The 42,567-nt window shown below is 57.5% G+C and carries 39 protein-coding genes; 19 read left to right on the top strand and 20 right to left on the bottom strand.

Going from position 1 to position 42,567, the window contains the following annotated elements; all coding sequences use genetic code 11:
- Positions 1-132: 132 nt before the first annotated feature.
- From O3306_RS20250 to O3306_RS20220, 7 genes are all read right to left on the bottom strand, one after another.
- Positions 133-1,110: an IS5 family transposase gene (locus O3306_RS20250; RefSeq protein ID WP_272010711.1), complete on the bottom strand. Its 978-nt coding sequence runs from the start codon at positions 1,108-1,110 to the stop codon at positions 133-135.
- 245 nt (positions 1,111-1,355) lie between these two features.
- The gene (locus O3306_RS20245) at positions 1,356-2,570 is read right to left on the bottom strand and encodes an NAD(P)H-dependent oxidoreductase (protein ID WP_272010714.1); all 1,215 of its coding nucleotides are present in this window, start codon (positions 2,568-2,570) and stop codon (positions 1,356-1,358) included.
- A gap of 166 nt (positions 2,571-2,736) precedes the next feature.
- Positions 2,737-3,222 carry a YHS domain-containing (seleno)protein gene (locus tag O3306_RS20240; protein ID WP_272010709.1) on the bottom strand — a complete coding sequence of 162 codons (486 nt, stop codon included), beginning with the start codon at positions 3,220-3,222 and terminating at the stop codon, positions 2,737-2,739.
- Positions 3,223-3,358: 136 nt separating this feature from the next.
- Complete coding sequence (locus tag O3306_RS20235) at positions 3,359-4,225, bottom strand: cysteine hydrolase (RefSeq protein ID WP_272010707.1); 867 nt, start codon at positions 4,223-4,225, stop codon at positions 3,359-3,361.
- A gap of 506 nt (positions 4,226-4,731) precedes the next feature.
- Complete coding sequence (locus O3306_RS20230) at positions 4,732-5,742, bottom strand: AraC family transcriptional regulator (protein ID WP_272010705.1); 1,011 nt, start codon at positions 5,740-5,742, stop codon at positions 4,732-4,734.
- A 67-nt stretch (positions 5,743-5,809) separates the two neighbouring features.
- The gene (locus O3306_RS20225; RefSeq protein WP_272010703.1) at positions 5,810-6,436 is read right to left on the bottom strand and encodes a pyridoxamine 5'-phosphate oxidase family protein; all 627 of its coding nucleotides are present in this window, start codon (positions 6,434-6,436) and stop codon (positions 5,810-5,812) included.
- Positions 6,437-6,448: 12 nt separating this feature from the next.
- Complete coding sequence (locus O3306_RS20220) at positions 6,449-6,913, bottom strand: nuclear transport factor 2 family protein (protein ID WP_272010701.1); 465 nt, start codon at positions 6,911-6,913, stop codon at positions 6,449-6,451.
- Positions 6,914-7,179: 266 nt separating this feature from the next.
- Here O3306_RS20220 and O3306_RS20215 point away from each other — a divergent pair, with 266 nt between their 5' ends.
- The 4 genes from O3306_RS20215 to O3306_RS20200 all read left to right on the top strand — a co-directional run bounded on the left by O3306_RS20215 (position 7,180) and on the right by O3306_RS20200 (position 10,776).
- A complete protein-coding gene (locus tag O3306_RS20215) occupies positions 7,180-8,244 on the top strand; it encodes a TRAP transporter substrate-binding protein (protein WP_272010699.1) in 1,065 nt (354 codons plus the stop codon).
- Positions 8,237-8,728 carry a TRAP transporter small permease gene (locus tag O3306_RS20210; RefSeq protein WP_272010697.1) on the top strand — a complete coding sequence of 164 codons (492 nt, stop codon included), beginning with the start codon at positions 8,237-8,239 and terminating at the stop codon, positions 8,726-8,728. Before O3306_RS20215 ends, O3306_RS20210 begins: the two co-directional genes overlap by 8 nt.
- A complete protein-coding gene (locus O3306_RS20205) occupies positions 8,725-9,984 on the top strand; it encodes a TRAP transporter large permease (protein WP_272010695.1) in 1,260 nt (419 codons plus the stop codon). Before O3306_RS20210 ends, O3306_RS20205 begins: the two co-directional genes overlap by 4 nt.
- An 81-nt stretch (positions 9,985-10,065) precedes the next feature.
- Positions 10,066-10,776: an IS6 family transposase gene (locus O3306_RS20200; RefSeq protein WP_272010693.1), complete on the top strand. Its 711-nt coding sequence runs from the start codon at positions 10,066-10,068 to the stop codon at positions 10,774-10,776.
- A gap of 426 nt (positions 10,777-11,202) precedes the next feature.
- On the opposite strand, the gene O3306_RS20195 is transcribed toward O3306_RS20200, so the two are convergent.
- Together O3306_RS20195 and O3306_RS20190 are read right to left on the bottom strand one after the other, a co-directional pair.
- Positions 11,203-12,228: a nucleotidyl transferase AbiEii/AbiGii toxin family protein gene (locus O3306_RS20195; protein WP_272010691.1), complete on the bottom strand. Its 1,026-nt coding sequence runs from the start codon at positions 12,226-12,228 to the stop codon at positions 11,203-11,205.
- Positions 12,225-12,821: a DUF6088 family protein gene (locus O3306_RS20190; RefSeq protein ID WP_272010689.1), complete on the bottom strand. Its 597-nt coding sequence runs from the start codon at positions 12,819-12,821 to the stop codon at positions 12,225-12,227. Before O3306_RS20190 ends, O3306_RS20195 begins: the two co-directional genes overlap by 4 nt.
- Before the next feature lie 131 nt (positions 12,822-12,952).
- Here O3306_RS20190 and O3306_RS20185 point away from each other — a divergent pair, with 131 nt between their 5' ends.
- The 7 genes from O3306_RS20185 to O3306_RS20155 all read left to right on the top strand — a co-directional run bounded on the left by O3306_RS20185 (position 12,953) and on the right by O3306_RS20155 (position 21,127).
- The gene (locus tag O3306_RS20185; protein WP_272010687.1) at positions 12,953-13,759 is read left to right on the top strand and encodes an RNA polymerase sigma factor; all 807 of its coding nucleotides are present in this window, start codon (positions 12,953-12,955) and stop codon (positions 13,757-13,759) included.
- Positions 13,749-14,297, top strand: coding sequence for a hypothetical protein (locus tag O3306_RS20180; RefSeq protein ID WP_272010685.1), 549 nt, complete (start codon positions 13,749-13,751; stop codon positions 14,295-14,297). Before O3306_RS20185 ends, O3306_RS20180 begins: the two co-directional genes overlap by 11 nt.
- The gene (locus O3306_RS20175) at positions 14,281-17,667 is read left to right on the top strand and encodes an ATP-dependent helicase (RefSeq protein WP_272010713.1); all 3,387 of its coding nucleotides are present in this window, start codon (positions 14,281-14,283) and stop codon (positions 17,665-17,667) included. Before O3306_RS20180 ends, O3306_RS20175 begins: the two co-directional genes overlap by 17 nt.
- 69 nt (positions 17,668-17,736) lie before the next feature.
- On the top strand, positions 17,737-18,588 hold the full coding sequence (locus O3306_RS20170; RefSeq protein ID WP_272010683.1) for a multiubiquitin domain-containing protein: 852 nt from the start codon (positions 17,737-17,739) through the stop codon (positions 18,586-18,588).
- Positions 18,585-19,979, top strand: coding sequence for a ThiF family adenylyltransferase (locus tag O3306_RS20165; RefSeq protein ID WP_272010681.1), 1,395 nt, complete (start codon positions 18,585-18,587; stop codon positions 19,977-19,979). The genes O3306_RS20170 and O3306_RS20165 overlap by 4 nt, the downstream gene beginning before the upstream one ends.
- A gap of 1 nt (position 19,980) precedes the next feature.
- Positions 19,981-20,352 (top strand): DUF6527 family protein, encoded by a 372-nt coding sequence (locus O3306_RS20160; RefSeq protein WP_272010678.1) that lies wholly within the window; start codon positions 19,981-19,983, stop codon positions 20,350-20,352.
- A 73-nt stretch (positions 20,353-20,425) separates the two neighbouring features.
- A complete protein-coding gene (locus O3306_RS20155) occupies positions 20,426-21,127 on the top strand; it encodes a competence protein CoiA (RefSeq protein ID WP_272010676.1) in 702 nt (233 codons plus the stop codon).
- 54 nt (positions 21,128-21,181) lie between these two features.
- Here the strand turns inward: O3306_RS20155 and scpB are convergent, their stop codons facing one another.
- Entirely contained in the window at positions 21,182-21,778 is a 597-nt protein-coding gene (gene scpB, locus O3306_RS20150; RefSeq protein ID WP_272010674.1) for an SMC-Scp complex subunit ScpB, read from the bottom strand.
- Between the two features lie 2 nt (positions 21,779-21,780).
- A complete protein-coding gene (locus tag O3306_RS20145) occupies positions 21,781-22,665 on the bottom strand; it encodes a DUF1403 family protein (RefSeq protein WP_272010672.1) in 885 nt (294 codons plus the stop codon).
- A gap of 125 nt (positions 22,666-22,790) precedes the next feature.
- Between O3306_RS20145 and O3306_RS20140 the strand changes: the two genes are divergently transcribed.
- The gene (locus tag O3306_RS20140; protein ID WP_272010670.1) at positions 22,791-23,918 is read left to right on the top strand and encodes a tyrosine-type recombinase/integrase; all 1,128 of its coding nucleotides are present in this window, start codon (positions 22,791-22,793) and stop codon (positions 23,916-23,918) included.
- Here O3306_RS20140 and O3306_RS20135 read toward each other — a convergent pair.
- The 4 genes from O3306_RS20135 to O3306_RS20120 form a co-directional block, all read right to left on the bottom strand.
- Complete coding sequence (locus tag O3306_RS20135; protein WP_272010668.1) at positions 23,913-24,248, bottom strand: type II toxin-antitoxin system RelE/ParE family toxin; 336 nt, start codon at positions 24,246-24,248, stop codon at positions 23,913-23,915. The genes O3306_RS20140 and O3306_RS20135 overlap by 6 nt on opposite strands.
- A complete protein-coding gene (locus O3306_RS20130; RefSeq protein ID WP_080458912.1) occupies positions 24,245-24,502 on the bottom strand; it encodes a type II toxin-antitoxin system ParD family antitoxin in 258 nt (85 codons plus the stop codon). Before O3306_RS20130 ends, O3306_RS20135 begins: the two co-directional genes overlap by 4 nt.
- 136 nt (positions 24,503-24,638) lie before the next feature.
- Positions 24,639-25,757, bottom strand: coding sequence for a ParB/RepB/Spo0J family partition protein (locus O3306_RS20125; protein ID WP_272010666.1), 1,119 nt, complete (start codon positions 25,755-25,757; stop codon positions 24,639-24,641).
- A complete protein-coding gene (locus O3306_RS20120; RefSeq protein ID WP_272010664.1) occupies positions 25,750-27,165 on the bottom strand; it encodes an AAA family ATPase in 1,416 nt (471 codons plus the stop codon). Before O3306_RS20120 ends, O3306_RS20125 begins: the two co-directional genes overlap by 8 nt.
- A gap of 525 nt (positions 27,166-27,690) precedes the next feature.
- On the opposite strand from O3306_RS20120, the gene O3306_RS20115 reads away from it, so the two are divergent.
- Positions 27,691-28,875, top strand: a complete 1,185-nt coding sequence (locus tag O3306_RS20115; RefSeq protein WP_272010662.1) for a replication initiation protein — start codon at positions 27,691-27,693, stop codon at positions 28,873-28,875.
- Between the two features lie 66 nt (positions 28,876-28,941).
- On the opposite strand, the gene O3306_RS20110 is transcribed toward O3306_RS20115, so the two are convergent.
- The 3 genes from O3306_RS20110 to O3306_RS20100 all read right to left on the bottom strand — a co-directional run bounded on the left by O3306_RS20110 (position 28,942) and on the right by O3306_RS20100 (position 32,562).
- Complete coding sequence (locus O3306_RS20110) at positions 28,942-29,625, bottom strand: IS6 family transposase (RefSeq protein ID WP_272010660.1); 684 nt, start codon at positions 29,623-29,625, stop codon at positions 28,942-28,944.
- 231 nt (positions 29,626-29,856) lie between these two features.
- Complete coding sequence (locus O3306_RS20105; protein WP_272010658.1) at positions 29,857-31,503, bottom strand: IS1634 family transposase; 1,647 nt, start codon at positions 31,501-31,503, stop codon at positions 29,857-29,859.
- Between the two features lie 282 nt (positions 31,504-31,785).
- On the bottom strand, positions 31,786-32,562 hold the full coding sequence (locus O3306_RS20100; protein WP_272010656.1) for an IclR family transcriptional regulator: 777 nt from the start codon (positions 32,560-32,562) through the stop codon (positions 31,786-31,788).
- Positions 32,563-32,716: 154 nt separating this feature from the next.
- Between O3306_RS20100 and O3306_RS20095 the strand changes: the two genes are divergently transcribed.
- From O3306_RS20095 to O3306_RS20085, 3 genes are read left to right on the top strand one after another with little or no spacing between them, the layout of a single operon-like run.
- A complete protein-coding gene (locus O3306_RS20095; protein ID WP_272010654.1) occupies positions 32,717-34,285 on the top strand; it encodes a trimethylamine methyltransferase family protein in 1,569 nt (522 codons plus the stop codon).
- Between the two features lie 3 nt (positions 34,286-34,288).
- Entirely contained in the window at positions 34,289-35,512 is a 1,224-nt protein-coding gene (locus tag O3306_RS20090) for an NAD(P)/FAD-dependent oxidoreductase (protein ID WP_272010652.1), read from the top strand.
- A gap of 47 nt (positions 35,513-35,559) precedes the next feature.
- The gene (locus tag O3306_RS20085; RefSeq protein ID WP_334312366.1) at positions 35,560-36,549 is read left to right on the top strand and encodes a GlxA family transcriptional regulator; all 990 of its coding nucleotides are present in this window, start codon (positions 35,560-35,562) and stop codon (positions 36,547-36,549) included.
- A 142-nt stretch (positions 36,550-36,691) separates the two neighbouring features.
- Here the strand turns inward: O3306_RS20085 and aldA are convergent, their stop codons facing one another.
- Positions 36,692-38,128 (bottom strand): aldehyde dehydrogenase, encoded by a 1,437-nt coding sequence (gene aldA, locus O3306_RS20080; protein ID WP_272010649.1) that lies wholly within the window; start codon positions 38,126-38,128, stop codon positions 36,692-36,694.
- A gap of 265 nt (positions 38,129-38,393) precedes the next feature.
- Positions 38,394-38,630: a hypothetical protein gene (locus O3306_RS20075; RefSeq protein WP_272010647.1), complete on the bottom strand. Its 237-nt coding sequence runs from the start codon at positions 38,628-38,630 to the stop codon at positions 38,394-38,396.
- Positions 38,631-38,866: 236 nt separating this feature from the next.
- Here O3306_RS20075 and O3306_RS20070 point away from each other — a divergent pair, with 236 nt between their 5' ends.
- The 3 genes from O3306_RS20070 (at position 38,867) to O3306_RS20060 (ending at position 42,464) form a co-directional block, all read left to right on the top strand.
- Complete coding sequence (locus tag O3306_RS20070) at positions 38,867-39,826, top strand: ABC transporter substrate-binding protein (RefSeq protein WP_272010646.1); 960 nt, start codon at positions 38,867-38,869, stop codon at positions 39,824-39,826.
- Positions 39,827-39,888: 62 nt separating this feature from the next.
- Positions 39,889-40,920: a quaternary amine ABC transporter ATP-binding protein gene (locus O3306_RS20065; protein WP_272010644.1), complete on the top strand. Its 1,032-nt coding sequence runs from the start codon at positions 39,889-39,891 to the stop codon at positions 40,918-40,920.
- The gene (locus O3306_RS20060) at positions 40,920-42,464 is read left to right on the top strand and encodes an ABC transporter permease (RefSeq protein WP_272010642.1); all 1,545 of its coding nucleotides are present in this window, start codon (positions 40,920-40,922) and stop codon (positions 42,462-42,464) included. The genes O3306_RS20065 and O3306_RS20060 overlap by 1 nt, the downstream gene beginning before the upstream one ends.
- Positions 42,465-42,567: the final 103 nt, after the last annotated feature.

Below are 42,567 nucleotides of genomic sequence, written 5' to 3'. Positions count from 1 at the left end.
AAATGACGATCCATCGCGTGTCGGTCTGGCGCACCCTCCGCAGTCTCGGTTTGACACATAAAAAAAGCCCTCCAGGCGGCCGTGTTGCACAGATCATAATCCGCTCGGAACGCGCCCTACCCGAAACGGATTTCAGGCGGTGCGTTCAAAACTTGGGCGGCCAAGTCCGGTCATTCGATTGAGAACTCGGACGCCAATCTTGGCTTCTGTTTTCTGATTTTTGAAGTTGCGCGCCTTTAGCTTGGGCCCAATGACTGCCTTCCAGCGGCCCATGAGAGTTTCACCTCGGCTGCGTTGATTGTAGCCAGTGGCCTTCTGCCAGGCCATTCGCCCACGGGCTGAGATCTCGGCGATGTGGCAGTCACGTGCCGTCGGATCTTCGGCCGCTTCAGGGTTCAGGATCGCGTTTTTGGGAGGTGGGATCGTCACCTCGATCAGCGATCCGAACGTAGCGGCAAGCAAATCAGATGTTGGGTCTCCGTCGTAAGCGCCGTCTGCCAGAAAGTGAGAGACTGGCCCGGCGACTTGATCCAGGAGATCTGGCAGCGCCGTTGGATCACCGACGTCATCCTTGGTGAGATCAGAGCAGACGATCTCGCCGCTGACAAGATCGAGACCGAGGTGGAGCTTCCGCCAAGAGCGCCGTTTGCGCTTTGTTTTATGTTTTTTCTTAAGCCATTCGCCCTCGCCAAAGATCTTCAGACCGGTGCTGTCCACAATCAGTTGCACTGGTTTGTCGCTCCTGGGTGCCGGCTTTGTGCGCAACGTCAGCCCATTGCCCCGGCGCGACAGGGTGGAAAAGTCAGGCACTGCGATCTCAACCTCCAGCAGCCTCGCAATGGAGCGCATCAAGCCTTGGGTTTGGCGCAGCGGCTGCTTGAAGACCAGGCCCAGCGTCAGGCACATCTCAATCGCCAAATCAGAGTAGTGCGGCTGACCGCCGCGCGTGGTTCGGCGCGGTGCCGACCACAGGGCAAGTGCCTCTTCGCTGATCCAAACCGTCAGGTCACCGCGCCACCGCAGAGCCTCGTTGTACTCAGTCCAGTTGGTCACCCGATGTATTTGCTTGGGGATCTTGTCACGACGAGCGGCATTGAATTTGTGCGGCATCTACAACATCCTGAAGGGTACTGACCGCATCGATATCAGCGGTGGGACGATCCCTGCAACAAGGCCTACCGGAGAGCCCAAACTGCCTAATGCTGCAACATGCACGAAGGTCCGAAATCGTGTGAAACCATCATTCAAAAGGCAGTCTTTTTCGCCGGTCCCGTCAAAAAGTCGGGGCAACAGCGACATTGTGTCGGTGCCGTTGCCCCGTTTCCTTTCTTTGATTTCAGGTTCGTCGCGGAAGGTTATTCCGCTGCCTGCGCAGAGGACGCGGGCCACGCATTGGCCACGAATGCCGGGTCCAGATCCGTTTCAGCAATATGGTTGGTGTAGTTCGACAGGGTTTTCAGCGCCGTGCCAAGAATAACCTCTAGCACGGTTTGTCGGGTGTACCCGGCCTGCAGAAAATGTTCGATCTGCGCGTCTGTGGGCCACCCACGGCTTTCGTTGATTACAACCGCAAACTGGCGCAGGGCTTCCAGCTTGCGGTCCGCGATGGGGGTATCATTGCGCAGCGCCGTGATGACATCGTCCGGCACCCCGCCCATTTGCGACAGCGTGGTATGTGCAGCCATGCAGTATTTGCAGCCGTTCAGTCGGTTGTTGGTCATCAGGATGATCTGACGCTCAGTCTCCGACAGATCCGTTTTGCTGAAAATGGCCGACAGAGTTGTGTAGCCCTCAAGGATGGTCGGTGCTTCCGCCATGGTGGCGTATAGGTTTGGCATAAAGCCGTACCCTTTCAGGGCGGCCTGCAGGATCGGTTTCGCGTCTGCGGGAGCGGAATCGAGCGTATGCGTCGGAAAATCTTTCATTGTTTTGTCCTTGTTTCTGGATTGGTCAGTCAGGTGAGAAATCGTTTGTTTGGCAGACCTGGCAAACTGCTGTGCCAGTGCGCGCGTCGCGTCTTTAGCGGCGGTGACCGAACGGTCATGCCGTGCGTCCTTGAATTCCTGATATTCAATGGCGATCGTCTGGATGTTCGCAGTGTCGACGCCGAAGTAATGGGCGCAGGCGGCAATTGCGGGGTCCAGTGCGTTCAAGTGCGCCCGTGGCCCGCCGGGTTGAAATCCGAACTCGCCACGTGACGATAGCACGACCAGGTGCTTGCCCTTCAGGATCGGTTCGATCGGGAAATCGCCGCGCGCCAGATCAAACGAGAAGGTCCTGCCAATCCTTGCAATGTGATCAATCCAACCTTTCAACGCGGCAGGCATCCCGTAATTGTACATCGGAGCGCCCATTACGATGATATCCGCAGCCACCACCTCGTCGATCAGCGCATCGGAAAGTGCCAGCCGGTCGGTCATCCAGTCTTCGCGTTCTTCGGGCGGGGTAAAGGCTGCGTGGATAAAGCGGTGATCAATCGCCGGAACCGGGTCCTGCCCGATATCGCGGACAATCACCTTTGCGTCCGGATTGGCGTGCAGAAATTCGGTTGTGAACAGCGTTGTCAGCATGCGCGTCAGGGAACGGTCTTGCTGTTGAGCGCTGGCGTCAATGCGAAGCAGGGTCGTCATGGTTTTCTCCTTTGGTTGGGGGCGATGTTTCTCGCGCCGGTTGCCATGTAAGAGGCGGGCGACCCGGGCAAATGCGCGAGCCGCCATAGTTTCTTGGTTGCCTGGATCAGAGATCGCTCACCGGGGTATTCAGGATACCGGGCCATTTTTCGTTGGCCCCGGCGATAACCGCTGTCGGGTCTTCGCGGTACTTCGCAAGGATCGCCGCGTTGACGAAGAGATAGAGCTTGCCGTCGACAATATCCGCATAGCGCACGTCACCATCCAGCTTCTTGCCGGCGAAGACACCAAAGGCGCAGAAGCCTCCGAATTGCGGCAGGTAGGCTGCGGGATCGGCGTCGAACATGGACTGCGCTTCGGCTGTGGTGAAGTAGTAGTCGATGCCGTCGTAGGATGAGGTAAAGGCCGCGTCTCCCTGCGCCGGGTTTGCGCCTTGGAACATGGAGACAGGGTCATTGCCATGCATACCGAGCGGATTGCCGTTCAGCGTCAGGCCGTTGGCAACGTTGTATTCGTCCGCGGCAAACGCGGCTGTGGCAAGCACAAGCGACAACGCGGTCGCCATGGTGGGGAGTATCTGTTTGTAGGTCATGGTTTTTCCTTTCGGGTTTCTTGGGGGTTGGTTTCCAGCCGTGGAACAGCCGGGGTGAGGAGCAGCGACCATGCGGTCGCTACACCGGGAAAAATGCGTCCGAAGGTCATTGCGGTTTCTTCCGGAGAATGCGGCGTCAGGCCGAGTTGCCGATCCGCTCGACGGCCTCATCCGTCCACCAGACGCCATTGGCGACCATGCGGAAGTTGATGATGGCAGCGAGGTATCCGTCGCCTTCGGGCACCTTTGCACCGGCAGTTGCGTCACGGACCACGGCGACTTCGTAGCCAAGCTCGAGCAGTTCATAGAGGTGCGCCTGGGTGCACAAGTTGGCGGACATGCCCGCAAGGATCACCTTGTCGATACCACGCTTGCGCATCTGCAGGTTTAGGTCGTTCTGCGCCGGGCTGTAGACCTTGTGCGGCGAGCAGACGACGGTTTTGCCGTCTTCGATGTACTTCTTGTACTGCGGCATCCAGTCGGCGCCGGAGCCTTCGAAGTTGTCGAGGTTGAGGGGCCCAAGGCGGTCGAACATGCCGATGGCGTGCATGGTCGCTTCCAGCGTGCCTTCGAACTGCCAGCCGTGGTCGTGCGGGTAGTAGTAGTGGGGCGAGATAAACACCGGCATGCCGGCGGCCTTGGCGGCGATAAACAGCTTTTCGATGTTGTCCACAGTGCCCTGTTCGGTCACGCTTTCGCCGACGACACCCCAGGTCACGCCGTCCTCGGACAGGAAGTCGATCTGGGGGTCTGTTACCACAAGGGCGGTGCGCCCGGGGACGATATCCATGTCGATCTGCGGCAGGCCGGGGGTTTCGGGATCTGCGTAATACGCGCGTGCCTCATCGGTGGCGGCTGTGGCGGTTGTGCCGGTGATGGCCGCAGCACCGGCTGCGGCCGCACCGGCAGCGCCGGCCATCAGGCGACGGCGCGCCATGTCGACCCGTTCGGGGGTCACATCGCAGCCGCAGGCGACCGTGTGGGGGTGATCGTGATTTTTCATGGCAAAGCTCCTTTGCTTGTGTGTTGGCGGAACGCCTGTCTTGGCGCGCCGATGGGATGGTTAATTGGATGTGTGAGTCCTCAAGCCCGGAATGACGCTGGGCCTTTGATCAAGGCCGTCGGGGCCTCCGGAGCGGGCAAACTTGCCCGCACTGAGTGAAGTGCAGTTCCGGGCATCGTGACCGGCAGCAACAGCAAGCCAGTCGCGAGGGCCGCGACGATGGTCGTTATGATCATTTGCGTCATATCGCCGAGTTTGAACGCCCAGGTTCTGCGGAGCCTGGGGGGACTGACAGCGTCTTGATGCGACGCCTGTCTGTGAGCTGCAGTTGTGTCAATGTTCATGCGAAACGCCTTTCCTGTTGGGGAAAATGCGGACTGTCCGGTGGACGTAACGCCAGCACTCTCCGTTGATGTCAGGAAAGAAGTTAGTCACCAAACCGCTGCAGGTATTGGCCGTGTCTGCCAAGGTCATGGCCGAACCTGCCACGGTTTGTCAGGTGTTGATCAGGCTTTGGAGGAGTGCTGTCTGAACTGTGCCGGGGCTTGTCCAACCCAACGCTTGAAAGCGCGGCTGAAGGTGCTTTGTTCGGAAAAGCCGGTCAGAAAGGCGATCTCGGCAATCGAGGCGTCGCTGTCGCGCAGCAGTTCCTGCGCAAGCGCGGATTGCGCCTGTCCCAGCACATCGCGAAAGGTCAGCCCCTCATCGGCAAGGCGGCGATAGAGTGTGCGTTCGCTCAGCCCGAAATCGCGCGCGATCTGTGCTGCCTGCGGCAGCCCGTTGCTGAGCGCGGGAGTCAGGCGGCGGACCAGCGTGTTTGCAAGCGAAGGCGTGTCCGCAAACGAAGTGATTTCGGTCTCCAGATGTGCTGTCAGGAAATCCGAGACCGCCGGGTCGCCCAGGTGGTTCGGCAGAGAGAGCGTGGCAGGATCGAAGGCGATTGCGTCACGATCAGCGTCGAACCTGACCGGACAGCCGAAATGCTCGGCATAGCGATCCGTATCGCTTCGGCAGGCATGGCGAAAAGAGACAAATTCGAAGGTGAGTTCACCCCCGACGATCCGCTTCATGTTCACGGCAAATCCAGCCAAAGCGGTTTCGTTGCGGAAGGTCAGAACGGGATGCTCCGCAGTTTGACCTTTGATAGTGAGAAAAGCGGGGTCGCCTGTCTCGTCCAGATGGAAAACCGCCGTGTCGGTGACCAGTCGGTAATAGCGCTCGACCCGTTGCAGCGACGAGCGCAGGGTCGGAGCCGTCTTGATGGCCAGACCGAGCACGCCAAGGTCGTCGGTCTGAATCAGCTCTGCATAGGCCCTGATGAGCGCAATTTCGTCTCGGTGATTGGTGCGGATCCATTCGATCAGATTGAAATAGTCGGTGTCCTGAAGCCTGCCGCTTTCGAGGGGCCGCATACGATGCACAACGGCACCGTCGGAGATCAACGCACCGTCGTCTGTCAGCGTCATCCCGGCCGCCTTGGCCATCGTGCGCGCAAATGCATTTGTCACGCTTGGCATGGGCCAGAACGATATACCAACTTGACCCGCTGAACCACCCAATCCAGGAGCGCGTTGGATTGAGCGTCTATTCCGGGAGCCCCGCTTCCTGTGTGTCCGCGGCGGTTTCATTCAATCGACTTTCCATCATCTTGATGCGTGAGCGCAATTGCGTGATTTCGTTGTCCCGTTCGGCATCGGTAAGGCGGATAGGAATATGCTGAGGACAGTTCCAGTCAAAGGCCGCAACACGGATCACGATGCCACGCTCCACCCTGAGACCTGTTCCATCATGCAGAAGACCGATGACATCAGGGTCTTCCACGATCTGCGCGTGGCCCCAGAGCTTCAGGCGTTTGCGGCACTGGTAATCCAGCGCGATGATTGACACCCGGTCATCATGGCGCAGGTTTCCCACGCTGATATATTGCTGGTTGCCTCGAAAGTCCGCATACCCGATCGTCCTGTGGTCGATGATCTTGATAAAGCCGGGGGCACCACCCCTGAACTGGACGTAAGGCCAGCCCGTTTCGGACACCGTCGCCTGATAGATGCCGTCTCGTTCGGTCAGGAATTCGGCCTCGCGGGCGGTCAGTTCGTCGCCATCGTGACGATCTGGCGACAAGACCCGTGCATACGCGTCAGCGGACCCGAAACGTTTTTGTTCTTTACGCACATTGGGCGTAAATCCAATGTTGGCATAAGCGTTCGGCATCGTTCTTGCCTTTCATAAATCGAGTTCAGTCAGGCCGGGGTGACCTTCGGGACGGGACGCAGAGGTCCATCTCAGTAAGCGTTGGCTTTCCGTGATCGGGAGTTCATTGATCGACGCGATGCGTCTTTGCATCAAACCGTCCGATGCGAACTCCCAGTTTTCGTTGCCATAGGCGCGAAACCAGGTGCCGCTGTCGTCGTGGTACTCATAGGCAAAGCGCACCGCGATCCGGTTGTCGTGAAAGGCCCAGAGGCCCTTGATCAACCGGTAATCCAGCTCGCGCGCCCACTTGCGGGTCAAGAACTCCACAATCTTGTCGCGGCCTTGAAATATCTCGGCTCGGTTGCGCCATTGGCAGTCGGGTGTGTAGGCGGCGGCAACCTTTTCGGGGTTGCGGCTGTTCCATCCATCTTCGGCCAACCGAATCTTTTTGGAGGCCGAGGGTTCGTCAAAGGGGGGCAGTGGCGGGCGTGTCATGCTCTCATCCTTCCTTGGTGTCGCGAAAAAGGCCCCGGTCGCAAGGGGGAGGCAGCGGTGCGACCGGGGCGTCCAGCGAGGCGGGGAGGTCACTTTCAGCCGGACTAACGCGGGTGCATTTCGAAATGCGGCGTTGACCTGAATGTAGGGACCAGCACCGAATTGGTATTGGCACGTCCTGCCAAATCTTTGACCAAACCTGCCATCCCCGGTGCGATTTTTCTATGTGTATGCTATCTTGCCACAAGGTGTGTCGGGGTCATCAGATGAAGTATTTCGTTTTTGGTTTTCTAAGACTGAACACTTGCGTCTTGTCCATTCTTGCGTGGGCAAGGGCGGTGCAACTGATCGCTCCAGTATCCATCGTGACTGCGATCTTCCTGAGCGTGGCGGCGCAGGCGCAAACCGAACTTCGGCTCGGGACTGCGGCCCCCGGCGCTTCGCCCTGGGGTGTGTGGGTGCAGGACGTCACCGACGAGGTCGAGAAAGCCTCGGATGGGGCTTTGCGCATCCGGGTCATCGGCGACGCTGCATTGGGCGGGGAAAAGACACTCCTTCGGCAAGGCATGAAGGGCCGGCTGGACATGATCATGATCAGCAATGTCTACCTTTCGCTCATTGAGCAGGAGATCGACCTTGTTTCGTCCCCCTTTCTATTTGACACGACCGCGCAAGGATCCTGCGTTACAGTCAATCACCTCGGTTCAATCCTCGAACACTCGATGGAATCCGCGCAATTGGTGCCTTTGGGCTGGCTCGAAGTTGGCAATGTCATTGTGTTTTCGAGAGATCCGATCGCTGCTCCGTCAGATCTTGAAGGCAAAAAAGTCCGAATATCCGAAACATCGGTCGATATGCTGTTTTCCCGCAGACTGGGAGCGGCCGGGGTACCGCTAGGGATTTCGGACACGATCCTGTCCTTACAGACCGGACGTGTGGATGCAGCTTTTCTACCTTCTGCATATGGTGTCGGCATCGGCATCCACAAGATTGCTCCGCATCTGACGATCAGCAACCACACCCGCTTGATCGGTACGATCGCTGTCTCCAAATCGACTTATGATCGCCTGAGCCCACAGGAGCGGAAATGGCTTGAAATCGTGACATCTTCCAGCCCTCGCCTTTCGGCAACCATCCTGGACACAGAAGAAAAGATGCTCGGCCAACTGTCAGGCGCAGACGTTTCCGTCAGACGTTTGTCAGAGAGTGAAAAAAACGCATGGCGAACCGCCGCGAAGGGAATTCAGGATGAATTTGCGGCATCGCTCGGTGAGAGTGCGGTGCAGTTTTTGGCCAGAATAGAGGCGGCGAAGGCAGCTTGTGATGGCTAGTTATCAGCGGTTCTTGAGGGTCTTGAGCCGGCTTGAGGCGAGCCTGGCAGTATTGGCCTGTTCGACGCTTGTCCTCGTTCTCATAGTGGATGTAATCGCTGTCGATGTTTTTTCGACCGCGGTACGAGGGTCGCCGCAACTGGGGGTCTTGTCGGGCATCGTGGCCTGCATGTTTGGGCTGACGCTTGCCACAGGCTCTGGCGTGCATTTCAGGCCGACATTCGCGGACAACATCATCCCGCACGTCTGGGCCGACAGAGTAGGAGATGCAATTTCAGCCGCCCTGTTCGGGGTATTCGCAGTCTTTGCGGTCGCATTCGTCATGCAGTCCTATGTCTACGCGGACCGCGTACCGGTGCTCAATGCACCCCTTTGGCCAGTTCAGATTGTCATGCCTTACGTTCTGGCGTCGTGCGCCTTGAAACATACGGTTTTCGCAATTTCCCCAAAGGCAAAAGAATCCCTGGCCGACAAAGCCTCATGAATTCCCTGCTGCTGTTTCTCATCGTGTTTACTCTTCTGGCGCTGCGCCAGAACATGGTTCTCATTCTGCTTGTATCAGCAGCCTATGTTCAGGTCGTTTATGACAACGGAACCGTTCTATATGTTGTCGAGGATCTTTGGACAGCGATGGACAACCATGCGCTGTTGGCGATCCCGATGTACCTGATCATCGGAAATCTCATCGCGCGGGGGTCCATTGCCGGCCATCTGGTCGAGGTCTTCAAGTCTGCGACGGACTGGATGCCCGGAGGATTGGGTGTTGCCACCATACTCGCCTGCGCTTGTTTCTCGGCGATCTCGGGATCTTCAGCCGCGACACTGATTGCGATTGGGTCGGTTATGTACCCAGCCCTGAAAGATGCGGGATACAGCAGCCGATTTGCGATCGGATCGGTGACGTCAGCCGGAACTCTTGGCATATTGATACCGCCGTCGATCCCCCTCATCGTCTATGGCCTTGTGACCGATACAAGTGTCGCCGATCTTTTTCTTGCCGGTGTATTGCCTGGAATACTACTAGCGCTCATTTTCGCCGTTTACAGCGTCGTCACAAACAGGGAAATGGCGCGGCGTACGTTCTCCTCCCGACGGCTGATTGCGTCTTTTCATAACGGATTTTTCGCTATTTTGGCCCCGGTACTTCTGTTGGGCGGAATATATTCAGGTGTGTTCTCTCCTATTGAAGCGGCCGCAGTTGCAGTGGTCTATACCGCAGCGGTAGAAGTGCTGATCTACCGATCTTTCGGGCTTGCTGGATTGTTTGAGATCATGAAATCCAGTGTGGTCATGTTGGGAACACTGATGCCGATTGTGGCCGTCGCCCTGATGCTGAAGTCGTTCCTCGCGAGTGAAGGACTGCCGGACGCATTTGCTGATTGGATCTTGAACATCTTTGACAGCAAGCTTGCGATCCTTTTGGTGCTTAATCTGGCGCTCTTGATCATCGGGTGCCTGATCGACGTGGTGTCAGCGATCTTGCTGTTGGCCCCGATGATGCTGGCTGTGGGTGCCGTAATAGGCGTGAACCCTGTCCACCTTGGTATCATCATGGTCGTCAATCTCGAGATTGGCTTGTTGACCCCGCCTGTCGGACTGAACCTGCTGATCGCGTCCCGGTCATTCGGAGAACGTATCTGGGATATCGTGATGTCTGTTTTACCATTTGTCCTGTTGATGCTGGTTGTCTTGATGGTTGTGACATTCGTGCCGTGGCTTTCGCTGGTTCTCATTGAATAGCAAACAAGCCGCTGAGGTGCTTTGTGTTTTGACGGCATTGCCAAGTTGTTCAGCCCAGCTGGGCCGGCTATAGGGTGGCGCATGAAAATACCTGGCACAATGCCACGCCTTAAGGGCTTTCGTCATCCCCGTGAAATCATCGCTTACGCGGTCTGGGCGTACCATCGGTTCGCGCTAAGCACGGCGGATGTCGAGGATCTGCTTGCCGAACGTGGCGTGATTGTAAGCCGCGAAACAATCCGTCTCTGGGTCAATCGTTTCGGAGCGCATTTTGCTGGTTGCATCCGCCGCGACTGGCTACGTCCAAGTGACAAGTGGCACCTCGATGAGGTCGTGATTCCGATCAATGGCGTGAAGCATTGGCTATGGCGCGCAGTAGATGTCAACGGCGACGTGCTCGATATTCTCGTTCAGGCGCGCCGAAATGCCAAAGCCGCCAAGCGCTTCATGGCAAGGCTGATCTCACAATTCGGCCACCCAAGGGTTGTCATTACCGACAAATTACGCAGCTACATCAAGCCGGTTGCTCATTATGCACCGGACGCCGATCATCGCGCTCACAAAGGCCTAAACAATAGAATTGAGGGCAGTCACAGGCCGACGCGACGACGAGAAAAGGTCATGGGCCGGTTCAAGTTGCCCAGACAGGCACAACGCTTCCTTGCCGCACATGACCAGATCAACAACATCTTCCGACCGCGCCGCTACCGCCTCTCAGCAACTTCATACCGTCATGCAAGGGCAGATGCTTTCCGCCTCTGGGCCGACTATACCGCAGAGATGGTGGCTTGAAATCAGCCAACATGACCTTTCAAAAATATGCCACAACAACTTGGCAATGAGCTCAAGGCTCTTATCCGAAGGGCGGCCGCCCGGAGCTACGACGATCTCTGGCGCGCCGTAGGACACGTCTGTGATCTTTTCACTGACGAGGAATGCTACAATTTCTTCAGGGCCGCAGGATATGAAACCAATTGAACGCAACGCGCTCTAGCGTTGTCAGGGAGTTGGCAAGAGGCGGTTGGCGTGATCGAGTTTAAGGGCGTGCATTATCCGAAGTCCGTGATCCTGCACGCCCTTAAACTCGATCACGCCACAAGCTCCTCAACAACCAATCGACAACGCTGACATATCCGCTGCCACCCGGAAACAGAAAAGTTTGCGACACTACCGTTAGACGTCATAAAGGATTCACGCCCATCACCAAATCCGCCTCCTTCATTCAGCTCGCTTATTGGCCTGATCTTGAAGATCCATCAGACGAGCCATTAGGTCATCGAAAGCGATGGAGTCTGACTGAAGCAGCCCCGCTTCCTGCATTTTCTGGTAATCTTGGGCCAGCGCCTCCAAGGCTTCACCCTCTGGGATCAGGCAAAGCGACCCTGAGACGGCATCGGCATAGCTAATCGTCGCGCCCGCACGATCGGTTTCGCGGAAAAAGTGCTGTTTGTGCTTCGCAACATCTTGAGCAAGCGTCCTATCCTCCAGCGCCCGTGCCGCGATACCCACAGCCTGCAGACGATCGAGATCGTACCAGTGACGCGCATAGCGGTCGCCGCCGCGAAACATGCCCCGCAAGCAATAGGCATGGATAGCCGTCGCCTTTTCCCAAAACGTCCGTTCGGCCATCATCACACGAGGCGTGGCGACGGGCGTAAACAACTCAGGTAGCGCCCCAGAGAGGTCGCAAACCACTTCGTGACGCTGCGCCGGTTCACCTGTGGACCTGGCGCCAAATTCCAACAAGACCGAGGATCGAACATATCCGCTGCCGCTGCGCACCGCGTCGTAGTTCAGATAGATATTGTCACCTTCTACACGGATTTCTGCCGGGAGCGCCGCTGCCTTAACCTTGTCCGACAACATGGGGGCAACTGTTGACCCAACCCACTCGTCCAATCGATTCCGAACAGCTTCGGTCCATTTCTGAGCTTGCGAGCGGCTTGGCGGATATGGATCGTCGGGATCCTTGATAAGATCGGGAATGATCTGCCTGATGTCATATGTCAGGTCGACATCTTCTGAGAACCGGTCAATCGCCTTGTAGGCCTTGGACAGCGAGGTTCCTCCCTTGAACACCAGGTGTTCGCCAAGATCACTGTCGAACAAGGCGTCAAGCACCCAGACGACCCAGATATCCTTTTCCAACAGGTCCGCGGGCCGCCCCAATTTCGAGGCGGCCACTTCCAGCGCGTCGATCTTGTCTTCACGCGACAGCGAAAAATAGGTTTGGCTTTCGGTCATTGCAATGACGCAAGCGCGCTAAGTTCCTTTGCCATCCAGGTCGGCGCAGAGGCGCGAAGGCTCAGAAGCTCCCGCTGCTCCTCTTCGTTCAACGTCGCTTTGATGCGCCTCAAAGCATGAGCAGCTTCGGACTTGCCGAAATAGGCGAGCGCCCGAAAGGCGTGCCCGGCACGGCTGTTGGGCGCTCGAAGCTGCCAGCTCGGCACATGTTTAAGCTCGACGCTTTGCGCTCCGAGCTTCAGATGACGGCTCGGCCCGGAAGTCCAAAAAACTTGACGGGATGGGTTCTGCGTCGAGATGCCGAGCAAGTTCGCTGCCGACGCTCCGCTTTGCGACACGCGCTCACCGGTTGATTTCGCAATGTGCTCAACCACGGCCTCAACCGAGGGCGCCCGGCTCCCGAAGCGGGTTTTCATGGGCAAGGCGAACAATCCCCTCCTCACACGCAGAAGCTCCCCACGCCGCACCAACCGAGACAGCGCCTGATCGACCGCCGCACGCTCTCCGAGGTGCAACAACTCCCGCGCCGACAGGGTCGCACCCTCCGGCAGCGCTTCAGCATAGGCCTTGATCGCTTGAGATGTGGTTTGCATGTTCGCCTCCAAGTGTCAGATATATAGCTTGGTTTCTGACAGCTTTCAAGGTAAAAGCACCTAAAACAACGAAGGGAGCGTGCTGGAGAAGCCAGCTTAACGAATTGATTTAAGACAGTTATGAACTTGATATGTGCATTGAACCCCTCAGAAAACGAACAGTAAGCGGAAAGCTCTATACCCGACGGGATGAGATTAGTGCGTTTATCCGCTTGAGCCTTGATTGGCCCTTTGATGAACTCCTGGACAAAGCTGCGATGCGAGACCGGCGGCACGCCGACTACGTGCCTTCCGAAGTGCTGCTCTATCACCTGAGACAAACCAAGACCGACAATGCAGATGGCCGGTTTGTGGCACTTTACAACATTTTGTTGGATCGGATTGAAGCCGCCTGTCCCCGACCCAACAGCCGACGCGGCGATAAGGATGTCGAGGATTTTCGCGTCGCCGAGATCCGCGATAAAACAATAGAACGTGTGACAGAGCTCATGTTTGAGGACCGGCGAGGCTACGTAGAACAGCTTGACGCATATGAGGTGTTTTTTGACCGGGCCGTTCGCTCCGTCCGCATAGACAAATTCCGGCAGGTAAGTGGTCGGGAAAATGCCACCGAATCCGTTGTGCACCACGATGGCAGTGAGGACATCCGCGAGGAAGTCGAAGAGGCGCTTGAGCGATACAAAAAGTCAGGCCTGACAAAAGAAGAAGATTTTGATTACCGGTTTCGCATACGTCGCGCGATTGACGCCTTACCCGAGGAAGAACGAAAGGTGATCGATTTGATGCTCGCAGAGATTCCCATTGAGACAAACAAAGACGGTGAGCCTTCAATGACCCAGCTGCTCGGCTGCGTCGAAAAAACCGTACGAAATAGGCGTGATCGTGCGTTAGAAAAGATCAGACGTGCACTCAAACTGGAGGACAATGATGACCAATAGAGAAGATGTCCTCAGCGACTTCACGATTGAGCCTGAAATGTCGCCTGCCGTGCTGAAAACCTATTTGAAAAAATACCCTGAATTTGCAGACGAACTTCTGGATCTGTTCCACGAGCTGACAATGAGCGACATGGAAGCGGTCGAGGCAAGTCTTCCGCTTGAGACCAAGGCTATGACGACCAGCGTCTTGCGGGTTCAGAAGGTCGAGCAAGCACTGTACGGTGCCGACGTTCGTGAACTCTCAAAGTCGTTGGGTTTGCCGCGGAGTTTCCTCATGGGGTTGCAAGCAAGTGTAGTCCATATCGGTTCGATGCCGATTTCTCTCCTAAATAAGCTTGCGAAACTGTTGGATGTGAGACTGCAGGATGTCATTAGCGGCATGCAAATTGGCGATCAGCAGGCCGTTGCGATGAAATCTGATGTGAAACCTGAGGGGCAACCGGCCATCGAATTCGAAGATTATGCAAACCAGGCTGGATTGACCGAGGAGGAGCAACGCGCATTGCAAGAGTTGCTTGCAGATGATGGATCGGATTGAAGCCGTTCGTCGATGCGCCGCGCGTCTTCATACTGAGCGTAGGAGCAAGGGAGGCGATCCAACCCAGCCCTATTCGTTTGCTCTTCAAGAGGCAGAAGCTCGGGATTACGAAGTCCGCAAGCTCGCTCCTGACCATCCTCAGCTCAAAGGTGGACGGGCGCTCTTGCAGCCGAGAGCCAAAGTCATCCTGCATGAGGATACGGGCATTGAGTTCTTAAATGCGTTTCTTGTTGCCCATGAGATAGGTCATGATGAATTTGGCGGGGGTATTGATGTCCGGCCAACCATGAACATCGATCCGGCACGATCGTCTGATCCGGCCTCAGTTGGGGCGGACCGCGTTGTCGATTACAGCAACCGTGCCCGCCAAGAAGTCCAGATGGATATGTTTGCGCGGGAGTTCCTCTTTCCGCGCAGTTTGGCCTGGTCATGGCATGTCGAAGACAACCTTGGCGCAGGGGAGATTTCGGAGCGCCTTGGCGCCCCCTACGACATGGTTGCGGTCCAGCTATTTGATGCGCTTTTGTTACCGGTGTTGGAGGAAGCGCCGGATATCGCAAGCCCGCCCAAACCATTGAACCGCGAGCAACAGATTGCTGCGGATCATGACGGAAAGGCGCTTCTTCTGAAGGCGGGACCCGGGACAGGCAAAACCCAGACTCTCGTTGGCCGCCTGTCTGTGCTTCGAGACCGTGATGTGCAGCCAGAATCCATTCTGCTTCTGACATTTTCCAACAAGGCCGCAGGAGAGATGACCGATCGGGCCCTGCGGGTTTGGCCGGAAGCAGCTGGTGCCGCTTGGATTGGGACCTTTCACTCATTTGGCCTTGATATCCTGCGCAGGTTTCATGACCGCGTGGATCCACGTATGATTGATACGACCGAAGCCATTGCCCTATTGGAGGATGAATTCCCACGGCTGCGTTTGAAGCATTTCAACGAACTTTGGGATCCGACAGATACCGTGCGCTCTCTCCTTTCAGCCATTTCACGGGCCAAGGATGAGGTAGTCGACAACATCCACTACCGTAAACTCGCCGAGCAAATGATGGAGGCCGCAGACACAGAGGAGGATATCGAGGCAGCAGAAAAGTGTCTGGAGATCTCAGCCGTCTATGATCTTTATGAAGGCCTGAAGGCGGAACGCGGCGTAGTAGATTTTGGTGATCTGGTCGCTCGACCGACAATGCTCGTCGAAAGTGACGCGGATGTTCGCGAGAAACTTCAACGACTCTATGACCATGTTCTGGTGGACGAATATCAGGACGTAAACCGGGCCAGTGTGCGATTGTTGAAAGCGCTGAAGCCCAACGGCACCAACCTGTGGGTGGTGGGAGATGCCAAACAATCAATTTACCGGTTTCGAGGCGCATCCTCGCACAACATTGATCGATTTGAGACCGAGGATTTCTTAGGAGGCGAAAGTCTCCCACTCAATATCAATTACAGGTCATCACAAGAAATATGCGACACATTCAAGGGTTTCGCTCAAACGCGCATGGCAGCTGCCGGGGTGGGCTTTGAGGCCACGGCGTTTAAAGGTGCTAATGGGGTTAGCCCTGTGTTTGTGGGTGTTGATGCCAAGGATCGTGAAATAGACGAAATCGCCTTCCGAATAAAACAGGCCTGCAACGAGACCACGTCTTTCAGTGATCAGGCCGTAATATGTAAGGGCAATGCGAGACTGGCAGAAATCGCCGCTGGTTTAGAGGCGCGGGGGATTCCGGTCTTGTTTCTTGGGCCCCTCTTTGACCGACCAGAAATCAAGCAAGCGCTTTCCGTCCTTTCCCTAGTGGTTGATCCGCGCGCCATGGGACTTGCCTGCGTCGCGTCTCTCCGCCCATTTCAACTGGCAATTGAGGATGTCTCAACCTGTGTTGATGCGATTCGTGCCGCTAGAAACACGCTGCCCTTGGACTGGAGGCAAACGCTTTCGGGCCTAGACGACATCAGCGAGGAGGGTGAGAAGTCCCTCTCAAGGCTGATTGAGGTGTTTGGGGAGTTTGAACCCACATCATCGGCCTGGCGCGTGATTACAACTCTCTATCTCGACAAGACGCGCTTGGCCGCCGAATTTGCGAAGGGAGCAAGATCAGGCAACGCAAATCCTGCGATTGCACTGTGGCAGTTTCAGAACTTTCTGAGATCAACATTACCGAAAAAATCCGGGTACCCCATTCGCGATCTTCTCGATCACATCCGACGCCTTGTCATAGTGTCAGATGAACGTGACTTACGCGACCTGCCTGAAGCTGCACAAAGCCTCGACGCTGTCCGGATCATGACCATTCACGGCAGCAAGGGCCTTGAGTTCAAAGTCCTTCATTTGCCGGCATTGACCAGCCGATCCATTCCGCTGTCAGCTAAGCAAAATCGCGGACTTGCACCTCCTGACGGCATGATCGAGGGTGCGCCCTTTAAGGGCTGTGACGCGCTCACGTCCGGGCATGACGAGGAGCAGCAATGTTTGTTTTTCGTCGCTTTATCCAGAGCGGAGGAGCGACTGATACTTTATGCCTACAGCAAGAGATCGAAGTTCGTGGATGACATATCTGGTCATGTTCTGAACGAATCTCCGCAATCGGCATCGGCTGAAGGTGCGGTATCAGCGAACGGAATAAAGTTGGAGGTTGATGGCATCGCGCGCATATCGCCTTCTCAGCTTGCGGCCTATGAAAAGTGCCCACGGCGGTTTTTCTTTGCGCATGTGTTGCAAGTTGGCGGTCGTCGCGCAGAGTCGCCCCTTATGCGTATGCACAACGCAGTCCAGGGCGTTGTCGATGAGCTGACGTCTCGTTTGAACGATGAACCAAGCGAAGCCGAACTCGCAGCCATCATGGATAAGGCGTGGATGGAAAATGGTCCGGTGGATCATGGATACGCTGCCGAATACCGTCAAATCTCAGACGAGCTGCTGAGTTTTTTCCGATTGCTCCGAACAGGCGAAAAGCGGCGCGCACCAACCCCAATTTCCTTGAAATTCGGTGAGGCAGAGATTGTCGTATCTGCACATGAGGAAGTCGATGCTGGGTCTGGCAGGGTACTGCGGCGCATCAAAACAGGACGCAAGACCACGAACGCTGTCGAGTCGTTAGATGCGGCTGCCTTTCAGCTCGCCGCTGAAGGCCACGGCGAGGCAGAGTTCGTGTTCCTGACCGGCGCGACACAGGACCGATTGACCATGAGCAGTACGAAGTTGGGGAACCGGAAAACAAAGATCGCTCAAGCTGCAATTGCGATCCTCGAAGGGCATTTCCCCCCAAAACGCAGCGATCGTTGCGCCCGCTGCGCCTATTTCTTCATCTGCAGCGAACCGCCCTCAGGCACGCTCCGAAAAAAAATCGGATCAGGCTTACCGGATTTCTCCTGACGCCGCGATTGTCCTTGTGAAGGCGCAGACATGAGGTTTGCGTCCGCCAACTTCTTAAGGACGAACACAATGAAATCGCAAGGAAATGATCCTCGCTTCCCGGTCTTCATCGCCGATGAGGGCCTCAACTTCAAGAAACACGTTTTCGATGACCCAAAGGTTCTCGGTCGCCAGTTGATCGAAGCTGCCGATGGGCATCCTGTTGATGAGCATGTGGCAATCGCCATTTTGCCAAATGGGGACTTCGAAGACATTCGCCTCGACGAAAGCTATGATCTGCGCGGTCGCGGTGCTGAGAAAGTGCTGGTCGCGCGGACGGACCGTGTCTTCAAGTTTAAGATTGACGACAAGGATCTTGAATGGCCGCGCGCGTGCATCAGCGGATTTGTACTGCGTAAGCTTGCTGACCTCCCGGAAAACTACAATCTCTGGCAGGAAATTCCGGGTCAGCAGGACCGCAAGATTGCTGACAGCGATGTCATCAATCTCGATGCCAAGGGTGTGGAGCGGTTCATCTCGCTCATCGATCAGACGACGGAGGGGGACACCCTTCCGTCTTTTGATCAGACTTTTCTGGTGGACCACGGCTATCAGTTCGACGTCGTTCAGGAAGGCCGTGAGACCGGCATCATCCTGAAGTCACTCGACCTGCCGGAAGGCAAATTCAATGTCGAAGCCGCGGATATCCTTGTACTCCTGCCAGCCGGATACCCCGATTGCGCGCCTGATATGTTTTATGCCTCTCCGCATTTGACGCTGGCGAGCGGTCAGGTCCCGAAAGCCTGCACGGTGCAGTACACCTATGCAGGTCGTGTTTGGCAGCGCTGGTCGCGCCACAACAACGCCTGGCGGCCCGGGATTGATGGTTTGCGCACGATGGTGGCACGGATCAAAACCGCTCTCGCCGAGGCGCGGCCATGAAGGGCCCGTTGGATATTATTCTGGCCGGTCCGCACGAAGCCGGTATCCGGTCCCTGCTCGCGCAGGGTTCCGGTGCCGAGCGTTCCGCCTACATGCTTTTTGGGACGGCGGCGATTGAGAAAGACCCCTGGACGGACACTGCTCGCACACGGCTCATTTCGCATGCTTTCATCGACCTAAATGATGACGACGTGGTCTCAGCCTCCGAGCGCCACGTGACGTGGCAAACCGATAGCTTCATGCGATTGCTTGGTCGCGCCAAGTCCGATGGCCTGGTTCCCGCCATCGTTCATACCCATCCAAAGGGCCGGGCCCGTTTTTCCAAACAAGATGACCGGAATGAGGCGGAACTTGCGCGGACCGCCCTGATCAAGGGCGCACTCGGACTGATCAGCGTTTTGATTGCGAGCGACGGCGAGATTGCCGTGAGGATTTGGCGCTCGGCCGAAAAGCCAGCGGCCATCACGCGTATTCTTCACACAGGACCGCGCCTGACCCTCACCGCGGAGAACGGCAGCAATCTGGGCTTCCTAGACCGTCAAACCCGACTCTTCGGCGATCAGGCCAATGCAATGATCACGCAGTTTCGCTGCGGCATTTCCGGAGGGGGTGCTACGGGAAGCGCAGTGTTGCCCTTGCTGATGCGTCTTGGCGTGCGCGAAGCGGTCCTCTTGGAAAAGGACCATGCTGAAGATACAAATCTCAACAGGCTCCATGGCGCACGACAGGAGGATGTTGATGCTCATCGAGCCAAGGCCGACATTCACGCGCGGACAGTTGCGGAGGCAAATCTTGGCATGTCGTTGGTAACCATCGATGCCTGGGCCGGAGAGCCATGCACATGGGACGCGTTGAAATCTTGTGATGTGATTTTCTGCTGCACGGATGATCATGCCGGTCGGCTTTTTCTGAACCGCTTCGCCCGTTTCTATGGCATTGCGGTCATCGATGTCGGTCTCGCAATGCAGCGTCGCGATGCTCAGTCGTTCGATCTGTTTGCCCGGGTTACCACCCTTGTGCCCGGACACCCCTGTCTGCTTTGCGGCGGGTTCATCAACCCGCAACGCGCTCGCGAGGAAGCCTTGCAGCGAACTGATCCAGAGGCTTATGAAAAACTGAAAGAGGAAGCCTATCTGCTCGGCGAGGGTGACCCCTCCCCTGCCGTTGTGACCTTCACGACAGAGGCGGGTGCCATGGCGATCAATGAATGGCTGACCGGTATAACCGGGTTCGCCGGAGCAAACGGAATGGCACCGACGCGGATGCGCCGGTTTCACGCGCGCGATGAGCGTTTTCCTGAGATTTCGCCGCGCCCGAGCTGCCCGTGTTGTGATGCAACTGAAACTCTGGGCCGGGGGGACATGGCACCCTTCCTGGACATGGTGACATGAGATGAAAAAACTATTGGCAAACCTGCTTCGACGATTTGGAGTGCTGAGGTATGACTTTCTAGTAGCCAGGCAAGACACCTTTCCGCAAACGCCTGAAACAGAACCGGACGAGTTAATTCTGGTAGAGAGCGGCGCGATCCAAAAATGGGCCTGTCTCTCCTGTCCTGGAGGCTGCGGCGAGAGGATCGCTTTGTCTCTCAACCCAGATCGCAGACCTCGCTGGAAGATCAAAACAGATTTCTGGCAAAGACCCACACTCCACCCGTCGGTGCACCAGCAAAACGATTGTGGATGCCACTTCTGGGTCAAGAAGGGTCAGGTTCACTGGTGCAAAGGTGGACGGCCGCAAACGCCAATGGAGAAGGCGGAATGACCCAAATGCTAAGCGAGCGAACAAAGCGACCCGTGCGGCTCGAACTACAGTCCGAGCAATCGGAGGCATAGTCATGCGGTTCGCTTTAGACGACGGCAAACGAGTTGAAGCCACCCCAGGCGCCAAAGGCAGATGCCATGGTTGCGGCGCTGACCTCATTGCCCGATGCGGGACCAAGATGGTCTGGCACTGGGCGCACAAAGGTCAACGCCACTGCGACAATTGGTGGGAAAATGAAACCGAGTGGCATAGGGACTGGAAGAGCCAGTTCCCGACAGATTGGCAGGAGATTGCAGCGCGCGACGAACATGGCGAGCTTCACATCGCAGATATCAAGACATCTAAGGGGCTGGTGGTTGAGTTTCAGCACTCATACATCAAGCCTGTAGAAGCGCGAACGCGGACAAAGTTCCACAACCCTATGTTTTGGATTGTTGACGGAACGCGCCGCAAGACCGACCGCAAGCAATTTGCGGTCGCGCAAAAAGATGGCATGAAGCATCCGACAAAGGACGGTCTGGTTGAGCAGCTCTGGGTCTACGATTCAAGGCTGCTGAAGGAATGGGTCCATGTCGGCGTGATCGTCGCCTTTGATTTTGGGGAGGACACGGTGTGGCTTCTTCGGAGGATCAAAGGCGACTGGGTCTATGGTTTCGCCTATCCGAAACGATCGCTTGTAGAGAACATTTCAAAGGGCACTCCGATACCGGACGTGTTGTTTGGTAAACCTGTTCGGCAAATGGTGCGGTACCGTCGGCGTCGTACCAGGTACTAGCGTTCGGTTTCCAACGGGTTCAACTGACACAGATCTTTGTCGGACCGTAGATTCTCACGCACTTGCGGACAAGCCTGCATCCTCCATCTGCTCGCGATCCGGCAGGTCCTGCAGTGAAGGCAGGTCGAAGGCAACCAGGAACGCATTTGTGGTCACGTAAGTGTAGGGCGCTCCGCGCCGAGGCGACCTTGGCCCTGTCCCGATCAGGTCGCGCGCATGTAGCCGACCGATCAGGTCACGGCTGATCTCCTTGCCGAAGATGTCCTTCAGCCCGTCACGGGTGATCGGCTGGTGATAGGCGATGGCGGCCAGGACCGCGACGTCGAACTCGCTCAGATCCAGCAATTGATTGCCGACATCCGCGGCGGCCCGGATCGCGGGCGCGTAGGCGGGTCGCGTGCGGAATATCCAGCCGCCAGTGACCTGTGCAACTTCAAAAGCCCGCCCTTCCAGATCGGCACTGAGGTCTTCGACCAGCAGGTCGACCGATGCCCCCTGCCCCACCACCCGAGCCAGGTCCTCGCGCGGCACCGGCGAGGCAGAGGCAAACAGCACCGCCTCGATCCGACGCAACCATTCCCGCCAGCGCAGCTCCGGCGGCAGGTCGAACAACTCGCGGTCCAGCTCCGGTTCAGAACGATCCTTCGCCATCCTTACACCCCGTAGAGCCGGAATGTGTCGCGCCCGGTCAGCTCGCGCACCGCGCCGAGGTCGACCAGCCGGTCGCAGAGCCGCCGCGCAGCACGATCCGGCAGCGGCAGCGCCGAAGGCGCCACGGCATCGCGGGTCAGGAACATCTCGACCGCGTCGCCCGCCCCCTTGGCCCGCAGCTTGGGTGCGACCCCCTTCAGATGCGTCGCCCTACGCGCGAGGTCGGCGGCCTGCCGCACAGCCTCAATCGCCGAAGTGATGAGTGCCCGATGACAGGCTAGACGAAGGTCATCGCCGCGCTTGCGCAGGTCGGCGCGTTTCAGGCCTGGGGCCAGAAGCGGTACGAGATGTTCCCAGCCAAGCGCTTGCGCGAGGGCCGCGTCCGCAAGGATCAGAGCCGCCACTTCGGCACGCGGCGCTATTGTCAACACCACCTCCAGCACCATCACGGTGCGGGTCACCGGAGCCCCCTGCCCTGCATCGAGCCACGCCACTATCTGCCCCGGCTCAAGGGTCGGCAAGGCCCGGCCCAGAGCTTTCACAGATACCGGCCGCTCCACCGCGCGCCGCCAGGTGAGGCAAGTTTCACCGGCCGGTCCTGGCAGATCGCCGGGGCGCAGAAGGTTCACCATGTCGCGCAACTCTCCGGCCCGCTCTGGTCGGCCAGAAACCGCGACACAAGCCTCGGCCGCACGAAGCGCGAGGCGATCCCGCAACAAGGCTTGGGGCACCTCCTCGCGTCCCAACACAACATGCAGGTGGCTCAGCGCGGCGCCTGAAAAAAACGCAACATCTTCAAGGGTTTCAGCGCGTGTAGAGGTGACCCAAGCGGGCATCCGGGGTAGCGTGTCGAAGTCGCTGGTGTGATCCGGTCGGGCAAATGTCATGCCCGAGCCTACACTTGCGCGGCGCTTTATTCCAGAATAATAGCGATCTAACCGCCCCACTTTACAGTTCTTTTTTACGTCCAATAAGTTTGCATTATCGGACATAACGAATTACGCTCGGCGATATGGTGGAAAATGTCGGGAAATCGCGCTCAGAGGGGCAGAACGGGTCGTCCAGCAACGACGGCCACGAGGGGGCCGCCGCATCGGGTCAGGCTCTGACGCTGCCCTCCTCTGTCGCAGGCTCCGGCAGCCTTGATCGGCTGGTGGACGCTGCCCGCGACTATGCCCGCGCCGCGGCCTCGGACAACACACAGAAAGCCTATGCCGCCGACTGGAAGCACTACACCCGCTGGTGCCGCCGCCAAGGGGCGGAGCCGCTGGCACAGCCCCCCTGCCCCGATCCTCAGCTGGTTGGTCTTTACCTGACATCCCTGGCGGCGCCTGATAGTGGATCTCCTGCCCGGTCGCCGGGCCGCCCGTTGGCGGTGAGCACCATCGAGCGCCGCCTCTCGGGTCTGGCCTGGAACTACGCACAGCGCGGCTTCACCCTCGATCGCAAGGACCGCCACATCGCCACCGTGCTCGCCGGGATCAAGCGCAAGCACGCTCGGCCGCCGGTGCAGAAGGAAGCGATCCTGGCCGAGGACATTCTGGCGATGGTGGCCACCCTGCCCTATGACCTGCGTGGCCTGCGGGATCGGGCGATCCTGCTCTTGGGCTACGCCGGAGGTTTGCGGCGCTCGGAGATCGTCAGCCTGGATGTTCAAAAGGATGACACGCCTGACAGCGGCGGCTGGATCGAGATCCTCGAGAAAGGCGCCCTTCTCACCCTGAACGCCAAGACTGGCTGGCGCGAGGTCGAGATTGGCCGGGGCTCAAAGGATCAGACCTGCCCTGTTCATGCGCTGGAGCAATGGCTGCATTTCGGCAGGATCGATTTCGGACCCGTATTCACGCGCACCTCACGGGATGGCAAGAAGGCGCTGGAAACCCGCCTGAGCGATAAGCATGTCGCGCGGCTGATCAAGCAGACCGTGCTGGCCGCTGGTATCCGCGCCGACCTGCCAGAGAAGGATCGCCTTGCGCTCTTCTCCGGCCATTCCCTGCGCGCCGGCCTTGCCAGTGGCGCCGAGGTTGACGAACGCTACATCCAGAAGCAGCTCGGCCATGCCAGCGCCGAGATGACCCGGCGCTATCAGCGCCGCCGCGACCGGTTCCGCGTGAACCTCACCAAAGCCGCAGGGCTATAACGCGTCATTCCTGAGGGCCGTCAGCGCGGCGGCATGGCGTGGAAGATCGCTTTGCGAATGCAGGATATCGACGATGATCACCTGGTCCGGCCGATCCAGAAACACCAGGAAATGCTCCCCTGCCCTCGCATACCGCAAGTCCTCGGCATCATCGACCAGGATCGCACAGCTCCGGCTATGCGCTTGCCCGTTCAGGATCGCCTGACAGCGATCGAGCAGTTCTGTTTCATAGAGCTCGGCCTGCCTGGGCCCGAATGTCGCGATCGTCCACTCTGCAATCTCGACCAGCTTGGCCTCGGCGCGGTGCGTCAGCCGAAAGGATCGGCTCATGAAGCCGCGCGTGCTTTTCGAAAGGCCCGCCGGATCGCGTCTTCTCCGCTACCCTCGGCAAGCTGGCCCGCCTTCGCCTGCGCCAATCCCTCGAGCAGACCTTGCCGGAGTCCTGCGATCTGGGCTTCTTCCTGTTCGAGCAACCGCAGCCCGGCGCGCATTGCTTCACTCACATTCTGATAGCGTCCGGACGCCACCAAAGTCTGAACCAACTGGTCCTGCGTTTCGGTCAGAACGACATTGCGTGTCACCATGGCAAAATTCTCCTCGCTGGCAATATATGCCAATGCAGGTTTTTGATCAATGGGATGGGCGCGCGCTTCGCCGTCTCCAAGCGCGCGCCTGCGGGCACGGCAGAGCGCCGCCCAAGAGGTTTCGCGGCGAAACCTCTCAGGGTTTTTCCAGAAGCGCGCGGATTTCCTGCATCAGCGAATCCATCAGTTCGCTGTCCAGCCCCCTGCCCTCGAACCGCAGCAGAATGCCCTTGTCGTCCTGCATACGACGGATGGTGATGCCCGCAGAAGTATGCAGCGTCTCGGCCCCTTGCCAACCTGATACCGGCGCGCTGGCCCTTGGACGTCCGCCGCGGCGCTTGTCCCGTGCGGGTGCGCCCAACGTGCTCAGCACTGCGTCAATCTGCGCCCATTCGGCCTCGGCATCAGCAGGCGGGTGCTGCTCCAAAGCTGCGCGCAGACGCCCCTCTGCCCCGGCGCGCAGACCCTGCGCCAGGCTCAGCCCGCGCTTTTCGGTCAACGCCTCGGGAAAGGTCAGCATATCGCCCAGCTCTTCGAAGATCATGGCAAAGGACCGGACCTTGGATCGTTTGGCCTTGGACGCGGTGGCATATAGCCGGTTCACGGCATCCTCGACGTTGACAAAGGCCCCCTGTTGCGCAGCAATCACCGCGATGCGGCCGCGCTCGAAGTGACTCAATTCGGAGCGGACCTCGTTTTCCTCGACCATCGAGACGAAGGCCTGATCGGCCTCGGTCCGCGGGCGGACGATTGCGCGGATGCTCGCGTATTTCGCAGCTTCCGTCAGATCGCGCAGCGCCAGAACCGCCATGTAGCGGCGATAGCCTGACACAAGCCCATAGCGAACACCGTCAGCGCGCGGAGTGGCGAATTCAAACACCTCAATCGGCAAGCGCAGCCCGCTGGCGGCGATGGATTGACGCAGCTCTGACATTTCGTCTTCGAACAGATCAATCCGGTCTCGGATCATCGCGTGCGGGTCAATTTCGGACAGCGGGAGATCAGACATCAACCGGCCATCCGAACGCGCCTCTTGCAGCCGCTTTGCCTCGGCCGCGTTATGGGCGTGGCCTGCCCGGATTTCGGGGCTGGAGACCTCTGCCTGCGCGGCGGCCTCACCCGCCACCTGCGCGATCGGCGCAACCGTCGCCCCCGGGGTCAGCCCGGGGCGCGAGGAGGTTTCGCGGCGAAACTCCTCCTCGATGCGCAAAAGGTCATCAGCGCTGGGGGTCTCTAGTTTTCTGCGTTTAGCCATTTGCCTGCTCCTCTTGTGGGGCACTACTGCTCTGCTCGGCTTTCGCCGCTTGTTGATCCCGGTACCAGGTGCCCAGGATCAGCTCTTTGACCTCGGCCCACGTCCTGTCGAAGGTCTCGCGGCCCCGAACATAGGTCTCGCGGTTGAAATCCCGGTAATCGGCTTCGTAGATGCCGTTCACACTCTCGCCGGCCTGCCCGACCATCGCTGTCAGCTCCTGGCGATAGGTGGTCATGAAGTCGCCGAAATAGGCCTGAATGACGTTGGCCAGATCGGTCTGCTGCCCGGCGTCAAACCGGGTGATCAGCGCGCGCACCGCGTCCCATTCGAACTTGACCTCTGGCAGGCCGTCTCGGCGGCGCACGGCGTTTTCACCATCTTCAACACTGGCAAAGGTCGAATAGAGCATGTCGAAGAACCGTCCGGTAGAATCGAATTCCAGAAACGACGCACCCAGTGGAACCAAGAGGATATCAGCCGCTGCCAAAGCGTTGATCGTCAGGTAGCCAAGCGCCGGGGGAGTGTCGAGAAAGATGATGTCGTAGTCGTCAACGATGCGTTCTTCGGTCAGCGCATTGTTCAGCGCATCCCAAAGCGACCAGCTGCGCAGGCCCATCCGCCAGACGGGAATCTGGAACTCGGCCCAATAGAGGTTCAACTGAGCGCCGAGCAGGTCAATGTTGGGCCAATGCGTTGGCTGGATGATGTCGCGCGCCGAAACCTTCAGCGCCTCTGTCAGCGTCTCGTCAAAGGGCAGGGGGGCCTGACCAGCAGCGGCGCGCACGGTGTTTTCGGCCTGTACGGTCTGGGCGTAATCCTTTGCCAAGAGCGGAAAGGCGGTGGACCATTCATCAGGCACGTCACCGCCCATGATCGAGGTCAGCGAGCCTTGGCTGTCCAGATCGATCACCAGCACCTTGTAGCCATCCAAAGCGGCGGACATGGCCAGATGCGCGGTAGTCGTGGTCTTGGACGTTCCGCCCTTGAAGTTCGACACGGCGACGATCTTGGCCGGCAGCCCTTCGGGGCGCCAGGGCATATACTCTCGGTCAGCGGCCCCCTCTGCGGCAAAGTGGCGACGCAGGCGCAGCACTTCCTCCAGCGTGAACCATTTCGAATTGCCCTCGCCCAAGCCCTGCGGCAGATCGGGATGCTTTTTCAGCACCCGTCGAAAATGCGCAGGCGCGACGGGGATCAGATATTTGCAGATTTCCCACGTGGAAAAACGGCGCAGGCGCTTTTTGCCATCGGGAGCGTAGCCGCGTTTGGCCAGATCTTCACGCCCACGGGCTGCAAAAGCGGCCGCTTTTGCGAATCGGGCGGTCGAGATAGGCTCGGACAACTTCGCGGCTGCGGCAGCCGGATCGATGTTGAAATAGGGAGGGATGGGATCTTTGCCTGCGGTCATCCTGTATCCTTTGAGATGTGCGCTAGTTTGCGAGACTTTTTGCTATCTATCGCACATGAAAGCCCGCAAGTGAATCAGGAAGCAGAAATTAGGCCCTTAATCCTCGAATCTTTTGAAGAAAAGCAACTGCAAAGTTGTAGAATCTTTAAGATATTTAGAATCTTTGCGGCTAGAAGTAATCTTAATTTCAATGCCTTACGCTGCTTCAGGGACCTGTTAACAGGGTGAAAGGGCCCCATATGCAGGATCGGTGGAACCCGGATACGGGGGCAGGGGGGCCGATTCGCAGGATTACGGGCACCAATGCGCGGTTAGACCCTGTTTCAGGGCTGTGGCACAGAATCGGGGCCGAACGGTCCGTCAAGAAATCCTGCAAACGGGTCCCCTTATTATGGGTAAATCCTAAGTTCGGCCTGGAAGGAACCCGTTTACGGGAACCTGTCAGAGGTATTTCAAGCACCCGATGAATGATTGCCTGCGGGTGCCTGAACGGGCATACTGTCGCGAAAAAGAGAGGGCAGGGCGATGGATGATATTCCACGCGAGAAATTGAGCGGATCACTGCGCCGGGCAGCGGTGAAGAAACATGTGGCGGCGATCCATGTATCGGGAAAACTGACTCTATTGCAGCGTAAACTGTCCAATGTGTTGCTGCTCAATGCCTATGACACGCTGACCAGCCAGGCTCATCACCAGATCGACGCGCGGACCTTGTGCATGATGATCGGGTACAATTCCAACGACTTCCAGACGCTCAAGCAATCGCTGCGCGGGCTTGCCGAAACCGTGGCCGAGTGGGACATGCTGGACGCGGATGGCAAACAGGAATGGGGCGTGTCGAGCCTGTTGAGCTATGCCAAACTGAAGGGCGGGGTGTGCGAATACGCCTATTCATCCGCGCTGGCAGAGAAGCTGCACGATCCCAAGGTCTTTGCGTTGATTAACCTGAATATCCAGAGGCGGTTTACCAGCGGGCACGCGCTGGCGCTCTATGAGAACTGTTACCGGTTCGTGAGGACGGGATCGTCCGGCTGGTGGTCGCTTGACCTGTTCCGTAGGTTGATGGGGCTGGATGGGTCGGCCTATTACGAAAGCTACAAGCACCTGAACGCCAAGGTGATCAAACCGGCGGTGGCCGAGGTCAACAAGACCAGCAACATCGTGATCGTGCCCGAGACCCGAAAACGCGGCAGGGTGGTGACGGAAATCCGGTTCAGGATCAGCGAAAACCCGCAACTGGCAATTCTTGACCTGGATGACGGGGCAGGGGTGCGGCACGGGCCGATCTATGCCAGGCTGCGCGAAATGGGGGTAAGTGACCGACTGGCGCGACAATGGCTGTCGACCCACGGCGAAGAACAGGTGGCGGCCAAGCTGGAATATGTCGGCACCCGCAAGAATGTCGAAAGCATGGTGGGCTATCTGAGTGCTGCGCTCGCAGGTGATTTCGGCGGGGCAGGGCAGGCCACCACCCCAGAGCCGCAAAGCCCGCGTGCGCGGCGGCTGCAACGGTTGCGAGAGGCGATTGCCGCCCGCACGCCAACCCAACGAGATGCGGACAAACGATTGTTCCTGAACCAGATCGCGGACCCGGCCAAGCGCGCAGATTTCGAGCGGTTCGGCTGGATGTCCGCGCTGAACGCCGATGACATTGCGGCCTTCTGGGAAGAGGTCAGCCCCGGTATTTTGGAAGGCAGCGACGCGGACTAGGGACAATTGCCCGGTTCCGTCGCAAAGTTTCCATTTGGCTTGAGCGGACCTTGGGCCTGGACACACTTATCCCGCGAGCGCTTTGAACTGCTCAAAAGCGGTGCCGCCTTGGCCGTTCAGTTGCCCTTTGCGGATCATGTGGGCGGTCTCGATACCCGCCAACGTGGCTTGCGCTGCGGCGAAGGATTTGAAACCCTTCATCTGCTGCGTGATCCGCTTGATGAAACGATGATCCTGCTCGATGATGTTGTTCAGATATTTGACCTGCAGAACCTCGATCAGCCAACACCACCCGCTCAGGAGAAGCAGCAGGTTCATATTCTCAAGCCCCGCGGCGTTGGCGCCGCTCTTGTCGATCACGACACGATCCGGCCAGCCATTGTTGCCGATCGTTCGGGCGAAGAATGTGGTGGCGGCAGCCTCATCACGGGCCTCCGACAACATGAAATCCAGTGTTTTGCCGTGCTTGTCGATCGCCCGATACAGGTAGCACCAGCGGCCCTTCACCTTGAAATACGTCTCGTCCATCCGCCAGGAACGCCCAGTCCGAGTCTTCCGTTTCTGTGCTTCTTGCGCGATCAGAGGCGCGTATCTTTCAACCCACCGGTTCAGCGTAGCGTGATCGACATTGACGCCGCGCTCCTCCATGATTTCCTCAAGATCACGATAAGATACCGGGAACCGCACGTAGAACCAAACCGCAAACAGGATCACGTCTTTGGGAAACTGAGCGCCCTTGAAATTGATCATCGCTACCTGCTCACTCGCTGCGTCGGGGCTGCGACATAGGTTCGGTACGATGGTATCGCAAGGTCGCAATATTTGCGACAAAGCCCCCCGTGGCATTGTCAGGACAGACTTAGTCCGGCAACTTGATAGGGACCTGGCAAGCGGACTTCATCCCCAAGTTCGACAGCAAATCCGCTAAGCGATTGAAAGTATTATGGCGGGTTGCGCCATTTTGTGACTACACGCGGGCTGTCAGGCGGGTTTTGGCAGGTTCAGTGTGTCGAAAAGCTCCAGCTGTTCAGGGGTTTTGGTTGAAAGGCCCTCGACCGAGCGCTCGCCGATCTTGGCGGTGTGCCGTTGGATGCGGGCCAGCAGATCGAGCGCAGTGCGCGGGCTCGCGCTGTGGCCCTTGGCCTTCAGGCGCATGCGCATGACGCGATACAGCACCAGCGCCAGAAAGCAGATCAGCGCGTGGGCGCGGATGCGGTCGGGAAGGCGATGGTGGACGGGCGCGATCTCGATGTCGGATTTCAGGACGCGGAAGCCGCGCTCGATGTCGGCCAGCGCCTTGTAGCGGGCCACGGCATCCGCGGCGGCAAGGTCTGGCGCGTTGGTGATCAACGCGAGCTTGCCGTCGAACAGCTCCGCATTGGCGACAGCGGCTTCGTCGACGCGCCAGCTGAACCGGTCGGCGGCGAGATCAGCCTTGATGAAGCGCGTCAGCTCGGCCTCGGCCACGGCGCGAGTGAACCGGCTGTAGGCGCCGCGGTCGGAGGCGCGCCGCCCCTTGGCCGTCCGCCCCGCATCCTGCGCGTCCAGCTTCGCCACCATCTTTTCGGCCATGGCTTCAAGCTCGGCAATGCGGGCGCGGCGCCGGTCGCCCTGCTCGGCTGCGCGCAGGGGGTCATTGGCGACGATCAGACGGTGGTCGGCGAAGGTCGCCTCGGCCAGCTCCGCGTCGTCGAAACTGAGGGTGCGGAAGGTGTCGACCAGATCAGCATAGCGGCGCGCCGGCACGGCCAGGATGAACTCCAGCCGACGTTCGTCCTTGTCGGCCAGGGCGGTCACCTCGTGGATGTTGTCGAGGCTCAGCAGGCCGCGATCGGCCACGAGGATCACGCGCTGGATCGGGAAACGCTCCAGCACGGTGGTCAGCATGCCCTGCAGCGTCTTCGTCTCGGCCACGTTGCCGGGATGGACGGTGTGCATGAGCGGCAGGCCATCGGCGGTCTGCACGACGCCCATCACGAACTGGCGCGCGATGCCGCCGCGCTCCTTGTTCATGCCGAAAGCGCGGAGGTCGTCCGCGACGGCGCCCTCGCCATGGATGCGCACGGTGGTCAGGTCGTAGAACACCACCGCGAGGTCCCGGTCCACCAGCGGCCTGACCTGCTTCGCCAGTTCGGCCTCGACCCGGTCGGCATGGTCCATCAGCGCGTCCATGGCCCGCAACAGATGTTGGTGCGTCACGCCCTCGGGCATGGCCGGCATCGCGACGGTGTCCAGCCAGCGCAGGCAGCCGAGTTTGCTGGCGGGGTCGCACAGGCGGTTGAACACCATCGCCCTCACGAGTGCTTCGACATCGAGCCTCCGCTTGCCGGAGCGCAGGGCGCGCCCGAGCGCACGGTCAAAGCCAAGTTCCGTCCACAGCGCGTGCAGCGCGAAGACGTCGCCAAAGGCGCGGGCCGGCGCATAAGTGACCTCGAGCTTTGCCGGCTCATCGCGCCCTGCCGCACGACAGAGGCCCCGGATTAGGCCGTCGAGATGGCCGTCTTCCATGCCATCGATGCGCCCGAGATTGGCGATCACCCGGTGCCGCGGCTTGCCGGCCTCGTTGCGATAGGACTCGACCACCTGCAGGTAGCGCCGCCCACCGCTTTCGTTGATGCGTACGAACATACCTACAAATTACGCGGCATGCCTGAACACTGCAATGCTGATAGTGACCATAGCGTGTGACTACAGGACATCCACGGCCACGCTCACCTAACTTGTTGATCAGACTGGATCACGCCGTGAAGATCAGCCTAGTTCCGAGGGGATTCTGTCGAACTTCGGTTCATCAGGGCCAGCGGCCATCGGCGCCGCGCAAAAAGGCCGGACACATGACCGCAACCGGCGATGATCACGACGTCAAAAAACCTTGCTAAACAGGAACCGTCCACACATGACAAAGCCGGACTAATTCGTATCGGCTGCCATCGCGCCAAAGCGCGCGGAAATATTGGAAGCGAGGGCTAAAAGATCTGCTGCGTGGGCTTCCACTTGTTTGAGGCTGGCCAGCTTTGAAGGCGCCCACAGACTGATCGCTGCAATGATTCCGGATTGATAGTCGAACACTGGTGCCGCGATCCCGCTAACCTGCAAAAACTCTTCGCGATCACAACGGGCGTAGCCAACGGCTCTGATTCTTTTCAACTCCGCCTTTAACGCAGTCTTCCTTGTGATCGTATATTCGGTCAGCTTCTCCATGTCATAATCGGCGGGTAAGCCACAGTTGGCCTGATCTTCATCATAAGCTAAAAATATTTTCCCGGCCGCAGTTGCGTGTAAAGGCGATTGTTGGCCGATCTTGGGAGCATATCGAACGGACCTGACATCTATCGTCCGGATAAACATCACAGAATCCTCGGCGCGAATCGAGACGGCGACGTTCATGCTGGTTTGATTGCGCAACTGGATCAGCTCGGCGTCAGTAATCATCTGCAAGTCGGTTTTCTGCCAGGCGGCGCGTGCCCAACGCATTGGCCGCGATCCAAGGCTGTAAGTTTTGGTCAGCGCATCAAATTTGACGAGCTCCTCCCCCATCAGCACAGCGATGATCCTGTGAACCGAGCTTTTATTGTAGCCGCTTCCCTCCACAATTTCAGAGAAGGTGAGGGGATCGGGTGACTCTGAAAGCTGGTCCAGCAACGTTGCGCATTTCGTCACGATTGAGCTTTGCAGTTCGCGTCCCATAAGATCCCTGTCCATTACCTCGGATGCTGGTTCAACCTATTTTGTTAAGCGCCGCGCAGCAAGTCGGACACTAACGAATCCCTCTTGAGTTTCTGAGTGCAATGACTGTAGTGTTTTCTAAAATGATATTCGCATTTTGTAAAAGGAAACAACTGTGAGCGGAAACAGCACCAGACGACAAGGCGGAAAACGGATTCGCGCCATGCGGCAGGCACCCAGCTTTGCGCCTGGACCGCTGGGCACAAAGGGCGGCATGTACCGACCGCTTAGTGAAGCGGATATTCAGCGCATCCACTCGGCGGCGCTGGATGTGCTAGAACAGACAGGTTTCAAGGGAGCCACGGACACGGTTCGGGACCTGGCGCTTGGTGCGGGATGTAAACTGGATGGAGATGGCCGGCTCTTATTCCCCCGTGCTTTGGTTGAAGATATCATCGATGGAGCGGCACGTGATTTTGTGCTTCACGGCCAGACACCCTCGAATGACATTGAGGTACGTGACGGTCATGTGCACTTCGCCACGGGCGGTGCGGCGGTGAAAATGCTGGACAGTGCATCGCGCGCCTACCGTCCTTCGACGCTGGAAGACCTGTTCGACATTGCGCGGCTAGTGGACAAATTGGACAATATCCAGTGGTTTGCGCGCCCGGTGGTCGCCACCAACTTGGAAGATTGGCGCGAACTGGATCTGAACACGGTCTACGCCTGCGCGCGGGGATCGACCAAACATATAGGGACTTCGATCACCCTTGATCGCCATGTCCCCGAAATCATCAAAATGCTGGATTTGATGACCGGACGCGACGGCGGTTTTGCTCAGCGGCCTTTCGTTTCGGTGCACGCTACCACGGTCGTTTCACCGCTTACGTTTGCCGAAGATAGCAGCAATGTCGCCACTGCTGCGGCGCGTGCCGGAATGCCAATCCTCAGCCAGACAGGGCCGCTTGCCGGGGCGACGGCACCTGCCGCGTTGGCTGGAACATTGGTACAGACCGTAGCAGAAAGCTTGGGCGCACTGGTGGCGATCAACCTAGTCAAAAAAGGGCACCCTGTGATCACCAGTGGCTGGCCCTTCGTGGCCGATTTGCGCACAGGTTCTTTCTCTGGCGGCAGCGGAGAGCAGGCTTTGCTAGGGGCCGGGCAGGCGCAGATGATGCAATTTTACCGCCTCCCGACCGGTGTGCCGGCAGGCATGACCGACAGTAAGTTGCCCGACAATCAGGCCGGCTTCGAGAAGGCTCTAACCGTAACACTGGCGGCGATGAGTGGCCCCAGCTTTGTCTACGAAAGCGTCGGAATGCTCGCCAGTCTGTTGGGGTGCTCACTCGAGGCGATGGTCATTGATAACGAAATGATCCACTCAATCCGCCGATCCATGAAAGGGATTGAGGTAACGGATGCGTCGCTGTCGATCGACGTGATTGACGAGGCGTCACGTCATGTCGGTCATTACCTTGGCAATGCGCAAACGTTGGCGTTGATGGAGACTGAGTATGTCTATCCTTCACTGGCGGATCGCAACAGCCCTGACAACTGGACAGAACAAGGCGCCCAAGACATCACGGAACGGGCCCGCAAGCGGGTAGCAGAGGTGCTGAGTGCGCCGTGTCCCACGCATATTACGCCGGAGAATGATGCTGCGGTCCGCGCAGCTTTTCCAATCCGGTTGGACCCAAAAACTGCACAAGGCCTAGACGGCCGGTGGGTCAAAGGAGGGAATTGAACGATGCGTGACAAATGTAAGGTCGTGGTTGTTGGCGGGGGTATTGTTGGGTGTAGCGTGCTTTATGCGCTGGCCAAGCTCGGATGGACCGAGACGGTTCTGGTGGAAAAGCTTGAACTGACTGCCGGTTCGACATGGCACGCAGCGGGTAACATCACGCATTTCGGGCACTACGCTGAAATCACCCGGCTTTATGTGGACAGCTTGGACATCTATCTTGAGGCTGAGGCGAAAAGCGGGCAGTCGGTGGGCTTTCATTCGACCGGATCATTGCGACTGGCCACTTCCGAATCCGAGATGGCGGCCTATCGCAAACTAGAACCACTCTACAAGGCATTGGGGGTGCCATATGCCGTCGTCGATGCAAAAGAGGTGGCGCGGCTTAACCCGCTGGTGAATACTGATGGCGTGTTTGGCGCGGCACATACGCCGCAAGATGGTCATGTGGATGCATCCGGCGCTACCCATGCCCTGGCACAAGTGGCGCGTTCACTGGGTGCCGAAATACGCCGCCAGTGTCCGGCACATCGGATCGAGCAGCTTCAGGGCGGCGGCTGGGAGGTCGAGACTGAATCCGGAATTCTGCATTGCGAACATCTGGTGCTGGCCACCAGCTTCTGGACGCGCGAGTTGGCGTTGCAACTTGGGCTTGATCTGCCACTCTATGCCCTTGAGCATCACGAACTGATCACCGACGACATCCCAGAACTGAAGGCGCTGGATTACGAGGTGCCGACCGTTCGCGATCCTCGCGCTCCATCGAATGTACGTCAAGAGCGTCACTCTTTGCTGTGTGGCGTTTACGAGGCACACCCAAAACTTTGGGCCACAGATGGCATCCCACCTGCGTTCGGGCAGGAATTACTGGTGCCAGATGTGGACCGGCTTGAGGAACATTTGCTGCGTGTAATCGAGAGGATGCCCGCCTTTGGTGAACATGGCATCAAACAGGTCAACAATGGTCCGCTATGTTTCCCGCCCGATGGTTGTCCAATGGTCGGCCCTGTGCGCACCCATCCAGGATTGTGGCTGGCTGCGGGATTTCCCGTAGGAATTGGAACTGGTGGAGGATCAGGGAAGTACTTGGCGGAATGGATGGTGGAGGGCCGCCCTCCCTATGAATTACCCATCATCGACCCGGCGCGTTTTTCAGCCCCCATGCCGCCTGAAAAATGCTTTGACCAGATAAAAGAAACCTACGCGAAGGGCTACATTATGCCCGAGTGACTGCCATAAATTCGCTGGATAGAAAGGCGAGCAACCGAAAAAGAGATATGTGCATGCAGGCTCGATTTAGCCCCTCCGTCGCCTCACGCCGGTTTGATTTTATCCTTTTGCCGGAATTTTCTATGCTGTCTCTGATTTCGGCAATGGAAACATTGCAGAACGCAAATCTCTGCGTGCAACGCGATTTCTATAGCTGGCAGCTTTGCAGCCAAGACGGTGCGCCTGTCCAGTCTTCACTGGGTATGAAAACCGACGTGTCTAAGGCGCTGACCGAGATTGATCGGCCGTGCGATGTCGTGGTTGTCGGTGGTGAACGTATTCACCTGCATGACATCGAACCTCTCAAGATATGGTTACGCCGGCACGCACGTGACGGCGTGCGGGTGACGGGGCTGTGTACTGCTGCCTACGCTCTGGCCAAGATCGGGTTGCTGCACGAGGTTCCAGCAACCCTGCATTGGCAATACCGAGACAGCTTTGAAGAATGCTTCCCTCATACCGTGCTGAGTCCCGAAGCCTATGTATCTAACCAAACCCGTTGTACGAGTTCGGGGGGGATTTCAGCGATTGATCTGTTTTTAGACTTTGTAGGTCAAGATTTTGGGGAGGCGACGGCAAGCCACGTTGCGGAAAGCATGTGCTATAATGCGATCCGCGAAGTGCAAAAGGGTATCCGCGTTGATGTTCCGTCGCAGTTCCGGGCAAAGAACCCGAGGCTCGCCCGTACATTGATGGAGATGGAGCAGAACCTTGAGACGCCATTATCCCCACAAGATCTGGCTAGCCGGATAGGCATTTCAGTCCGCCAGCTAGAGCGATTGTTTCGTAGTCAGCTTGGCAGTTCGCCCAAACAGTTTTACATGCGGTTGCGGCTACGACGGGCCTATCTGTTGATTTTACAGACACAGATGGATGTGATCTGTGTAGCGATGGCGTGCGGGTTTCAATCACCCAGCCATTTTTCAAAGTGCTTTCGCTCGGAGTTCGGGATCTCACCCATTCAGCTTCAGCGTGGGCAGTCCCCATCTATGGGATAAGCTCTAAACTGCTTGCCGAAAATCGGATGCCAACGTAGGCGATGATTTGTTGCCTGCAGGTCGCGAAGAGCCACGCCCAAGACCAGAATTGCCGAAATGAGGGCGCACCCAATTTGAGTGCGCCCTGAAAAGGAGCAAGAGACTAGCTTTGAAGGTATACCGTATGGGTTTGGGTGTATTCGTAGAGGCCATGTTTGCCATCCGCGCCGCCAATGCCGGATTTCCGGACTCCAGCATGGAAGCCTTGCATTGCCTCGAAGTTCTCGCGGTTGATGTAGGTTTCACCGAACTTAATTTCGCGGCAGGCACGCATAGCGGCGCCGATGTCGCGGGTATATATCGAAGATGTTAGGCCAAAATCGCTATCATTTGCGCGGGCAATCGCTTCGTCTGCGTCGCTTACAGTGTTCACGGGCAAGACCGGGCCGAACACCTCATTCTGCATAATCTCGCTGTCATGAGCCACACCCCGCAGGACAGTCGGCTCATAATAATTCCCACCGCCTTCGTCCGACGCTTTGCCGCCAGTTATCACCTCTGCTCCAGCGGCTTTGGCACGATCTACCAGTGACACAACTTTATCGAGGCCCGCGCGGTTGATTAGGGGGCCGTAATCGATAGTTGTATCCTTACTTGGGTCTCCAAAGCGGCAGGCTGACATCGCCTTAGATAACTTGGTTACGAATTCGTCCTCGACGCGGGCGTCGACGTAGACCCGTTCGGCACAATTGCAAACTTGCCCTGAATTAATGACCCTACTTGCGGTTATTGCTTTCACTGCCAGATCTATGTCTGCGTCTGCTAGCACTATGGCTGGGGCCTTACCGCCCAACTCCAGATTGACCTTGGTGATGTTTCTGGCTGCCATTTCCATGATTCGGCTGCCGGTTTCGACCGAACCCGTAAAGCTGAGCAAGCCCACGCTGGGATTCTGGCAGAGTGCCGTGCCAGTGGTTGCGCCGTCGCCATAGACTAGATTGACCACACCGGCAGGCATATCGGTTTGGGCTAAGAGCTCCATAAACATTGCGGCGTTGTTGGGCGTTTCCTCTGACGGTTTCAATACGATGGTGTTGCCGGTGATCAATGCCGGTCCAAGTTTGCGTGCGATCAGGAAAAACGGGAAATTCCATGGCAAAATACCACCCACCACACCAATCGCTTGACGGAATAGGAAAATGTTTTCACCAGGGCGGTCCGAAGTAATGATTTCGCCTTCAATTCGGCGCGCCCATTCGGCCATGTAGTCCAGGTAGTCTGCGGTAAACCCGACTTCAACTTCAGCAAGACCGCGAATCTTACCCTGTTCTTCGACAATGGTGTTTGCCAGTTTAGGGGCGTTCTCACGAATTTTGGCGGCGATTTGCCGTAGATATCCGGCGCGTTCAATCGCCGGGCGCGCCTCCCATGCTTGTTGGGCAGATTTCGCGGCCGCTACGGCATCATCAACCATAGAAACAGCCGTGTTTGGAATCTGGGAAAGAACTGCGCCCGTCGCGGGGTTTGAAACGAGGATCGTTTCCGCTGACTTCGGGGTAACAAACGCTCCGTTGATGTAGTTCTTGTGGACAGTGGTCATGGCGGCCTCCGGGTTTGATGTCTGACTATTCCTTTGGGCACATTATTCAAATAGTGCCGTAATACAATACATAAATACCACTATACAAAACTAATTGCGGCGATCCGTGACGCTCCGCGAGCAACATCGCGAGACGGAAGCTTGCGATCTCGTGCCGACGCGAGGGAACTGTCCTCGGTTGACAAAGCCATTTCACATTGATGGCTGCGCCGCCTCCCTGGCTTGAAGCCTAATGAATTTCTTGGGATCACTCTGGGCGGTGTTGTCACGCCGCCTCGCTCAGCATGATGGAAGGTTCCGGGACGTTCGCTGCCGTGTTCTCGGCATCGAATGCTGCCATTTTGTGATAGAGGATCGTCAAGGCTGATCTGCGGCGGGCTGGAACGAAGAAGCAGTAGCGGGTCACGGAATGAATGCTGGCGAAGCGCTGCAACCAGACCGCATGAGCAATGGTCTCCGATTGAAAACAATGGAGTTTGAAGCTGATCGGCAGTGTCTGCACCGCTACCGATTGGACCGAAGTCGCGGTATCGGCAATCGCATGCCGCCTAGTCTGACAACGTCCCTGGAGCCAATAGGTTACGAGCGGAATCGAGGGCTAGCACTGAAAATCAGCTTTTGGGGTGCTGGTAATAATCTTTCTTGACTCAACGGTTTTTCATACCCAAAGTACCGTAATAGAAAATATAAATACCATAATACGGTACAATCATCTACAGTCACTCCATGGAGGAAAAAATGCAAACAACCAGCAAGACAATCGTCGCGGCCGCCGTTGGCTTGGTCGGTACGTTGTCACCAGTCTTTGCCGCCGATGTTGTCGTCAGCCTGCAAAACTGGCCATCGGCAGCCGCGACATCGCATATCATCAAGGTTGCAATCGAAGAAAACCTTGGGCTGGAAGTCGAACTGCAAAACGGCACCAACCCCGTGATCTTTGAGGCGATGGACAAGGGGTCAATGGATGTCATGGCTGAGGTTTGGTTGCCCAATCAGCAAAACCTCTACGACACTTACGTCGCCGAAAAAGGTACCGTTGAGTTGAACAAGACCGGGATGCCCGCATCTCAAGGGCTGTGTGTGCCGAGCTATGTGGCAACCGAAATGGGCGTCGCATCCGTCGAGGATCTGAGCGATCCAGATAAAGCAGCGCTTTTTGACAGCGATGGTGATGGCAAGGGCAACATGTGGGTTGGCAATCCCGGTGACGCGTCGGGAAATGTCGAAAAGATCAAAGCTAAATCATATGGTTATGATCAAACCATGACATCAGATGTTTATGACGAAACCATCGCTTATGCCAATCTAGACCGCGCCATAAACGCCCATGAAGCCTGGGTCGGGTTCTGTTACAAACCGCACTACATTTTCGCATTGCATGAAATGACGGTACTGAATGAACCAGCCTATGACGCCGCTACATGGACCGTCGTGCAGCCCACCGACGATCCTGATTGGCTGGCCAAATCGTCGGTCACATCGGCCTGGCCCACCGCCAATGTCCATATCGGATACCGCAAGGCGCTAGAAACTGAACAGCCCGAAGTGGCGAACATGTTGCGCAACATCCAGTTCTCCGCCGATGAGGTCAGCGCGATGACCTACGCGGTGGTGGTCGACAAGAAAGAGGTCGGTGCCTTTGCCAAGGAGTGGGTGGCGTCAAACCAAGACCGGGTCATCGGTTGGTTCACCAACTGAACTGCTGAAAACGTGGCCGCGTACCAATCGCGGTCACAAAATAGCCGACAATAGGAAGCAGCATGGCCGAACCTGCCATTAAACTGGAAAATATCTGGAAGATATTCGGCGTACGTGCCGATGAAGCGATGGCGGCGATCAAATCTGACGGTTTGACCAAAGCTGAAATCCTGAAGAAATTCGACTGTGTTGTCGGCGTTCAAGATGCCTGCCTTGACGTTTCGCACGGCGAAATTTTTTGTATTATGGGCCTGTCTGGCTCAGGTAAATCCACACTGATCCGGCATGTGAACCGTTTGATCGAACCAACATCAGGTACGATCCAAATCTTAGGTCGAGATGTTGGGGCGATGTCACCGCGCGACCTCCAGCAGATGCGCGCAGAACAGATTGGCATGGTGTTTCAGCACATGGCGCTAATGCCCCATCGCTCGGTGCGTGATAATGTTTCCTATCCGCTTGAAATCCGGCGCATCCCCAAGTCCAGACGCTGGGCAATATCCGACAACGCGCTGAAATTGGTCGATCTGGTCGGTTACGAAGACCGCCTGCCCAGTGAGTTGTCGGGAGGGATGCAGCAACGTGTCGGCATCGCGCGTGCGCTGGCCTCTGACCCAGAGATCCTGTTGATGGACGAGCCATTCTCGGCCCTCGATCCCCTGATACGAATGCAGTTGCAAGACCAGTTCAGTCAGCTTGCAGCTCAGTTGAAAAAGACCACGATCTTTATCACCCACGATCTGGACGAGGCGATTCGGATTGGTCATCGCATTGCTATCATGAAAGATGGTGCAATCGTGCAGATCGGAACCCCCGAAGAGATCGTTTTGAATCCGACAGATGACTATGTGCGCGCCTTTGTGCAAGGCATCTCGAAACTACGGCTGGTGCGGGCGCACTCAATCATGGCGCCGGTTGAAACTTATTCAGGCTCGCTTGAGGGTGCGGCCCGCGCCACTCCCGACGCCACCCTTGATCAGTTGATCGACTTTTCGCTTCCAAGCGAAATGCCTGTTGTGATCGTCGATGATGATGTCGAGGTCGGGATAGTTACAAAGCACGCGTTGCTGCGCGGCGTTCAAGGGAGTAAATGATGTCTGAAGTCATTGTCACCGCAGCCGACGAGATCGAAGTTGATCACAACGCACTGGACGGATCCGTTGCGCGCTTTTCCGGTCGCAATGGACGGTACTACGCCGCCGTTTTTCGTCGCATCCATGAATCTTCGGCGCCGTTTCCACTGACCTTCAACAGCGCCGCAGCGGTTCTGGGGCCGCTCTGGGCGGCCATGCGAGGCGCGTGGGGCGCATTTTGGGGCTTTCTCATTCTGGAAACGCTGGCCTTGGTGCAAATAGGGCGCGGACTTTGGGGCGATCTTGGATCAGACTTGGCTACTCGCGCCGAAAGTCAACTCGCCCGCGCGGCAAGTTTCCTTGAGCAGGCCACTGCCGCAAAGCAAGCGGGACAAGATCCGACACGGTTCGAAAAGATGGCCGAAAACCTTGGACGCGCCGGTGAGCGCAGTCTAGAGGCCGCAGTCGCGGCCTCTGCCGATGCGACGACGATTTTGCTCTTTGGCATTATGCTGTTTCTCGGCCTGCGCATTGTTCAGGGGGGCAGTGCAAATATCATCTACGAGAAACAATATTCGCGTTGGCGCATTGATCCGCAGCACACCGAATCCGGCATCCGTCCGCGCAATCTGATCCTGGGCGTGTTGTTGTTCGCAGCAATCTCGCCGCTGACCATCTACAAATTTGCCGTCGCAAATCCACCGAAATTACTGTCGGAATTCCCCGCGCAGCGCAGTCACTTCAGTGCCGTCGCAACATGGATAGAAGCTCGTATCGACGCGGCCGCGATGGCGGGGGCCGGCACCTTTGATTCCATCGTGACCGGTGTTCGCTCGGTCCTGAATGCATTGACAGTCACGTTGATCGGCACGCCTTGGCCGGTGGTCATGCTGGTCATTTGTGTCGTCGCATGGCGCAGTGCCGGACCTCGCATCGCGATCTTCACCGCAGTTTGTATCGCCTACATCGCGTTTTTCGGCTATTGGGAATTGGCGATGGAAACCGTCGCCCTTGTCGGTGCCGCAGTTTTCATATGCGTGCTATTGGGCATCCCGCTTGGAATCTGGTTCGGTAAATCCGAACGCGCCTATCGTGCCGCCGAGCCTATCCTCGATTTGATGCAGACCCTGCCGGCCTTCGTTTATCTGATCCCTATCGTGGCCTTTTTTGGTACCGGCAATCCACCTGGCATCCTTGCAACCATCATCTTTGGCATGCCCCCCGTCATTCGCTTGACCGCACTTGGGGTGCGCGGGGTCCCTGAAAGCATCAAAGAGGCCGCGATGGCATTCGGTGCCTCGCGTTGGCGTCTGCTACGAGATGTCGAAGTGCCGCTTGCGTTGCCATCGATCATGACCGGGGTCAATCAGACGATCCTGATGTGCCTTTCCATGGTGGTGATCATTTCCCTGATCGGTGGCGGAGGGCTGGGCAAAGTCATCTTGGAAGCACTGCAATACGCCGCCAAGGGTCCCGGTATCATGGGCGGTATCGCGATATTGTTCGTTGCAATGGTTATGGATCGCATCGTTCAAGGCGCATTCCGTCGCGACCAGCGGAAGTAGTTTGATCGGCATTGCCAACTTATTTTCACCCGCCCGAATGCGGCCTGACCCAAGCCCGTCAGGCCGTCATTTCAAGCGCGTAGATTTGCCAAAGATCGAAGGC

This window comes from Roseovarius sp. ZX-A-9 (assembly GCF_028369135.1).
GTDB lineage: Bacteria > Pseudomonadota > Alphaproteobacteria > Rhodobacterales > Rhodobacteraceae > Roseovarius.
Note: the sequence above shows the minus strand (reverse complement) of the source record. Positions and strands in the feature narration are given on the sequence as shown.

Coding starts and splice junctions, on each gene's coding strand:
- O3306_RS20250 (WP_272010711.1), bottom strand. CDS start 1,110: ATGCCGCACAAATTCAATGCCGCTCGTCGTGACAAGATCCCCAAGCAA.
- O3306_RS20245 (WP_272010714.1), bottom strand. CDS start 2,570: ATGCTGACAACGCTGTTCACAACCGAATTTCTGCACGCCAATCCGGAC.
- O3306_RS20240 (WP_272010709.1), bottom strand. CDS start 3,222: ATGACCTACAAACAGATACTCCCCACCATGGCGACCGCGTTGTCGCTT.
- O3306_RS20235 (WP_272010707.1), bottom strand. CDS start 4,225: ATGAAAAATCACGATCACCCCCACACGGTCGCCTGCGGCTGCGATGTG.
- O3306_RS20230 (WP_272010705.1), bottom strand. CDS start 5,742: ATGCCAAGCGTGACAAATGCATTTGCGCGCACGATGGCCAAGGCGGCC.
- O3306_RS20225 (WP_272010703.1), bottom strand. CDS start 6,436: ATGCCGAACGCTTATGCCAACATTGGATTTACGCCCAATGTGCGTAAA.
- O3306_RS20220 (WP_272010701.1), bottom strand. CDS start 6,913: ATGACACGCCCGCCACTGCCCCCCTTTGACGAACCCTCGGCCTCCAAA.
- O3306_RS20215 (WP_272010699.1), top strand. CDS start 7,180: ATGAAGTATTTCGTTTTTGGTTTTCTAAGACTGAACACTTGCGTCTTG.
- O3306_RS20210 (WP_272010697.1), top strand. CDS start 8,237: ATGGCTAGTTATCAGCGGTTCTTGAGGGTCTTGAGCCGGCTTGAGGCG.
- O3306_RS20205 (WP_272010695.1), top strand. CDS start 8,725: ATGAATTCCCTGCTGCTGTTTCTCATCGTGTTTACTCTTCTGGCGCTG.
- O3306_RS20200 (WP_272010693.1), top strand. CDS start 10,066: ATGAAAATACCTGGCACAATGCCACGCCTTAAGGGCTTTCGTCATCCC.
- O3306_RS20195 (WP_272010691.1), bottom strand. CDS start 12,228: ATGACCGAAAGCCAAACCTATTTTTCGCTGTCGCGTGAAGACAAGATC.
- O3306_RS20190 (WP_272010689.1), bottom strand. CDS start 12,821: ATGCAAACCACATCTCAAGCGATCAAGGCCTATGCTGAAGCGCTGCCG.
- O3306_RS20185 (WP_272010687.1), top strand. CDS start 12,953: ATGTGCATTGAACCCCTCAGAAAACGAACAGTAAGCGGAAAGCTCTAT.
- O3306_RS20180 (WP_272010685.1), top strand. CDS start 13,749: ATGACCAATAGAGAAGATGTCCTCAGCGACTTCACGATTGAGCCTGAA.
- O3306_RS20175 (WP_272010713.1), top strand. CDS start 14,281: ATGATGGATCGGATTGAAGCCGTTCGTCGATGCGCCGCGCGTCTTCAT.
- O3306_RS20170 (WP_272010683.1), top strand. CDS start 17,737: ATGAAATCGCAAGGAAATGATCCTCGCTTCCCGGTCTTCATCGCCGAT.
- O3306_RS20165 (WP_272010681.1), top strand. CDS start 18,585: ATGAAGGGCCCGTTGGATATTATTCTGGCCGGTCCGCACGAAGCCGGT.
- O3306_RS20160 (WP_272010678.1), top strand. CDS start 19,981: ATGAAAAAACTATTGGCAAACCTGCTTCGACGATTTGGAGTGCTGAGG.
- O3306_RS20155 (WP_272010676.1), top strand. CDS start 20,426: ATGCGGTTCGCTTTAGACGACGGCAAACGAGTTGAAGCCACCCCAGGC.
- scpB (WP_272010674.1), bottom strand. CDS start 21,778: ATGGCGAAGGATCGTTCTGAACCGGAGCTGGACCGCGAGTTGTTCGAC.
- O3306_RS20145 (WP_272010672.1), bottom strand. CDS start 22,665: ATGACATTTGCCCGACCGGATCACACCAGCGACTTCGACACGCTACCC.
- O3306_RS20140 (WP_272010670.1), top strand. CDS start 22,791: ATGGTGGAAAATGTCGGGAAATCGCGCTCAGAGGGGCAGAACGGGTCG.
- O3306_RS20135 (WP_272010668.1), bottom strand. CDS start 24,248: ATGAGCCGATCCTTTCGGCTGACGCACCGCGCCGAGGCCAAGCTGGTC.
- O3306_RS20130 (WP_080458912.1), bottom strand. CDS start 24,502: ATGGTGACACGCAATGTCGTTCTGACCGAAACGCAGGACCAGTTGGTT.
- O3306_RS20125 (WP_272010666.1), bottom strand. CDS start 25,757: ATGGCTAAACGCAGAAAACTAGAGACCCCCAGCGCTGATGACCTTTTG.
- O3306_RS20120 (WP_272010664.1), bottom strand. CDS start 27,165: ATGACCGCAGGCAAAGATCCCATCCCTCCCTATTTCAACATCGATCCG.
- O3306_RS20115 (WP_272010662.1), top strand. CDS start 27,691: ATGGATGATATTCCACGCGAGAAATTGAGCGGATCACTGCGCCGGGCA.
- O3306_RS20110 (WP_272010660.1), bottom strand. CDS start 29,625: ATGATCAATTTCAAGGGCGCTCAGTTTCCCAAAGACGTGATCCTGTTT.
- O3306_RS20105 (WP_272010658.1), bottom strand. CDS start 31,503: ATGTTCGTACGCATCAACGAAAGCGGTGGGCGGCGCTACCTGCAGGTG.
- O3306_RS20100 (WP_272010656.1), bottom strand. CDS start 32,562: ATGGGACGCGAACTGCAAAGCTCAATCGTGACGAAATGCGCAACGTTG.
- O3306_RS20090 (WP_272010652.1), top strand. CDS start 34,289: ATGCGTGACAAATGTAAGGTCGTGGTTGTTGGCGGGGGTATTGTTGGG.
- O3306_RS20085 (WP_334312366.1), top strand. CDS start 35,560: ATGTGCATGCAGGCTCGATTTAGCCCCTCCGTCGCCTCACGCCGGTTT.
- aldA (WP_272010649.1), bottom strand. CDS start 38,128: ATGACCACTGTCCACAAGAACTACATCAACGGAGCGTTTGTTACCCCG.
- O3306_RS20070 (WP_272010646.1), top strand. CDS start 38,867: ATGCAAACAACCAGCAAGACAATCGTCGCGGCCGCCGTTGGCTTGGTC.
- O3306_RS20065 (WP_272010644.1), top strand. CDS start 39,889: ATGGCCGAACCTGCCATTAAACTGGAAAATATCTGGAAGATATTCGGC.
- O3306_RS20060 (WP_272010642.1), top strand. CDS start 40,920: ATGTCTGAAGTCATTGTCACCGCAGCCGACGAGATCGAAGTTGATCAC.